The sequence below is a fragment of the Streptomyces sp. NPDC111520 genome, assembly GCF_055635295.1.
The window spans coordinates 1-57,671 of record NZ_JBVKBW010000028.1 but is presented as its reverse complement, the minus strand read 5'-3'; the positions used below and the strand labels follow the sequence as shown (position 1 = coordinate 57,671).

Here is a 57,671-nt window from a genome sequence, read left to right as displayed (position 1 = left end):
GCGGTCAGGTGGAAGTCGCTCCCCTTGATCGTGACGGACGACCCGCCCGCCACCCGCGTCTCATGACTCGAGGTGAGGACCACGTTCACGTGGACGGCCACCTCCGCTTCCGTCCCACCGTCCACGACCTTGACCACGATCGGGCGGGAGATGAGGTTGTTGCCGCCGTTGTTGCGGGTCTTCACGCCGAACTCGAAGCCACCGAGCGTGCGACGCGGGTCCTCGGGCCTCCCACCGCCCCTGCCGATGACGACGTCCAGCACCCCGTCCCCGGTCAGCCGGGTGGCGGCCGGGGCGGCCGCCGAGACGGACTGCGGCAGGTGCTTGTTGATGCCGTCGACCAGGGCGTTCCGGGTGTCCATGGCCATGCCGACCAGCTGCTTGAAGGCGTCGTCGGAGCCCTTGGCGGCGTTGCGCACCGCCTTCCATTCCACGGACCGGGCGGTACCGAGTTCCTTCGCGTCCAGCTTCGCGAGGGTGGTGATGCCGTCCGCCTTGATCTCGTGGAAGGCGATGGCGGCCAGGTTCTTCCCGGCGTTCGCGTCCTTCACGAGCACGTTCGGGTGGTGCAGCGTGAGGAAGTGCTCCATCTGCTCGGTCCAGGTCTTCCGGTTCGCATGGCTCTGCGTGAGACCCGTGAGGAGCGACTGCGGGTCATCGCCCACTGCCAGGGCGATGCGCTCGCCGTCGGTGACCAGGGCCAGGTCCGAGTCGAACACGACGGCCCGGTTCTCCCGTCCCTGCCACACGTGGCCGCGGTTCTTGACGAGGCTGTCGAGGAGACGCTCCCCCTCCCTGGCCTCGTAACTGATGGCCTTTCCGGAGACCTCACCGAACCGGATGTCCTTCTCCAAGCCGAGGGAGTTGGCCGGGTCGACACGGACGAAGGTGTTGGGCTCGGGGAAGTAGACCGTGCGCGCGTCGGTCTTCGCCATCGCGTCCCGCACGGCCAGGTCGAGGTCGGCGGCGTTCTTCCCGACACCTTCGGGGAGGGTGTAACCGCCGCTCACCATCTCCGGAGGAAGCCCATTGTCGGAGCTCAGACGTTCGATCTTCGCGGCGGCGCGGTCGAAGAGCGGCTCGCCTTGGACGACCATGCTCTTGACGTCGGCGTCACCGACGTGCAGGTACACCTCGCCCTCGGCATTCAGTTTGACCTTGTTCAGCATGCCGCGGGTGAGATCGTCACGAATCACCGCCTCGCGGAGCGCGCCGTACGGGATCTCCTTCTGGGCGCCGGCCTCCACCAGCTTGGAGTTGGGCTGCTTCCAGGTGAAACCGGTGACGGAGACTTCGAAGTCGCCCTCCTTCTCCCACTGCTGGGCGAACTTCCGCACCGCGTCGGTGATGTCGGCTTCCTTGCCGACGCGTCCGTTCACGCCGATGACGAGACCGAGCCGCTCGCCGAGGGACTCCTTGCCGAACGCCGTCCCGTACGTCTTCGCCAGGGTGAGCAGATCGGTGTCCACGGTCGCGATGACCGTGGCGACGAAACGGGTCCCCTCGCCGCCCTGGAGCGAGCCCTTGGCCGCACCGTCGTACTGGGCCACCGGATTCAACTGGTAATTCTTGACGATGTCGCCGAAGCCCTCGCTGAAGCGCACGGCCTCCGTCCGCTGCGTGAACGACGTCGGCACGGGTCCCAGCTGCGAGCTGCCGCCCTTGTTCTTGCCCGGCGCGTGGGGGGCGATCCCGTCGACGGCGTCGACGCCGACGTGCGGCACGTGGACGTGGTCGTGACTGACCACCTGACCGTGAATGAGGTCCAGGTAGCGGGGGCGCAGCCCGCCCTGGGACAGGCCCTCCGGGGCGGCGTTGTGGTAGTTCCCCATGAGACTGCCGTCGACCTCGGGCCGGTGCCCCGCCGTGGTGTCCCGGTACTCGTCCCGCAGACCCAGCTGATGACCCAACTCGTGCGCCAGATCCTGCTCGGTAGCGTCGATCCGCCACTGATGCTGGTTCATCGCACCACGCGAACCACCCACGTTCACCGTGAGGTGGGCGTCGGACGCGTTCCCCGTGACCCGCTCCAACGTGACGTGCAGAACACTCTCATCACGCAACACCGCACCAGGACGGTTGAAGACCCGCTCCACACCCGACACCGCACGGTCCCACAACGCGTCCACCTCAGTCGGCGACAACCCGGCCGCCGCCAACCGCACCCGCACCGTCAGATCCGTGACCGGACGCCCACCGAGCTCGAACCTCCGCACGTCATAACCAGCGCGGACCTCGTACCGCGGAGCATGAGCACCACCACCCCGCGGCGTCGACACCGGATCCACCCACGAATGCTTCACCGTGTTCGGAGCCACCGCACCACGCGCAGCATCCCAACCCGCGTCCAGCGTCAGATCCACCCGCCCCCCACCCGGAGCCCCACCGTGCAGGACGTCACCCGCCCCACCGGACAGGCCGGTGACGGCGGGCGCCGACACGCCCCCGGAGTCCCCCCGGACGGGGAACGACTTGTCACCCAGGAAGTGGACCCGCACGTCCTCCGCGCCGGAGCCGTGGACGACGGCGCGCTCCACGTCGTCCTGGAAGCGGTGGATCGTCTCGACCAGTCCGCTCGGCGGGAACCGGTTGTCGAGTGCCTCGATGAGCTTCTGTTCCGAGACGCCGAGGGACTGCGCGAGGTTCCTGGTGTTGCCCGGCCTGCTGTTCCAGCCGGTCTTGGCGTTGCTGGGCCCCACGTGGATGGACTTCGACGCGGTGTCGCTGGAGGGGCCGTGCAGGTCGATCAGGTTCTGGTCGGTGTGCGGTCGCGCGGTGAGGTGGAACTTGCTCCCGGTGATCGTGACTTCCGTGGTGTTCGCGAGCTTCCCGCCCGTCACCGTCACGTCGGCCTCGTTGCCCGAGCTGAGCATCACGTTCAGGTGGACGGCCACGTCCGCTTCCGTGCCGCCGTCCTTGACGGTGACCACGACCGGCCGTGACACGAGGTTCTTGCCGTCGTTGCTGCGGGTGCCCGCGCCGAACTCGAAACCGCCGAGCGTGCGGCGTTCGTCGCCGTTTCGGCCGCCCGTGCCGACGACGACGTTCAGGATCTGGTCGTCGGTCAGTTTCGCGGTGCCCCCGGAGGCGGCCGGTGCCGCAGGGGAGACGAACGAGGCGTCGCCGGACCGCTCGACGCGCGCGGCCGTGTCCGTGAAGAGGTCCGCCCTGGGCACGCCGCCCTCGTCGAGGAGCGAGGCCGTGAAGCGGAGGTCCGCGTAGTTCTCGTGCAGTTCGTCGGCCGCGGAGCCGGGCTTGCCGCCGCCGGGGGCCGGAGGCGTGTCGGGGGTACCCGGGTGGCCGCTCGTCGGGCCGGGCCCGTGCGCGGGCGAGGGCCCGGGAGCTCCGGTGCCGCCCGGGTGGGTGCCGCCGCCGGCGGCGGGCGGTGCCGGGGGCGCGGGGTGCACTCCGGAGCCGGAGGCCGCGCCGGGCCGCGCGTTGTGGACCTCGACCGTGAAGGACAGCCCCTTGTCCTTGGCGAACTGCTCGAGCTGCAGCTTCCGCGCCTGGAGCGCCGGGTCGAAACCGTCGTCCACGAGCACGACGCGGTCCAGGTCGTCCCACTTCACGCCGCCGTGGAGCTGGGCCTCGAAGTACCTGCCCAGCCGGCGTTCCAGCGTTCCGGCGTCGCGGAAGCCGCGGAAGGCGTCGTCGAACTGGAAGTCGGTCGCCTCGGCGAAGGCCAGCCGCACCAGGGGCTCGGGACCGTGGTTGAGGAGCGGCAGCATGTTGCCCCGGCCGGTGACGCTGCGGGCACCCTCGACGCCCTCGATGAAGCTGTCGGCGGGGGTGAACGTGGCCCGTTCCATCAGGTTGGGCCTGAGGTGGAAGACCGCCTGCCCGTACATCTTCACACCGCCGGGACGGTACTTGGAGGTCAGGGCCGCGTAGTTGGGGAGGTCCGTGAGATCGGCGGCGGTCGGGGCGAAGGACTTGCCGCCCTGGCCCGGGTAGATCCCGGAGGCGTCCGTCGTCCGCTTCACGGAGGCCGGAAGGCCGAGGGCCTCCTCCGTGTTGCCGCGCGTGACGTAGTACCCGGCGCCGGCGTTGTCGATCTCCCATGCGTTGCGGAGCAGCTGCTGGTCCGCGGTCATCGCGTCCAGCAGCGTCCCGCCGCCCGGCACCTGGCTGCCGAGCTTGAGGTTCACCGTGAGCGAGAGCTCGTCCTGAAGGTGCCGGTGGACCTTGGCGATGAGCTCACCGGCGTCCGCCCCGTCGAGCCGGTAGCCCTTCGCCCAGTCCCAGTCGCCGCCGCGCAGCTTGGTGGTCAGGGCGTCCGTGTCCGCCGCGAGCGTGCGCAGCGCCCGCCGCTCGGCCATCACGATCGCCGAGAGCTGCGGCATGCTCAGGTTGCGCAGTTCCGTGCGGCCCTCCAGGGCGTGGAACAGCGCGACGTTCTCCAGGAACGACTCCTGCTGCTGCGTCAGCACACGTGTCAGGTCGTCGTTGTGCTCCGCGCCGGCCAGGCCCTTGGTCAGCACGTCCTGGTGCGCCTTGAGGTCGCCCTCGTACGCCTCCTTGCCGTTGCCCTCGGGCCGGCCGTAGGCGGACTGCGGGTCGTCCAGCCAGTGGGCCACCGTCAGGTCCTGGCCGCTGGGCACGAGGGCGTGGCTGAGCTTGCCGCCCTCCAGCGGCGTCACGACGTGGGTCGCCGACGGGACGTGGTCGACGGACTGCACGACACCCTCGGGCGCCGGCGGGACCGCGTCGCCGCGGCCCTTGAGGTGCAGCAGCGAGCGCAGGCCCTCCGGCAGGCGCGGCGCGCCGCCGCCGAGACCGTGGCCGGCGTAGGACTGCACCTCGGGGAGCGGCGCTCCGCCGGTGAGCTCGTCCCAGTGGGCCTCCGCCTGGGTCAGCGCGGCTTCGGCCTGCCGGACCTGTTCCCACGACTCGAGGTAGCGGACGCCGTCGGCCTCGGCGGAGGTGCCGACGCCGTCGACGTAGCGCGTCTGCAGGTCGTCGCGGATCGCGCGGGCGTTGATCAGCTCGCGGCGGGCGTCGGTGATGGCCGCCGCCGCGTCGATCTCCGACAGGTCGTCCCCGAAGTCCCCGCGGACGCCGTCGTGGTCCGGCCGGGCGCCGGAGGAGCCGGGGACGTCGGCCGGCGCCTTGCCCTTGCCCTTGTCCACGGCCGGGGTGTGCGGTTCCGCGCCGGTGCCGACGTGGACGTCGCCGCCGGCGCCGGGGTGGACGGGTGACGGGGGACCGGAGGGCAGGTCGTCGAGCGAGTGCCGGAACAGGCCCATGTCCTGCAGCATGTCGTCGATCTCGGCGAACATGTGCTGCACGTCGGAGGCGTACTGCACCGGGGACTGCGGCGGCAGGTGTCCCGCGGAGTCGCCCGCGCCCGAACCGCCCGCGGACGACCCGCCGGGGCTCGGCGCCGGCTCCGGCACGCTGTCCACGGAGCCCCGGCCGGCCCCCGGGAGGGAGTCGCCGGTGACGGACCCGGTCACCGAGGGGCCCGGCAGGTCGGACAGCCCCGGGCGGAGCGTGCCGTACGCCTCGCCCAGCTGCCGCGACAGCAGGCGTCCCGCGTCCTCGCCGGAGGTGAGGATCGTGTGGGTGATCATCTTCTCGAACTGGTCGAGGATCAGCAGGCGTTCCTTCTGCGGAGCCGTCGCCAGGTTGCCGTCGATCAGGGGGCGCTGGTGGTCGAAGAGCACGAAGTGCTTCGCCTGGTCGGTGGCGCCCTCGAACCGGACCTGGTCGCTGAGCCGCCAGTCCTCCACCTCGCCGAAGGCGTTCTGGTACCTGATGGCGTCGTCGGCGGTCAGCTTGGCCACGGGCGACGTGCCGTCCGCCCAGTGCCAGGCGCCGTCACGGCGCAGCATGGTGTCGACCAGGCGGTACGGGGCCGCCACCCACAGGTCCGCCACGGACTTCCCGAGCGCGGCGGAGACGAAGCCCTCGGCGAACCGGACGCAGTTGTAGCGGAACAGGTCGTACACGGCGCCTGAGTTGGCCATCGCGTAGCGGTACGCCTCGAACAACTGCTCCGCGGTGATCCGGTAGGTGCCCAGCACGCGGACGTGCCCGGAGAGGAGGTACTCGGCGTCGTTGACGATGGCGCCCGGGTTGCCGAAGAGGTTCCCGTCCTCGGGGTAGAAGCCGATCGTGAGCGGCTTGCGCTCGCCCGGCAGCATCACGGAGACCATGGCGTGGCCCACGTCGTCGGAGAACTCGCGCCAGGTCCGGCCTCCGGGACTGGCCACGAGGGCCACCTCGATGTCCGCCGCGGGGTTGTCGAGGGCCCGTTCGATGTGCTGCCGCAGCGGGCGGATGAGGTCCACGAACTCCGAGAAGCCGTCCAGGTCCTCGGTGCCGTGCTCCCCGACCGGGGACCCGGGGACCGAGTCGTCGTCGAAGTCGAAGCGCGAACCGAGCGGTGCCCCGGTGTCGTCCGGGAGCACGTCGTCGAGCCCGTCGAGCAGGCCGCTCGCCGGCCGCGGCGGCCTCGGCGGGGCCGGCGGTGCGTGGTGCCCGCCCGGGGTGGGCGCGTCGTGCGTGTGGTCGCCGTCCCTGACGCCGCCGGGGAGGTGCCCGCGTTCCGGGCCGGCGAGGTGGACGGCGAGCTGGTCGGCCTGGGCGCGGATGTCGACCTTGGTGAAGGCGGCGCCGCGGAGGTCCTCCAGCACCTGGCGGGCGGCGGTGACGGCCTCCACCGTGACCGTGCCCGACCCCATCTTGCCCAGTTTCAGGTTGACCTCGTGGAGCAGGTCCGCCTCGCGGGAGAGCACGTGACCGCCGCCCGACGCCGAGGGCCGGACCGGTACCGGATCCTGACGCAGCGGCACCGCGACGTGCCCGTCGCCGGTGACGGCCACCTTGTCGTGCGTGCCCGGGACGACGACGTCGTCGGTGCTCTTCGCGGGCGCGCCGGCGAAGGCGTGGCCCGCGTCGGTGTCCACGGTCCTCCCGGCTCCGGGTGCGCCGGCGAAGGCGGGCCCGTCGACCGGCCGGACGCCCCGGCCGTCGTCGAGGAGGTCGAAGGCGGAGCGGGCCGCGTCCTTGGGCGCGATCCCGTGCACGCCGGCCTTGGGCGCACCGGGAGCGGGAACGCCGTGCGCGGAGGGGCCGGGCACGGTGTCGGTGACCACGGAACCGGGGCGGCCGCCGCCGGCCGGGCGCACGATCTCGTCGAGGGTCAGATGGGCCTGGTTCGCGCGGGCGGCGCCGGCGACGTTGTCGTCGAGCGAGGACCCGAGGTGGGTGGGCACCGGGTTGTTCGGCGTCCCCTTGGAGCCGCCGGCCAGCACGTCGAACGCGGACCCCCCGGCGCTGGTGCCGCTCTGGTGCCCGGGGACCCCGGTGAGCGGGCCGTGGGCGCCGGTCGTTCCGCCCGGGGCGGTCAGCAGGTCGTGCACCCCGGCACCGCCCGGCGGCGCCTGGACGCCGGTCAGCGCGGTGTGCGCGGCGCCCGTCCCGGCGCCCGGGGCACCGGGGGCGGCGAGCAGGTCGTGGACCGCCGTGGTGCCCGGGGCGGGCGCGGGGACGCCGGTGAGGGCGGTGTGCAGGGCGTTGGTCCCGCCGGGCGGTGCCGTCAGCACGCCGATCGTGCCCTGGGAGAGCAGGCTGCCGTTGCCGTGCGCGGCGAGGGCGGTGATGTCCACGCCTTCGTGCACGGCCGGGGTTCCCGCCGAGCCCGGCACGTACAGGCCGGAGGAGTGCGTCACGTGGCCGCCCGGGGCCGCCGCGCTCACGCCGAGTCCCTCGCTCATCTGACCGGGCGCCACGCCGAAGGCGTCGATCTTCATCCCGCTCAGCTGCGTACCGGCGATGTCGACCACGTCGTCCATGTGCCGGACGGCCCGGAAGCCCGCCGTCGAACCGTCGACCAGCGAGGTCGCCCCGTGTACGGAGACCGGGTTGAGCGTGCCGACCCGCAGCCCGCTCAGGTCGACGGTGTCGATCGGCGCCACGGAGAAGGAGGCGGGGCGGATGGACGTGTGGGTGTCGGCGAAGTTGCCGAAGCGTACGTCCGCCAGGTCCACCCGGGCCACGTTGATGTCGGCGTGCGCGACGTCGAAGTGCGGGGTCGCGCCGTGCGGGCCGATCGGGACGGCGCTCGCGGTGTGCGCCGCCGTGCCGCCCACCGGCAGGTCCCAGACGCCCCGGCCCATGACGCCGCGGTCCCAGAAGCCCATGCGCAGGGCGCCCTTCAGCCCGTACTCCGCGATGTCGGTGTGCGTCACGGGCAGGAGCAGGCGCGTCCACTTGCCGCCGGCCATCTGGCTGCTCCAGGTCTCCTGCGCGAAGAGCTGGAAGTTCTTCCACGCGCCCGGGGCGCCGGCCCGTACCGCCGTCGTCCAGCCGCGCACCACCACGGGGATGGAGCGGACGCCCTGGATGACGACGAGCCCGCCCTTGACGAACACCGACCCGCCGAGCGCGGGCAGGTTGTGGAAGTTCTGCATGACCCACAGGCCGCCCTGGCGCACCCAGGTGAGGCTCATCCGCGCGACGTCCCGGAGGCCGGTGAAGACGGTGGCGAACCGGAACCCGCTGATGATGTCCCGCAGGGACAGGATGCTGCCGCGGCCCCACTGGATGCCGGCGGTGACACCGCCCTTGATGAGCTTGCCGATGCTGAAGATCGGCAGCGCCTTGGTGGTGGGGGCGATGATGCCGAGCCCGGCGAGGAACAGGTCGAGGAAGCCGATGTCCCCGCGGGCGAAGTCGATGGCCGCCTTGACGAACAGCGTCATGTTGACGCCGAAGGCGAGCAGGGCGATCGGACCGCCGAAGATCAGCGCCGGCACGATGAGGATGATCGCCAGGATCTGGAACATCTCCCAGAAGACCTGGCAGTCCGAGATCGGCAGCCGGATGTCGGAGGCCTTGTTGATCACGCCGGCGACGGTGCTGCCGTGCTCACCGAGTTCCGCTCCCGCGCTCTCGGCGGTGTGCCGGTGCACCTCCAGCTGCGGGTCGTCCTGCGGCAGGCCGCGGGCGGCCGACAGGGCGCCGTCGGCCTTGCCCTGGGCCTCCTCGACCCAGTTCGCCCAGTCGCCCAGGGTGCGGGAGACCTCCTCGAAGGAGTTGGCCACGTCGTTGATGTGGTTGCGCAGCCGGTCGTCGATCTTGCCGCGCAGGGCGTCCGCGGTCTGCCCGGCGAAGACGCTGCTGTCGGCGGTGTTCATCACCTGGTCGATGGCCGTCGCGATGAACCTCGCCTGCGAACCGATCGTGGACAGGTCCGTGACCAGCTGACGGATCTGGACCGGGTCCCCGGGGGTCGGGTCCCCGTGCAGACCGACCACGTTCCAGTCGCTCGGGCGAGGCATGTGGGGGATCCCTCCCAGTTCGGAGCGGAGGAGCCCGGCGGAGCTCTCCACGTGGACCACGCGCGAGGCTCACGCGTGGTTCATGTGACCTGCGTCAAACCTGCGCGCGGCGGTGAACCGGCGGGGGGCGTGGTGCGTGGTCGAGGTGACCGGATTCTCCAAGGACCGTCCGGAGGTCCCCCGTGCCCGAGATCAAAATCGACTACGACGTCCTCAACGACGCCAAGCAGCGCCTGGAAGCCCTGGCGGGCGAGATCGACCCGCTCATCAAGAAGGGCATCTTCGGACGGCTGAGCTCGGGCTACGGCGAGGCGCAGGCGGTCCTCGGCCATGAGGCCGTGGCCACCGCGATGTCCACCTTCCACACCAACGCCACCAGCACGATGGGGCGCGCGGACAAGGGCATCAAGGAGCTCGCCGCGGCCTTCGGTTCCGTGGGCGAGGCGTTCCGGGAGTTCGACTCCGAGCTGGGCGCCCAGATCGGTGTGATGAGCGCCAACCTGCACGTGCAGAACTGGAAGCAGCAGAAGGCCCAGTGGGAGTACAAGCAGCAGCACCTGAAGGAGTGCGAGGGGCCCGGCGAGCTGCCGGACTTCTGCTCCGCCACGGACCCCGGTGACACCCCGCCCGACTTCCACCTGGACACCAACCGCGGTCACATCGACTCGCACGTGGAGGTCGACGCGGACGGCAAGGTCACCAAGGAGGTGACCACCGTCGAGTACGACGGCAAGAAGTACACCTCCACCACCAACTACAACGGCGACAGCTACACGACGGACACCACGTACCCGGACGGCAGCACCGCCCACACGGTGGCCAACATCAACGGCGACGGCAGCGGCACCATGACCGTCACCAACAGCGACGGCGGCCACACCGAGTACACCCGCGGCCCCAAGGGCTCCGACGGCAAGTCCCCGGAGTGGACGTACTCCGGCGGCGACAAGCCCGGCGGGGACCCCGACGACCCGAAGAACCCGAACAACCCGGACACTCATCCGCAGAACCCGGGTACCCACGGCGGAACCAACCCCAAGATCGCCTGATCGGGAGCACCCCCCACAGGCTCATCAGAACAGAAAGGCGACGCAATGCCTGCGATTCACATCGTTCCCGAGGACGTCCGGCAGCGGGCGGCGGCGCACGCGTCCACCTGCACCGAGTGGATGGCCCGGCTCGAGGGCCTGAAGGGCCAGGTCGAGAGCATGCTCAACGACGAACTGGTGCTGCCCCAGGCCAGCGGGGCCATCCGTGACGCCTACCAGCAGTTCACCGGCAGCCTCACCCAGGCCATCCACGGCCTGGAGAACTTCGGCGAGGCCTTCACCTCGATCGCCAAGGGCGCCGAGGACTTCGACACCCAGGTCGCGAGCAACTTCAAGAAGTAGCGGCCGCACGCGAAGGGCCGGGCGGGACATCGTTCCCCGCCCGGCCCTTCGTCGTGTCCGGGGCCCGTGCCGTGGTCCGCACCGCAGCGCGGACCACGGCGCGGGGATCACTCCGTGCGGAGCGAGGTCAGCGGCACCTGGAGCGCCATCACCTCGCTGCCCCGCCCGGCGGTCCAGCCGCGGCCCGCGTGGGGTGCCACCCGTGTGACGGCGTGCGGGAGCCGCACGCCGATCAGGTCTCCCTCGGTGATGCTCTTCGGCCCCAGCAGCAGACCGCGGCGGGCCTTGCGGGCACTGGACATCCAGCCGCTCATGCCGCCCTGGACGCCGTCGGCCGTCGCGGCGTAGACGAGACCGAGGCCCTGGTCGCGGCCGGACACCGTGATCTCCTTGAGGAGTTTGTCGGCGCCGGACATCGCCAGCAGGTCGGCGTCGTCGACCATCACCACCCGCGGTCCGGGCAGTTCGGCGAGCGCCGAGCGCACCGCCTCCTCGGTCGGCTCGCTGTCGGTGATCACCCGCACGGTGGTGTGCCGGCTGAGCCCCCGCAGCGGGGACTCACGCGGGGTGAGGACGAGCAGCGAGGTGCCGCCGGCGAGCAGCGAGACCGCCAGCGACGCCAGGGTGTTGCTGCGTCCGGAACCGGTGGGGCCGATGACGCCGAACACCGCGGACGCGCCGGCGAGGTCCACGCCGACCGGTTCGCCCTCGTCGCCGCCGATGCCGAGCAGACCCCACAGGGGGCGCCGCTGCTCGGCGGGCACCTTGTCGTAGACGTCGGCGAACTCCGCCGACCGCGGCAGCGAGGCCACCGCGAAGGGGCGCCGCGCCTGCGGCACCCGTGCGTCGCGCTTGAGCGCGGCGGCACCGATCTTGCGGAGCGCCTCGACCTGCTCGGTGCCGCCGCCCGCCGCGAGCAGCGCGACCTGGGTCTCGGTACCGGTCAGCACGTGCCACCCGCGGCCGGGCGGGATGTCCGCCGGCAGCTTGCCGGGCTTCATGCCGACGGCCTGGACGTCGGAGCGGTCGCCGGGCCGCAGCAGCAGCCGGTGGTCGTTGTGGGCCGCCATGCGGCCGCCCAGCAGGGAGCGTTCCGAGGTGCCGACGAAGTGGATGCCCGCTCCGGCGCCCTCGCGGACCAGGCGGACCATGTCCTGGTACATGTGGCTGTACTCGTGCTCGTCGAGCATGGCCGACAGGGCGTCCCAGCCGTCGACCAGCAGCAGGATGTGCGCGGGGCGTTCCGCCTTCGGCAGCACCTTGCGCAGTTCGCCGATGCCGGTGGCGTTGTGCTGCTGGGCCAGTTCCTGGCGGTTGACCAGCTCCTGGTTGAGGCGGCGCAGCAGCCGTTCCAGCCGTTCGGTGTCGTGCCGGGGGACGACGGCACCGCAGTGCGGGAGCGTCGTGAGCGCGGCCAGGCCGCCGCCCGCCGCGTCGATGCCGTAGAAGTGCACGTCGGCGCTGCTGTGGTGGCGGGCGGCGGAGCCGGCCAGGGTGCGCAGCACCTGGGTGCGGCCGGACCTGGGCGCGCCGACGACGTACAGGTGGCCGAAGCTGCTGAGGTCCGCGGCGGCGACGTGGCGCTGCTGCAGCTGCGGCACGTCCTCCAGGGCGTAGGGGATGAGCAGCCGTCCCTCGCGGACCGGGTTCATCGCGTCGAGGTCGTCGAGCAGGACCTTGCGCTCCAGCGCGGGCAGCCACGGGCTGGGCTGCGGGACGTAGTCCTCGAGCCGGTCCACCGCCCCGCGGATCTCGTCGACCAGGACCTGGAGGTCGGTGGGGGCGGGCGCCTGGGCGCTCTGGGTGAACACGACCTCGGACGCGGCCGGCGCCGCGGCCCGCCCGAGGGCGTCCCAGGACAGTTCCGCCGCCACGACGGGCTTGCGGGCGCCGCTGTCGGCCTCGGTCTCCTCGTCGGTCCTCGGCCGCGGCCGCTCGGCGCCCACCCAGGCGGTCTGGAAGGGCTCCGCGGACTTCGGGCCGCGCCGCACCAGGGCGCGGCCCGGGGTGCCGGCGGAGATGTCGACGGCGTCCGTGACGTCGATGACGTCCTGGCTCTCGGACTGGTCGGTGACGCGCAGCGCGATCCGCAGGTTGGTGTTGGCCCGGATGTCGGCGGTCACCACACCGGCGGGCCGCTGGGTGGCCAGGACGAGGTGGATGCCGAGCGACCGGCCGCGCTGGGCGATGCTGATGAGGCCCGGCACGAAGTCGGGTACCTCGCGTACCAGGGTGGCGAACTCGTCGATGACCAGCAGGAGCCGGGGCAGCGGCGCGAGCGTGGGGTCGGCGGCGCGCTTGGCCTGGTACTCGGGGAGGTCCTTGGAGTTGGCCGCGGCGAGGACGTGCTCCCGGCGCATCAGCTCGGCGCCCAGCGACTCCAGGGCGCGTTCGACGAGGTGGGCGTCGAGGTCGGTCACCATGCCGAGGGTGTGCGGGAGCTGCGCGCACTCCTTGAAGGCGCTGCCGCCCTTGTAGTCGACGAGGACGAAGGTCAGTTCGTCGGGCCGGTTGGCGGCGGCGAGGGAGGCGACGAATGTCTGCAGCAGTTCGGACTTGCCGGAGCCGGTGGTCCCGGCGACGAGGCCGTGCGGACCGTCCTGGACGAGGTCGAGGGAGAACGGGCCCTCGAAGCCGCTGCCGAGCACGAAGGAGGTGGTGGAGGGGCGGGCCCGCCAACCCGCCAGGAGCGTGTCGGCGCTGGGCGGTTCCTGGTTCAGCAGGTCGAGCAGCTTCACGCGCTGCGGCAGTCCCGCGTCGTGCTCGGGGCTGACGTCGCGGACCGGCGCCACCGCGCGGGCGACCTGCTCGCACCACTCGGGCGTGACCTGGTCGGCACGGACCGCCGGGACGTCGGGCGTGCCGGGACGCTTGACGGTGAGCCGGCCGGCCTCGGCGAGCACCACTCCGGTGCTCTCCTCGGGCAGCAGCCGCTCCTGCTCGTCGAGGCAGACGCTGAAGACGCGCGTCGCCGGGCCCTCGGTGAGGACCTGGACCATGCCGGGCACGTCGCGCAGCCGCCGGGCGCCGTCGGCGATCACCAGGATGTCGGGGCCGACGACGGCCGCGTTGCGGTCGTGGCTCGTGGCCCGCTTGCGGACCTGGATCTGCGCGACCAGCTCCGAGACCCGGGCCGCGGTCGACTCGGGGTCGTTGCCGATGAGGACGAGCGGGCCGCCGGCCGCCGCGGGCCGCACGTGCGGGAGCCAGCGCACCCAGGCCCAGTCGTCGGCGCGTCCCGGTTCGGTGAGCAGCACGATCCGCAGGTCGCGGGGGCTGTGCAGCACCGCTGCCTGCACGGCCATCCATCGGGCGAGCGGCTGCACCTGCGCCGCCGGTCCCGCCACGCCCACCACGCCGTGGCCGCTGAGGTCCACCGCGATGGGGGCGTCGGGGATGTTCCATCGGATGGTGCGGTGGTTCTCGTCGCGGGCGGGGTCCTCGAGTTCGCGCAGCGAGGGCTGGTCGGCGGTGCCCAGCCGCAGGACGAGGTGGTCGGGGTCGTGGCGGCGCCGCTCCCACAGCCGGCTGCCCGGCCCGGTGGCCATCAGGGCGACGGCGGCGGGGTCGGGGCCGGTGACGTGGCGCACCCGGCGCTCGCGGGCGACGGCCTCGCGCACCCCGTCCTCGACCGCGACGCGCCGCCGGTTGTACTGGCGGTCCGCCTCCTCGTAGTCCTTGCGGGCGGTGCGGCGGCCGGTGACCCAGTTGGAGAGCATCATCATCGGGCCGAGCGCGATGAAGACGACGAAGTAGTACGACTTGAAGATGGCGACCATGAAGAAGCCCATGATCACCGGGGCGATCATCATGGCCGCGGGGAAGGGGCGCTTGCCCGGGGCCGAGGGCGGCGAAGGCAGCCGGACCCGCTCGCCGTCCAGGTGCGGGGCGATGCGCGGCGGGCGGTTGTAGTCGATGCCGAAGCCGTCCGCGGACGGGGTGACGGCGGCGTCCGCCTCGACCGGCGCGCTCATCCGCAGCAGGACGGAGCCCGCGGTCAGGTCCTCGCCGGGCGGCCAGGGCACCGGCTGTCCCGGGGCGGCGGTCCGCTCGGCGGTGACCCCCTGCGGGCGGGTCCGGCGCAGCGCGGTGACGGCGTCGTCCGGCGGGGGCGCGGGGACCCGGCCGCGCACCTCGTCGCCGGGCGCGGTACGGGTGCGGTGCCAGTGCGCCGAGCCGTCGGCACCGACCGTCACCCACAGCCCGCCCTCGGGGACGCCGTGGCCTTCGAGGCGGATCGCGCACAGCGGTCCCGAGCCGATCTCGTGGCTGCCGAAGCCGAGCAGCCAGGTGCGCCCGGCCTGCGGTCCGGAGACCACGTGGACCTCGGCGAGCACCGGCCCGGCGTCGGTCTCCGCGCCGACCCGCACCCGGTCGGGGTCCGTTCCGGCGGCGCCGAGGCCCAGGACGCCGCCTTCGCGCAGTCCCGCCGAGGCGACGGGCGCGTCCGGGTCGAGCCGGCGGCCGTCGAGGTAGAGGTCGCGGGCGCGCGTCCCGTCCACGGCCTCAGCGAGGTCCGCGACGGTGGTGCGCGGCGGCAGCCCTACGAGGTGGTCGCGGCGCGCACCGTCCGCGCCGTCGACGGTGGTGATGGTGAGGTTCACGGTCTTCCCAGTTCGGGCGTCACGAGGACGAGGAGCGTGCGGTGGCTGCGGAGACGCCCGCCGGTCCGAATGCGGCCGGCTCGGCGAGGTCGTCCTCGTCGCCGGGTTCCGCGGCGGCGGGGGTGGTGGGGGCCGTGGCGGGTTCGGGGCGGGGGGCGGTCGCGGAGACCGCCATGGCCGCGGACGGGAGCCCGGACTCGACGAGGTCGTCGTCGGCGGACAGGGTGTGGAACGCCTTCGGCGGGTTGGGGCCGGCGCCCTCGTCGTCCCCGGGCACCGGCGGCAGTGCGTGCACCAGCCGGGCCACGGCGCGGGCCAGGGGCAGCGCGTCGACCGTGAGGGCGGGCGGGCCGCCGTGCAGGCGAAGGTGCCCGTCGCGGTCCGCCTCCAGGATCAGGGTGCTGTGGTGGGCCACGCCTAGGGTGAGCAGGCGCACGCCGGCCGGCCGGTTGCGGTCCGGCGCCTCGGCGCTCACGGCATAGGTGGTGCCGGGCCGTTCGAAGACGTCGTCGGGGCCGTCGTGCCGGGGGTGCACCCCGGCGCCGACCACGACGCGGCCCGCGGGCAGGCGGGCGTCGAGCTGGGCGGCGAGGGCCTGGACCACCGCGCGGGCGGTGCGCCGTTCACCGGTGACGGAGACCGCCGGGGGAACGGCCGTCAGGTCGAGCAGCACCGCGTCGGTGCCGGCCCTGCCGAGGCAGACCAGGACGGGGGCCTCGCGGCGCCCGGTCTCCGGTGCGGTGCCGAGGTCGGCGCGGCCGATCCACCACAGGCGCGGTTCGGCGGCGTCGCGGGCCCACGGTTCGGGCAGGACGCCCTCCCCGCCGTGGCCGTGGGCGACGTACACGCCGATGACGTCGGTGCCCAGGAGCGCCGCGTACGGCCGGGCGCCGGGGCGTTGGGCGGCGGCGCGGCGCAGCGCGGTCGCGGCGTCCGCCCACCCGGAGGGGTCGCGGAGCAGGCGGCCGAGCACCCGCAGGCCGCGGCGGTGCCGCAGCTGGGTGCGGACGGGTGTGGCGAAGGCGCGGGCGGCCGTCGTCAGTTCGCGGACGACGCGGCGGCGCAGCGCGCCCCAGCCGCCCTTGCGGCGGACGATCCAGTGCGCCAGGACGACGACGAGGATCAGCAGGCCGACGAGTCCGATGAGCCGGGTCCAGCCGGCGGGGACGTTCACGCGGCCACTCCGTCCACGCCGCGGCGGGCGAGTTCGGCCCGCAGGGCCCGCACGCCGTGGTGGGTGCGGGACTTGACGGTGCCGCGCGGCACACCCATGTCGGCGGCGGCGTCGGCTCCGCTCTGGTCCATGACGTGGACGCGGACGACGGCCTCGCGGTGGGCCGGCGGGAGGGCGCTCAGCGCGGCGAGCAGCACGGAACGGTCCTCGACGAGGCCGGCGTGGTCCCCGGAGTGCTCGAGCGCGGTGCCCGCGAAGTCGGCGGCGGTGATGCCGACGGGCACGGCGCGGTCGCGGCGGCGGTGGTCGACCACGAGGTTGCGGGCGACCCGGAACAGCCACATGCGGACCGGCCGCTCGTGCACGTCCAGCCGTCCGGCGCGCTGCAGGGCGCGCAGCAGGGTCTCCTGCAGCACGTCCTCCGCGGCGTGTACGTCACGGCCCATCAGGCCGGTGACGAACCTCCGCAGGCTGTCCCGCTCGGCGATGATCAGGCTGGCGACAGCTCTGCGTTCGTCGGCGCCGCCGGTGTCGTGCCCGGCGAGGACGTCCGCCCCGCCTTCACGACAGTCGGACTCGTTCACACACATGGCGTAAAGATTAAGCTGCTGAACGAGATGCTCTGACCACAGTGTTGGCGCATATTCGATCATTCGCTGTCACACTTGGTGAAATCTTAAACTATTGTTCACCCTGCCGAAAGCAAGGGGCGGACGCGCCCCCTACGCTTCCGCGCAGATTCCCGAGCCGACAGGAGACCACGTGCCTCCCCATCCCGATCCACGGGACCCCGAGGTTCTCGACGGGGCCGAGCCCCGTTTCGCGGACACCTTCGCCCGACGCCCCTCCCTGCCGCACCGGCGGCTGCTGCCGGACCGGCGGGCGTGGAGCGTGCTGGCGACCACCTCGGCCGTCATCGGCTGCGCGGTGCTGGTCGTGCCGCTGATGGCGCGCATCGACGTGCTGCCCGACAAGGGCGGCAAGGGTGACCCGGTGGCGGTGGCCGAGCCCAGCACGTTGCAGAGCGGCGTCCTGCCGGCGTCGCCCGGCACGAACGGCACCAAGGCCTCGCCCGCCGCGGGCGGCAACGTCCCGCCGGCGTCCGGGTCGCAGGGCGGCCCGAACGGCGGCGGTTCGGCGGGCGGCACCGGCACCGGCGGCGGCGGTCTGCCGCCCGTGGGCGACGCCCCGGGCACCACCGGTGGCGGCGGAAGCGCCAGTGGCGGCGGGACCGGCGGCGGTGGCGGTTCGGCCACCGGCGGCTCCGGCAGCTCCGGGGGCTCCAGCGGTTCGTCCGGCTCCGGGTCGGGTTCGTCGGCGGGCAACCCGACGCCCTCCAAGACGCAGCAGACGGCCACCGTGCCCGGCGTGCGGATCCGCAGCGTGCAGAGCGGGCGCTGCGTCGCGGTCAGCGGCGCCAAGAACAGCACCGGGCGCGACGGCGCCCGGCTGCAGATCCAGGACTGCGACGGCGGCGCCTGGCAGAAGTGGGACTTCCGTTCCGACGGGACCGTCCGCGCCTTCGGCATGTGCATGGACCTGGGCGGCGCCTCGTTCACGGACGGCGCGGTCATCCAGCTGGCCCGCTGCAACGGCGGCTGGGCCCAGCAGTTCAGGCTGAACGGCTCGAACGACCTGACCAACAAGAACAAGTGCGTCGACGTGCTCGACAAGGGCACCTCCGCCGGTACCCCGCTCCAGTTGTGGACGTGCTACGGGACGCCGAACCAGAAGTGGGCCAAGGCCTGACGGTCCTCGTGTGATGCCGTCCCCGCCCCTCCCCGGGGCGGGGGCGGCATTCGCCTTCCGGCGTACGGGTGGCGTCCCGGCCCGGCCTCAGCCCCGGTCGTCGGCGAGGACCACCGAACGCGTGAGGTGCCGGGGGGCGTCCGGGTCGAGGCCGCGGGCCGCGCCGAGGGCGGCGGCCAGCCGCTGGACGACGACCAGGTCGGCGAGCGGGTCGCGCCCCAGGGCCACCAGCCGGCCACCGGTGCGCGCGATCTCCCCCTCCAGTCCCGCCGGGAGGTCCCCCGGGTCGCCGAACCACCACGCCACCCGGCCGGGCCCCGTGACGCTGATCGGACCGTGCCGGTACTCCATGACCGGGTACGCCTCCGTCCAGGCGCCGGCCGCCTCCCGCATCTTGAGCGCCGCCTCCTGTGCGACGCCGTAGGCCCAGCCGCGGCCGAGGAAGGTGAACTGCTCGGTCTCCAGCAGCCCGTCCGGCAGCGGCGCGGCGAGCGCGGCCTCCGCCTGGGCGGGCAGCCCGGCGAGTTCCTCCCCCAGCAGGGCGCGCAGCAGGACGAGTTCGGTGGTGGCGAAGCGGGTCTGGACGACCGAGGTCTCGTCCGCGAAGTCCAGCACCACCGCCGCGTCGGCCAGTCCCATCACGGGAGTGGCGGGATCGGCCGTGACGGCCACCGTCGGAACGGTGCCGCGCAGCCGGGCCAGCACCCCCAGCACCTCGGTCGTCGTGCCGGAGCGGGTGAGGGCGACGACCCGGTCGTAGGCCCGGCCGGCCGGCATCTCCGATGCGGCGAAGGCGTCCGTCTCCCCCTGGCCCGCGCTCTCGCGCAGCACCGCGTAGGCGTGGGCCATGAACCACGAGGTGCCGCAGCCCACGACCGCGACCCGCTCGCCGGGCCGGGGCATCGCGGCCCGCCAGGGCGCCTCCGCGTCGCCCGCGAGGGCGATGGCGCGGCGCCAGCAGTCCGGCTGGGCCGCCGTCTCGGTCTCGGTCCTGCTCCGGTTCGCGTCCTGGGTCCGGCTCTGGCCCTGGCTCGGGCTCGGGCTCTGGCTCTGGCTCTGGCTCATCGATGGACTCCCCTCCCCGGCCGGTGGCCTGCCCTTGACACCGAGCACGTCCGGTCGAGCATCATGTGTGAAGTTGCTCGACTCTAGCAATTTTCCTGCAGAAAACTGCATGCTGCTTCATGAAGTGGGCGGGACGGCGGAAGGGAGAGGTGGCCCGTGCGACGGCAGGCCCGGTCAGGCGCGGACGACCTCCACGCCGGCCGCCGCGAAGGGCTCGACCAGCGCGGCCGGCGCACTCCCGTCCGTCACCAGGACGTCGACCTCCGCCACCGGGCAGATCCGGGCGAAGGCCCGCCGCCCCAGCTTGGACGCGTCGGCGACCACCACCACCCGCTCGGCGCGCCGGGCGAGCGCCCGATTGACGCTGGCCTCGCCCTCGTCCCGGGCCGCCGCGCCATGGGTGACGTCGAGGGCGTCCACGCCGAGGAACACCACGTCCAGGGTGAGTTGCGCGAGCAGTTCCGCGGCCAGCGGCCCGGTCAGCTCGTACGAGGCCGGGCGGGCGACACCGCCGGTCACCACCAGCTTCACGTGCCGCCGGACGGCCAGTTCCCCGGCGATGTTGAGCGCGTTGGTGACGACCGTGAGCGCGGTCTCGGCGCCGCTGTCGGCGAGGTCGGCGCGTGCGGCGAGGGCCCGGGCGACCTCCGTGGTCGTGGTGCCGCCGTTGAGCCCCACCACCGCGCCCGGCTTCACCAGGGCCGCGGCCGCCCGGGCGATGCGCTCCTTCTCCGGGGCGTTGCGGGCGGCCTTGTACCGCAGCGGCAGGTCGTAGGCGATCGCGTTGATCACCGCGCCGCCGTGGGTGCGGGTGACCATGTTCTGCCGGGCCAGTTCGTCCAGGTCGCGCCGGATCGTCGCGGCGGAGACCGCCAGTTCGGCGGCGGCGGGCTCGACCTCGACGCTCCCGTCCCGGGTCAGCATCTCCAGCAGCGCGCTCCATCGGGCCTGTGGTCCCGCCATCTCCTCGTCCCCTGTCCTCGGGTGGGCCGGCCCGGCCCGGCGCCCGCGTGTGGTCACGCGCCGTCACGCGTGTTTCTGCGGCTTTTCCCGGCGGAACCGTCACGTTCACGCATCATCATCCCATCCTCGAGAGGTCGCCACGTCATGCCGCTGGTCCCCACCGCCGAACTCGTCCGCGCGGCCTACGCCGACGGGTGCGGGATCGGTGCCTTCAACGTGATCACCCTGGAGCACGCGGAGGCGGTGGTCGCCGGCGCGGAGGCCGCCGGGCGGCCCGCGGTCTGCCAGATCAGCGAGAACGCCGTCCGCTTCCACGGCGGTTCGCTCGCCCCGATCGCCCGCGCGACGGCCGCGGTCGCCGAGTCCGCCACGGTCCCCGTGGGCCTCCACCTCGACCACGTCACCGACGAGGAACTGCTGCACCGCGCCGCGGACTGCGGGTTCGGCTCCGTGATGTACGACGGCTCGGGGCTCCCCCACGACCGCAACGTCGCCGCCACCCGCGCCGCCGCGGACCGGGCCCACGACCGCGGTCTGTGGCTGGAGGCCGAACTCGGCGAGATAGGCGGCAAGGACGGCGTGCACGCCCCGGGCGCCCGTACCGACCCCGCCGAGGCCGCCGCCTTTGTGGCCGCCACCGGGATCGACGCCCTTGCCGTGGCGGTCGGCAGCTCCCACGCCATGACGACCCGTACCGCACGGCTCGACCACGATCTGATCGCCCGCCTGCGCCGAGCGGTGCCCGTACCCCTGGTCCTGCACGGCTCCACCGGGGTACCCGACGAGGAGCTGCGCCGCGCCGTCGCCGGGGGCATGGTCAAGATCAACATCGGCACGGCGCTGAACATCGCCTTCACCGGCGCGGTACGCGACTTCCTCGCGGCGGACTCCGCCACCGTCGACCCGCGCCGCTACCTCACCTCCGCGCGCAGGCGCATGGCCGCGGCCGTGGAGAGCGCCCTGCGCGTCCTCGGCTGATCCCTGGTCGCGGGGCACGAGCGCGGTCGGCGCGCGGGCCCGGTCAGCGCCGGCCCGCCGCCTGGAGCCGCCTCAGCGTCCACCCGCGCCCGCCCGGGTCGAGCGGGCGCGTCGCGGCGGTGAACAGCTCCGCCGCGCGCCGGTAGGACAGCCGTCCGCGGCCGGTGCGGAACAGCGGCCCGTCGACGCGCCCCAGCACGAGCAGCGGCAGCAGCCGGGCCGAGCCGTCCCCCCAGCGCAGCGGCTCCCCCACGCGCTCGCGGGTGCGACGGCCGGGCAGGACGAGGTCGTCGACGTCGAGCGCCAGGAGCCGTTCGATGGGCGCCCCCGTCTCGTGGAGCAGGTGCCAGAAGGCCTGCTCGCGCAGCGGCGCCGTCAGCCGCAGTACCTCGCGGACCTGCTCGGCGCCGAGGCCGGCCTCGGCGCGGCGCGGCTTCGGCACGGGCAGCGGCCGCAGGCCGTCCGTGGGATCCGCGGACAGCCAGCCCGCCGCGCGCCACCACGCCACGGCGCTGCACAGGACGGACAATTCGCGGTTGGCGGTACGGGCGCCGACCGCCGCGGACCGTGCCGCGAAGGCGTCGCGGAGCCGCCCCGCGGTGCCCGGTGTGTCGAGCAGGGCCAGCGGGACCGCCGGGGGTTCGGCGTTGCGGCGGCCGCCGCCGACCGGCGGGGGACGGTCGACGAGTCCCCAGGCCCAGGTGGCCAGCGCGATCCGGTAGACCCGCCGCGATCCCTCGCCGAGCCCGGAAGCGGCCAGGAAACAGTCGACGGCCACGGCGTACTCCACCGGCTGGGTCATACGGCGTCCGCCCCTCCCCCGTCGATCCGCCGCAGCGGCTGAGCAACGTGCCGCCGCGATCGACCGCAGTAAATCACTCTCCAACCTGAACCGCAGCCATCATAAGTTGATTCGACCCGACTCAATAATTTCCGCCACGGGCCTGGCGTGTCGCCGACCGCCCCCTGCACGCTGCGCCCATGGCACTCCCCCACCTCCCCGCGGTCCTGCGCGAACGCGACTTCCGTCGCTTCTTCATCGGCTACGCCACCTCGCTGTTCGGATCGTCGATGGCGTCCGTCGCACTGGCCTTCGCGGTCCTGGAGACCGGCGGCGGTGGCACAGAACTCGGCCTGGTCCTGGCGGCCCGGATCCTGCCCCTGGTGCTGGTGCTGCTCGCCGGCGGCGTCCTGACCGACCGCTGGGGCAGCCGGCGGGTGATGCTCGCCGCCGACGTCACGCGCTGCCTCACCCAGGCGGGCCTCGCCCTCACCCTGCTGGGCGGCGCACCGCACATGGCGACGCTGATCGGGCTGGTCGTCGTCTGGGGCGCCGCCGAGGCCCTGTTCACCCCGGCGCTCGACGCGCTCGTCCCGCGCCTCGTACGGGGGGACGCGCTCGCCGACGGCAACGCGCTGCTGGGCGTCGCCCGGTCGGCGGCCTCGATCGCGGGACCGGCGGTCGCCGGCCTCCTCACGGCGGTCGCGGGCGCCTCCGCGGTCCTCGCCGTGGACGCCCTCAGCTACGGGGTGAGCGTCGTCGCGCTGCTCCTGTTGCCGCGGACCGTCCGGGCCGGTGGGCCCGCCGCGTCCTTCGTATCGGAACTGCGCGAGGGCTGGACGGAGTTCCGCTCGCGGACCTGGCTGTGGGTCACCTCGGTCCACGTCTGCCTGTTCAACCTCCTGGTGTGGGCGCCGTTCCTCGTCCTCGGACCGCTCGTCGCCCAGCGGGAACTCGGCGGCCCGGGCTCCTGGGGCCTGATCATGGCCCTGTACGGGGCGGGCGCGGTGGCCGGCGGCACGGCGATGCTGGGGCGCCGGCCGCGCCGCCCGCTGTTCGTGGGCACGGCCGCCACCCTCGGCTGGGCGATGCCGTCGGCCGCCCTCGCCACCGGGCTGCCACTGCCCTGGATCTGCGCCGCCGCACTGGCGGCCGGTGTCGGCTCGGCCGTGTGCGGCACCCTCTTCGCGACGGTCACCCAGTCGCAGGTGCCGCCGGGCGCCCTCGCCCGGGTCAGCGCGTACGGCGCCTTCGGGGCCTTCGCGCTCGGGCCGGTGGGGCTGGCCGCCGCCGGTCCGGTGTCGGTCCTGTTCGGCGTCGCGGGGGTGCTGGGCTTCGGCGCGGTCTGGCAACTCGCGGCGGTGGCCGTGGTCCTGGCGCTTCCCGCCGTACGCTCCGCGCTGCCGCAACCGGCGGCGGCCCCGGCCTCCGGCGGGAACCGGGACACGAGCAGCCCCTCCCCCACGACGTGAAGCCCGCGGCGCGCCGGACGACGCCGCGGGCCGCGTGCGTCGCGGCGGCCCCGCGCCCCGCCCGGCACGCGGCAGGTGACGGGGCGTCGGGCGTCAGCGGCCCGCGGACTGGCCGCCGTCGACCGGGAGCACCACACCGGTGACGAACGGCGCCCTCTCGAGGTAGAGGACGGCGTCCACGATGTCGTCGATCTCCCCCATGCGGCCCACCGGGTGCAGCCCGGCGAGCGCGTCGTGGCTCTCCACCGGGTGCATCGGGGTCTTGATCGTCCCCAGCGCCACCGCGTTCGCCCGGATGCCCCGGGTGGCGTACTCGGTCGCCAGCGCCTTCGTCGCGGACTGCAGACCGCCCTTCGTCAGCGACGCCAGCACCGACGTCACCTTCACGTCCGGCTGGTCCCCCAGGCTGCTGGAGATCTGGACGACGTGTCCCCCGCCCTGCTCCAGCATCCGCTCGACGGCCCGTTGCGTGACGCGGAAGAACCCGTCCAGGTTCACCCGGAGCACCGCCCGGTAGTCGTCCTCGGTGTACTCGGTGAACGGCTTCGCGACGAAGATGCCCGCGTTGTTGACCAGTGTGTCCACCCGGCCGAAGCGCTCCACCGCCGTCGCGATCACCCGCTCGGCCGTCTCCCGTTCGGCGATGTCGCCCCGGACGGTCACCACTTCCGGGTCCGCGGACGCGCCGATGTTCCGCGAGGTGGCCACCACCGCGTACCCCAGCTTGCGGTACCCCTCGACCAGCCCGGCACCGATGCCCTGCGAGGCACCCGTGACGACGGCGACCCTCTGACCCTGAACGCTCATGGCCTGCTCCCGGTGGACTGCGGTGGGTGGACTTCACCGGCGGGACGGCCGACGGGTCACCCGCGGCCCTGACGGCCGGACGACCGGACGACAATTCCGGCGGATCGCAGGAAATCTACCGCTTGTAGGGGTCTCCGTCGGGGAGCCAGGCGTCCGGACCGTGGATGCCGAGGTCGCCCACGCCCCCGGTGAGGGCGTCCACCACGGCCAGCACGGTCTCGCGGACCTCGTCGGCCCGCCAGACCAGCGACCAGGTCCAGTACACCTCGGGGGTGACCACCGGGCGCTTGACCAGGTCGGGCGGCAACGGACTGGTCTGGCCCTTGGGGCTGTTGAGGACCGGACCGCGGATGCGGCGGACGTGGTCGAAGAACCCGCTGCCGGTGACACCGCCGTCGGAGATCCGGACCGCGCGCGCCCCGCTGTCGGCGGCGAGCCGCTCCGCGAAGAGGTTCCACGACAGCCAGGAGGTGGTGTCGTCGTCGAGGAGGAGGACGGTGTCCTCGGCGCGGACGGCGCCGGTGTCGTCGCCGGTGGAGACCGCGTACAGGCGGTCCGCCCCCAGGAGCCGGGACCGCAGCCCGTGCCGCTCCAGGTCCTCGGTCCGCACCCAGGTGACGGCGAGGTCCAGGCCACCGTCGCCGACCCGGGCGGCCTGGGTGTGCGAGGGCGCGATCCACGCGTCGACGTGCAGCCGGGCCACCGCCGACGCGCGGGCCGCCAGGTCGGAGGGGAGCCAGTTGACGTAGCCGAGCCGCACCGCTTCCGAGCCGCCCAGTTGCTTCGCCCGCCGCCCCACGTCGTCGGCGCGCTCCAGCAGCGCCCTGACGTGCGGGAGCAGCGCCGAGCCGGCGGGCGTGAGCGACACCGAGCGGCGGTCGCGGTCGAAGAGCCGGACCCCCAGATCGCGTTCGAGCGCCTTGATCTGCTGGGACAGGGAAGGCCCGGCGATCAGGAGCCGTTCGGCCGCCCTCCCGAAGTTCAGTTCCTCGGCGACGGCGACGAAGTACCGAAGTTGACGCAGCTCCACGCCGCCATGCTAGGGCCTGGCCGGGCGGATCTCCGCACCACCGGGCCACTCGGAGGCTCCGCCTCCCAGGAGGGAGGAAACGGGTCCTGGCCGGCGGACCGCCCCCGGACCCACCCTGGGGAACGGTCGGGGCTCCCGGCCCGGAAGCGGCGGAGCGAGCCGGTCGACCAACTATAGTCGATCGGTCGTATACTGTTGCCATGGGACGCACGAGTGATGCCAGGGAGAAGATCATCACTGCCGCGCAGGCGCTCATCGAGCAGCGCGGCTACTCGGCCCTGGGGGTGGCCGAGATCTGCAAGGCGGCCGGGGTGCCCAAGGGCAGTTTCTACTATTTCTTCGAGTCCAAGGAAGCCCTCGCCCTGACCGTCATCGACGAGCACTGGGCGGCGCAGAAGCGCGAGTGGACCCGCATCCTGGGCGCCGACGCAGCCCCCCTGGAGCGGCTGCGCCGGCTCTTCGAGGCGACCGAGGAGGTCCAGCACGCGGGCCAGGAGTCCTGCGGCACGGTGTCGGGGTGCATGTTCGGCAACCTGACACTGGAGATGAGCAACCAGACGGAGTCCATCCGCCGGCGGCTGCAGGAGATCTTCGACACGCAGGTCGGCATGATCGAGGGGCTCGTCGGCGAGGCCCGCGAGCGCGGCGAGGTCACCGTCGTGGACACGCACGCGGCGGCGGTGTCTGTCGTCGCCCAGCTCGAGGGGCAGGTGCTGTTCGCCAAGCTCTACAACGACACCGGCCGCCTCAGCCCGCTCTGGACGAACTGCCTCGCCATCCTCGGCGTGCCCGCGCAAGCCGAGGCCGTGGCCGCTTCCTGACGGCCACCGCACCGCGGGCCCGGGGCCCGCGGTGCGGCGCCCCGGGGGGTCAGCGGCCCGGCAGCCGTTCGGTGATCTCCTGGAGCACCCACTCGTTGCCGTCGGGGTCGGCGAACGAGGCGAAGGAGCAGTAGCTGCGCCGCTGCGCGTCGGCGCCCGGCACGCGTCCTTCCGTCCCGGCGCGGTGGAACACCCCTCCGGCGTCGTGGAACACCTCGCTGACCTCGACCCCCCGGCCCACCAGCTCCTCCCGGGCGGCCACGACGTCCTCCACGACCAGGTGCAGGCCGCGGGCCGAACCCGGCTCGGTGCCGCTGACCCCGGTGCCGAAGATGACCGCGCAGGGCGAGCCGGGCGGGGTCACCTGGACGACACGGAAGTCGTCGCCGGTGGTGACGTCCGCGTCGAGGCGCCAGCCGAGGCCCACGTAGAAGTCCTCGGCCCGGTCGACGTCGGCGACGGGCACCACCACGACCTCGAGTTTCATGTCCACAGGGGTTGCTCCTTTCACTGACCCCGTCCGGCGCGCGGGCACGCCGGACGCCACGGTCCGCGGGATCCGTACCCCCGCGCCCCCGTGGACGGACGCCGCGGACCGCACCGCCACCGCGTTGGCGGTGCGGGCGCCTCAGCGCGCGAGGAAGGGGAGCAGCGCCGCGGTCACGTCGTCGGGCGCTTCCAGGGCGACGAGGTGGGCCGCGGCCGGGAACTCGACCAGGGTGGCGCCGGGGATCGTCGCGGCGTAGCGGCGGGCGATGTCCCGGAAGTCGGGCAGGTCCAGGAGGCCGACAGCGACCAGGGCCGGCACGGAGAGGCCGGCGACGTCGCCGTCCGCGCGGCCGCGGGAGTGCGCCTCCACCGTGCCCTGGTGGGTCAGCGCGGTCCGCATCGGCCCGCGCACCCGGTCGGCCACCCCGGCGGGCACCTCGTCCCGTCCCCGGGCCGGGCCGTACAGCAGCGTCTCCAGGTTGACGCGGACGGCGGCGTCCAGGTCACCCGCGGCGAGCGCCTCGGTCTCGGCCGCGTCGTAGGCGACCATCTGCGGCGACCAGTCGTACCCCGGCCACGGCGGGGCGAACACCGCCAGGGAGCGGACGCGCGCGGGATGGGTGAGCGCGAAGTCGATCGCCACGCGGCCGCCGAAGGAGGCGCCGACCACGTGGGCCCGCTCGTGGCCGAAGTGGTCCAGGACCCGGCGCAGGTCGTCGTGCTCGCTGAACGGCGCCGCGGGTGGCGGGGACTGGCCGAAGCCGCGCATGTCGTAGCGGATGACGGTGTGGTGCTCGGCGAGGCCGGGCACGACACCGTCCCACATCCGGTGGTCGGCGACGCCGGCGTGCACGAGGACGACGGGCGGGCCGTCACCGGTCACCGTGCAGGCGAGGCGGCCGAGTTCGTCGGCGAGGGTCAGCATCCGCCGATGCTCGCACGACGCCGTGGCCGGACGCCCGCGAATTCCGCGCGGTCGGCCCCTGCCGCGCGACCGGAGCGCCCTCGTCCTCGGTGACCCCCGGCACCGGCGCGGAAGGCCGCGAACCGCGGTCGTCCCTCCCCCTCGGGCTCGAAGAGCCCGAGGGGGAGGGACGACCGCCCTACGGCACTACAGCAGTCCTTCCGCGACGGGCCCCAGGGACAGGGCGGGCAGGAAGTTCAGCAGGGCCAGGATCAGGGCGGCGCCGACGGCGAGGACGAGGAAGTTGACGCCGTGCGGGCGCAGGGTGCCGACCGTGACCGCGCCCGCCCGCTGCCGTGCGAGGCGGCCCGCGAGGGCGAGGACGAACACCATGGGGACGTAGCGGCCCACCAGCATGACCGCGACCATCAGCAGGTTGTGCAGGTCGGTGGCGCCGTTGAAGCCGGCCATCGCGCTGCCGTTGCTCGCCGCGTTGCTGGTGTACGCGTAGATGAGCTCGGTCAGGCCGTGCGGTCCCGGGTTGCCCATCGAGGAGCGTCCTCCGGGCAGGGCCACGGCGATCGCCGACGACACCAGGATGACGGCGGGCGCCACGAGCGCGTACAGCGCGACGAGCCGCATCTCACCGACACCGATGCGCTTGCGCAGGTTCTCGGGGGTACGGCCGACCATCAGCCCGCCGACGAAGACGGCGACGAGGATCACCATCAGGAGGCCGTACAGGCCGCTCCCGGTGCCGCCGGGGGCGATCTCGCCGAGCATCATCCCGGCCAGGAGCACGCCGCCGCCGAGGCTGGAGAAGCTGTCGTACGAGGCGTTGGCCGCACCGTCCGCCGACGCGGTCGCCGACACGCCGAACAGGGTGCTCGCCGGGACGCCGAAGCGGGTCTCGGTGCCCTCGGTCTGGCCGACCACGGCGGCGCTGACGGTGCCGGTGTGGGCGCTCTGGGCCAGGTTGGCGGCGGCCAGCAGCAGGCCGAAGAGGATGCCGGCCACCGCGAGAAGGGTCCAGCTCTGCTTGAGGCTTCCGACGAGCCGGCCGTAGGTGCGGATCAGGGCGGTCGGCACGAGCAGCATCAGCACGATCTCGAGGGTGTTGCTCCAGGCCGAGGGGTTCTCCAGGGGGTGGGCGCTGTTGGCGTTGAAGACCCCGCCGCCGTCGCCCGACATCAGCTTGATCGGCTCCCAGGAGCCCACGGGGCCGGCGAGCTGGTCGCTGCCCGAAAGGTGCTGCGGGACGCCGAGGGCGATCAGCAGGAGGCCGGAGACGACCGCGAGGGGCAGGAAGACGCGGAGGACGCCGCGGACGAGGTCGACCCAGAAGTTGCCGAGCCGGTCGGTGCTGCGCCGGACCAGACCGCGGACGAGGGCGAGCGCGACGCAGATGCCCACCGCGCCGGACGCGAAGGCCTGGGTGCCCAGACCCGCCATGACGGCGAGGTGGCCGGTGGTGGACTCGCCCGCGTAGTTCTGCCAGCTGGTGTTCGTGGTGAAGCTGACGGCGGTGTGCAGGGCGAGCCGCCACGGCATGCCGCCGCGGCCCAGCGACCACGGCAGCCGGTCCTGCAGCGAGAACAGGGCGAACAGCGCGGCGATGCTCACGGCCGAGAAGGCCAGCAGCGCGAACAGGTAGTGCCGCCAGTCCTGTTCCTTGTCGGGGTCGACGCCGCACATGCGGTACAGGGCGCGTTCGGGCGCCAGGTGGCGGCCGCCCTCGAGGGCGCGTGCCATGTAGTCGCCGAGGGGGACGTGGAGACCGGCCACGACGGCGATGACGAGGGACGCCTGGATCCAGCCGTACATGTCTGCTCTCACGCTCCGGGCATGGGGTCGGTGCGGTCCAGGGCGGCGTTGAGCCCGACGACGTCGACGGCGGGCTCGCCGAGCACGCCGAGGGCACGGCCGGTGGTGTACCGCGCGATCAACGCGCGCACGGCGTCCTCGCCGATCCCCCGCTCACGGGCGATCCGGGGTGCCTGGATCCCGGCGTACGCGGGGCTGATGTCGGGGTCGAGACCGCTGCCGCTCGCGGTGACCGCGTCGGCGGGGACCTCGGGCCGGGCCGGGGCGTCGCCGCGCACGGGGGTGACGACGGCCCGGGAGTAGTCGGCGCCGGGTTCGGCGCAGCGGACCTCCAGGTGCTCGTAGGCCGTGAGGAACGGCCGGGCGGGGCACGGCTGGTTGAGGCTGACGACGCCGGTCGCACGACCGGTGGTGCCGCCCTCGCGGAGGACGCCGAGCACGGCTCCCACACCGTCGGGGGTGCAGTAGGGGCGGGCGCCGTCGACGTGCTCGCGTTCTCCGACCTCCTTGCTGCGGGCGCACACCTGGCTGAGCAGGCTGGTCCTGTCCGGGGTGTCGACGACGCTCTCGGCGCCCTGGTTGCCGGCGCCGGAGGCCGCCGTGTCGTAGCCGTCACCCGCGTTGGAGGGGCGCGACTGGAAGTAGCCGGGCAGGGCGGCCCCCTTCGCGTCGGTGTAGGACCTGCCGATGAGGGAGTCGCGTGCGGAGGCGTCCCGCAGGCCCGGCAGCTGGGCGAGCAGGGTCATTCCCAGGGGGTAGGCCAGTCCCACAAGGAGGGTGAGGGCGAGCACCACGCGGACGGCAGCGAGATGGTGTGCCGCCCAGCGGGGCGGCGTGAAGGTGCGAGGCATGGTCAGATCCCGGGGACCAGGCGGACGAGGGTCAGGTCGATGATCTTGATCGCGAGGAACGGCACGACCGCCCCGCCGAGGCCGTACACCCACAGCTTGCGGGTGCGTGACGAGGCGGCGCGGCCCCGCCGGTGGCGCACGCCACGGAGGGCGAGCGGGATCAGCGCGGCGATGACGACGGCGTTGAAGACGACGGCCGAGAGGACCGCCGAGCCCGGCGAGTGCAGCCGCATGAAGTCGACGGCGTGGAGGGACGGGTAGAGCCCGCCGAAGACCGCCGGGATGATCGCCAGGTACTTGGCGATGTCGCCGGCGATCGAGAAGGCCGTCAACGCGGCACGGGTGAGCAGGAGTTGCCTGCCCATCTCGACGATCTCCACGATCTTCGTGGGGTCGGAGTCGAGGTCGACCATGTTCCCCGCGTCCTTCGCGGCCGAGGTGCCCGCGTTCATGGCGACGCCCACGTCCGCCCGGGCCAGCGCCGGGGCGTCATCGGTGCCGTCGCCCGTCATGGCGACGCGGTGACCGCCGGCTTGTTCGCGCCTGATCAGGGCGAGTCTGTCCGCCGGGGTCGCCTCGGCGAGGAAGTCGTCCACGCCCGCCTCCTCGGCGATGGCGCGGGCGGTCACCGCGTTGTCGCCGGTGACCATGACGGTGCGGACGCCCATCCGCCGCATGGCCTCGAAGCGTTCGCGCAGCCCGGGCCTGACGGCGTCCTCGAGGTGGATGACGCCCAGGACGCGGGCCGGGCCGCCGCCGGCCGGGGATTCCGCGACCGCGAGAGGCGTCCCACCGGCCAAGGACACCCGTTCGACGTACACGTCCAGTCCGGCGGGTACGGTGCCGCCGCGTTCACGCACCCAGGCGGCGAGTGCGGCGGAGGCGCCCTTGCGCAGCTGCCTGCCTCCGGGGAGGTCGACCCCGGACATGCGGGTGATGGCGCTGAAGGGCACCCACCTCGCGTCGGGCAGGTCGATCTCGTCGGCCTTGTGGTGGGAGAGCGCGTAGTGCTCGCGGGCGTGGGCGACGACCGCCCGCCCCTCGGGGGTGTCGTCGGCCAGGCTCGTCAGGAGCGCGGACTGGGCGAACCACTCGGGTTCGACGCCACCCAGCGGCAGGAACGCGCCGGTCCTGCGGACGCCTTGGGTGATCGTGCCGCTCTTGTCGAGCAGGAGGGTGTCGACGTCCCCGGCGGTCTCCACGGCCCGGCCGGAGGCCGCCAGGACGTTGCGCCGCACCAGGCGGTCCGTTCCGGCGATGCCGATCGCCGACAGCAGGGCGCCGATCGTCGTCGGGACGAGGCAGACCAGCAACGCGACCAGGACGATCCCTGTGACACCGTCGGCGGTCCCCGAGGCGTCCCCGGCACCGGCGCCCGGGCCGGCGGAGAAGACCGCCATGGGCCGCAGGATCACCACGGCGGCCAGGAAGACGACGGTCAGCACCATGAGCACCAGGTTGAGCGCGACCTCATGCGGCGTCTTGTGCCGGTCGGCGCCCTCCACCTGGGCGATCATGCGGTCCAGGAAGCTCTCCCCCGACTGCCGGGTGATGCGCACGACGATGCGGTCGGACAGCACCTTTGTGCCGCCCGTGACCGCCGAACGGTCGCCGCCCGCTTCACGGATGACCGGTGCGGACTCACCGGTGACGGCGGACTCGTCGACGGCGGCGACGCCTTCGACGACGTCACCGTCACCAGGGATCGTCTCCCCGGCCCCGACGACCACGGTGTCGCCGCGGCGCAGGGCGATGGCGTGCACGACCTTCTCGCCGTCCTTCGTCAGCCGGCGGGCCGTGGTGATCGTGCGGGACCGGCGCAAGGCGTCGGCCTGGGCCCTGCCACGGCTCTCGGCGACGGCCTCGGCGAGGTTGCCGAGGAGGACGGTGAGCCAGAGCCAGACCGTGGTGAACCACCCGGCGACGGTGGGGTGGACGAGGGCGAGCCCGGTGGTCAGCGCGGCGCCGGTCCCGGTGACGAACATGACCGGGTTGCGGACCAGCGTGACGGGGTTGAGCTTGCGCAGGGCCTCCGGGAGGGCGAGCCGCAGCTGTCCGGGCGCGAGCGGGCCGCCGCCGGGGGCGTTCTCGTGCTCGGCCCCGCCGGGAAGGGCGGGGTTTCCACGGTCCGGCCTGACGGGTGCGGGCGCGGTGGTCATCGGACGCCCTCCGCGACGCTCATGCGGACGGTGTGCTCCACACTCACCGGACTTCTCTCTTCTCGTGCGTCGGGCCCGAGGATCGGGACCCGTGGATCGGGGGCGGTCGTCCGGGACCCCTGGGGCGCGGCGGACCGGAGCGGCCGTGGCGCACCTCCGGGCAGGGGGACGCGGGGACATCACCTGCCCGGAGGGCGTTCGGGGGCGTCGGGCGACGCGGCGGGCTCGCGGGTCCCGCTCAGAGGCCGATGTCGCGGACGCGGAAGTCGGCGAGCGATTCACGGCGGACCAGCAGCCGCGCCCGGCCCTCGTGGACGGCGACGACCGGCGGACGGCCGACGAGGTTGTACGTGGACGCCATCGACAGGTGGTAGGCCCCCGCGACCGGCACCGCCAGCAGGTCCCCGGGCCGGACGTCGGCGGGCAGCGGCACCGCGGAGGCGAGGATGTCCCCGGCCTCGCAGTGCCGGCCGACCACGGTCACCAGGACCGGCTCCTCGGTGGAGTGACGGCCGATCAGCCGCGGTGAGTAGCGCACCCCGTACAGCGCGGGCCGGGGGTTGTCGCTCATGCCCCCGTCGACGGCGACGAAGGTCTGGCCGCCGGTGCGCTTGACCGACAGCACGTGGTACAGCGCGACACCGGCGGGGCCCACGATCGCACGGCCCGGCTCCACCGTCAGCCGCGGCACCGGCAGCCCGGCGGCCGCGCAGCCCTCGGCCAGTTCGGACCGTATCCGCGCGGACAGCGTCGTCAGGTCCATCGCCGCCTCGCCGGGGCGGTAGGCGACCGCGTGGCCGCCGCCCAGGTCGAGCTCCGGCAGCGTGACACCGTGCTGCCTGCGCACGGCGGCCAGCAGGCCGACCAGCCGGCGCACGGCCGACAGGTACGGCTTGACGCTGCTGATCTGCGAGCCCAGGTGGCAGTGGAGGCCGACCAGTTCCAGCCGGGGCTGGTCCAGCACGCGGGCGATGGCGTGCTGGGCCGACCCGTCGGCCAGGGACAGCCCGAACTTCTGGTCGTCGGTGCCGGTGCGCACCGCGTTGTGGTGACCGGCGGCGATGCCCGGCACGATGCGCAGCAGCACCTTCTGCCGGTCCCCCGGCGGGACGTGGGCGGCCAGCCGGGCGATCTCGCCGGTGCTGTCGATCACGATCCGGCCGACGCCCAGGCGCAGCGCCGTGGCCAGGTCCTCCGGGCTCTTGGCGTTGCCGTGCAGGAGGATCCGCTCCGGCGGGAAGCCGGTGACGACGGCGAGTTCGAGCTCCCCGGCCGAGCAGACGTCGAGGCCGAGGCCCTCCTCGTCCACCCAGTGGGCCATGGCGCGGCACATGAAGGCCTTGGCGGCGTACAGCACGTCGCCGTCGGGGAAGGCCGCGCGGTAGGCGCGGCAGCGGTCCCGTACCTCGCCCTCGTCCAGGACGTAGGCCGGGGTGCCGAAGCGTTCGGCGACCTCGGTCAGGGCGACCCCGCCCACGGTGACCTCACCGTGGGGGGCGGAGGAGGCGGACGCGGGCCACACCGACAGGTCGGCGTCGGGGTACGCGGTCTCCAAGTGCTCGGTGACGGCGGTCATGACGGCGCTCCTTTCAGCCGATCCACAGGGCCAGGGCGTCGACCAGCGCGACCGCGCCGGTGACCCTGAGGACCCCGAGGGTCTGGGGGTCGAGACGGCGGCCGGCCTCGTCCGGTGCGTCCGACACGGCGGGTGCGGCGAGCTGCGGGTCCACGGTGAGTGCCGTGACGCCGAGCGGGCGGGCCATCGACCGCAGCGCGAACTCCGAGAGGGTGATCCACTGCTGGTCGGGGCCGAGCGTCTCCGCGAGACGCTCCGGGGTGGTGAAGCCGACGGCCGTACGGCCGCCCAGGGGCGTGCGGAACATGCGCGCGACGCATCCCACGGGTCCCGGCCGGACGGGGACGTACAACGTCTCCCGGTGTCGTCCGGCCGGGGACGGATCCGAAGGTTCCGGGTCGTCCCCGTACATGAGCTCTGTCATGGCTTCCTCCTGGTGAGGCACCTGCTGTGGTTCCTGGGGCGCCCCGGCCGCAGCCGGCGGTCCGGGACGCATCAGGGACGCTATGCCCGGGGTCAGGGGGGTGAGGGCGGTCCCTGACGCGACGTTGACGGCGAGCGGGCGAACGTTAACGGCGCGGGTCGCCGGGGTGGTGCGGGCGGCGTCAGGATCGCGACAAAGGCCTCCGGTCCGGGCGTTCCCAGGCGTTTCATGGAGGCATGAACGAGGTCCGCGAAGAGTGCGTCGTGGTGGGCGTCAGCGGCTCCCCCGGGAGCGTGGCGGCGTTGCGCCGGGCCGCCGCGGAGGCCCGGCGCCGGGAGTGCGTGCTGACCGTGGTGACGGCCTGGGAGGCCGCGTGGGACACCGCTTCCGGGACGCGGAGCAGGTGGCCGCCGCTGCCGCCGGAGCCGGACCGGTGGCGCCGCCCGGCCCGGCGCAGGCTCCTCATGGCGCTCGACGCCGCCTTCGACGGCGACCTGCCGCTCGACCCGCCGCTGCGCCCGGTCCTCGCGCTGGGGCGCCCGGGACCGGCCCTCGTGGAGGTGGCCGCCGAGGGGGCGGGGCTGCTGGTGGTCGGCACCGGTTCGCGCGGTCCCTGGCAGCGGCTCTTCGCGCCGTCCGTCGCGGCCCACTGCTTCGCGCACGCCCGCTGCCCGGTGCTCGCCGTGCCCTCCGAGCCGCTGGGCGTGCCGCCGGCCCGCGGCCGATCGGGCGGCCGCCGCTTCGGCCCCCGGTGGAACCCGCGCGGCTTCGTGACGCCGTGAGCCCGGCGCCCGGCCGGTCGGCGTCCTGTGCGGCGGACAGCTCGCGCGGCCCCGGTCTCCGCCGCTTCCGGCGGGCTCCGCCCGGGTGGGGCGGAGCCGGGGCCCGGGGCACGCGCGAGGCTCCGGGCGGAAGGAGCGCCGAGAAGGATCGGCCCAGCTGCCCGGAGCCCTGGGGCCTGCCGCGCGCGGCCCGCCGCCGACGGTTCAGCGGCAGGACCTCACGAGGTGACGCGCAGGTGGCGTCGTTGGGCCAGTTCCTCCTCGCCGACCACGGTCAGCACCGGGCTGCCGGGCGGTGCGAACATGACCACCACCAGCTGGGACTGGGCGTCGGCGAGGTTGTTGGCGCCCTGGTAGTGGATCACGTCGCCACCGGGCTCGAAGAGGGCGTCACCGGCCTTGAGCACCCGGGGCGCCTGACCCTCCAGCTCGAAGAGGATCTCGCCCTGCGTCACGTAGCCGAAGACCGGCCCCGGGTGCCGGTGCGGCGGAGCACCCGCGTCACCGGGCGGCAGGGTGACCCGGATGGTCCTCGCCTCCGCGCCCGCCGGGATCCGCCCCGCCGCCTCCGGCAGGCTCCCGACCAGTTCGACACCGGGGGGCAGGTGTGCGTGCTCACCGCTCATGTGTTCCTCCAAACAGGGACTGTCCGAGGGAAGGACAGGACGGCCGCCCCTTCTGTGACATCCCCCGCGCGGCAATCCCGCCCGGCCGCGCGGGTGTTCCCGCTCCCGGCGGCCGCCCCGCGCCGGAACGGGCGCGGGCTTGGCGCGCACCCCAAACGCGATATAGCGTTAGTTCGCGAAGATGTATCGCGTCTTGCGGAACCGCCGACCAGAACGGGGTGAGGACATGCCGGGAGAGATCCGGCCCACGGGTGCGCCGTCCCCTACGGACACGCCCCTCGCGCCGCCCCCGTTGCGGGCCTCGCACGCGGACCGGGACCGGGTGGTGGACGTCCTGACCGTGGCCGCGGGCGACGGGCGGCTGTCGGCCGCCGAGCTGGACGAACGCCTGGAGGCCGCGCTGTCGGCCCGCACGCTCGACGAACTGGCCCCGCTCACCGCCGACCTGCCGGCGGCCGCGGGGACGCCGGGCACGGCCGCGGAGGACGTCAAGGACGTGGTCCGGGTCGACAACCGCGGCGGCTCGTTCCGCCGTGTCGACCGGTGGGTCGTGCCGCGGCGCATGGAGGTCCGCTCGGAATGGGGCGAGGTGGTGCTCGACTTCACCCACGCCGTGATCACGCAGGACACCCTCCGCATCGACATGGACGTCCGCGGCAGTTCCCTGGTGCTCGTCACCCGGCCCGGCATCGTGGTCGACACCGACGGACTGGCCGTCGAATTCGGCACGGTGGACGTCCGGCCCGCGGCCGGCCCGGCGGCACCGGTGGCGCTGCGCGTGGAACTGGCGGGCGAGCTGGAGTTCGGGAAGGTACGGGCGCGTCCGCCGCGGCGGACCTTCCTGCGGTGGCTGTTCCGCCGCCCGGCCGCGCTTCCGGCGCTCACCGGCTGACCCGGCGCGCGCGCCCCGGCGCGTGGTCCCCGCGGGGCCGCCCCCGGGTCGTCCGACTCGTCCCGCGGGCGGACGGAAGTCGCGATACTGACCCGCGATGAGCCTCCGCATCGCGCCCCCGCGCTTCCGCACGCCCTACGGCGCACCCCCCGGTGGTCCGTCGCGGGAGGTCTACGTCCCGCCTGCGGAGGCGGGAGGCGGCGGGCTCGGCGAACTGCTCGTGTCGGCGCAGGGCGTGGTGGTCTGTGTCGTCGCCGCTCTGTTGCTCGTCTTCCTGGTGACCGACCGCCGCTCCCCCAAACGCCGCGCTCGCCACCGCCGTTGACGCGGCCGGTTCACGCGGCGCCGTCCGGCTCCCGGGGCCCCTCGGCGGGGAAGAGGATCGGACTGACGAGGTGCCGCATCCGCCCGGGCGCCGGTCCGTTGGCCAGCCGGGGCAGCAGGACCCGCCGCAGGTCGGCGATGAGTCCGGCACGCTCGTCCTCGCTCAGCCAGAGCGCGTGCTGGCGGTAGCCGACGAGGTCGGCCGCCGGATCGGCGCCCTCGCGGTCGAGGTAGGCGTCGAACTCGGCCATCAGCGCCGCCATGGCGACGGCGAAGACCCTCCGGTGGTCCTCCCGCGAGACCGACGCCGCCGTCTCCGCGTCGACCACGACCCGTTCCCGGCGCAGGCGGTAGTGGCGCTCGACGGCTCCGCGCACCCTCTGTTCGTCCTCGACCTCGAGCACTCCCGCGTCCGAGAGCAGACCGACGTGGCGGTAGACGGTGGCCTTGGAGACGTCCGGCAGGAGGCCGCACAACTGTGACGTGGTGAGGGTCCGGTTCCCCGACATGGCGTGCACGATGCGCAGCCGCACGGGGTGCAGCAGGAGGTCGACCGTGTCCATGGACACACGATCTCATGTCGGATACCTTTCTCAAAGTTGAGAACGTGGGAGAGGACCGGAGATGACCCGTCAGCAGTCACGCCGCACCGGCGCCGCCGTCGCCGTGGAGCCGCCGCTCGGGCGGCTCCACGACGTCGCCGGGCTGCGCCTTTCCCTGCACCGCTCCGGCACCGGCGGCCCCACCGTGGTGCTGCTCCCGGGCGCGGGCATGGTCGGCCTGGACTACGTGAACCTCCACGTCCGCGTGGCCGCCCTCACCACGTGCGTCCTCTACGACCGCGGCGGCACCGGCTGGAGCACCCCCGTACCGCTCCCCCGCACGGCGGCGGACGTCACCTCCGAACTGCACGCCCTGCTCCACTCGGCCGACGTCCCCGGCCCGTACCTCCTGGTCGGCCACTCCCTGGGTGCCGCCTACGCCCGTCGCTTCGCGCAGCGCCACCCCGGCGAGGTGGCGGGGCTGCTCCTGCTGGACCCGTTCCACGAGGACATGTACGCACGGGCGACGCAGGAGATCCGCGACAAGGTGGAGCAACTGCGGAGCGCCGAACTGCCCGAGGCGACGCCGGAGCAGATCGAGCAGTCGCGGGCCGCCTTGGCGCGGCACTTCGCGGCCTGGCCGGACGGTGTCCGCGAACCGCTCGCCGAGTACCACCTCACCCGGTGGCGGACCGCCTGGGACGAGGACAGGAACGTGCACGACGTCGTCGCCGGCGAACTGCGCGACGCGCCCGACCTCCCCGACGTGCCGCTGATCGTGCTGTCCGCGATGGGCGTCGACCCCACCCAGGCCCACCTGTGGTCCGAGGACATCGTCCGCGCGATGAACACCGCCAAACGCGAACTCCACGCCGCCCTGGCCGCGTCCGTCCCCCGGGGCGACCACCGCGTCGTCGACGGCGCGGGCCACGGCTGGCTCCACGAGGAACGGCCCGGCGCGGTCATGGAGGCCCTGCGGGACCTCCTGCGCCCCGCGGGAGCGGTCCCGCCCCCGGCCGGGCCGTGAGCCCGGGCGCGACGGGGCGCTCCGGTCAGCCGGCCAGTTGCGGGTACAGGGCGGCGAGATCGGCCGACAGGCCCGCCTTGACCTGGTGGGAGATCTCGTCGGCCAGCACCTCGTAGGCGTCGGATTCGATCCCGTCGAGCGCCTGCTCCGCGACGTCGGACGGCGACGACTTCGGTGCGTCGATGTGCGCCGCCAGGTCGGTGTCCACATAGCCGACGTGCAGCCCGGTGACGTTGATGCCGCGCGGCTTCAGGTCCAGCCGGAGTGAGTTGGTCTGCGACCACAGCGCCGCCTTGGAGGCGCTGTAGGAGCCGGAGAGCGCGACCCACGACAGGACCGAGTGCACGTTGAGCAGGTGGCCGCCGCCATTGGCCTCGATGATCGGGGCGAGGGCCCGGGTCACCTGCAGGGGGCCGTAGAAGTTGGCTTCGAACTCGCGGCGGACGTCGTCCACCGGGGAGGTCAGGAACGATGCCGCCACGGACCCGGCGGCGTTGTTGATCAGGATGGTGACGTCCTGAGCCTGTTCCGCGACGGCGGCCACCGAGGCGGGGTCGGTGACCTCCAGCGCGAGCGCGACCGCGCCGGGATGGGTGATGGTGCGCGGGTCGCGAGCGGTGGCATAGACCTTCTTGGCCCCTCGGGCGTGCAGGGCCTCGACCAGGGCACGGCCGATACCCCGGCTGCCTCCGGTGACGAGAACGGTCGAACCTGCGATTGCGGTCATGGATGTGCTCCCAGCGAGAGTGTAGATGGACCGACGGCGGAAACCGATCGGTTTCCAGGACTGTAAACCGATCGGTTTCCATTCGGCAACACACGGCGTAGGCTCACTTCCATGACTTCCGGCGCAACCACCCCGTCCGTTGCCACCGCAGCGGCGACGGCTCCGACTCGCGAGCGGCTCCTCGACGCCGCGGCCGCGCTCTTCTACCGCGAAGGCGTCAACATCGGCATCGAGGCACTGTGCCGAACGGCCGGAGTCTCCAAGCGGTCGATGTACCAGCTCTTCACCGGCAAGGACGACGTCCTGGCCGCCAGCCTGGAGCGCGCCGGCTCCCGCTACCTGAGCGGGCTGCTGCCCGCTCCCGAGACCGGCCCGGCGCCGCGCGAGCGCATCATGCACGTCTTCGAGCACCTCGAGTCGCTGTCCGCGTCCCCGGACTACCTCGGCTGCCCGTTCCTGGCGACCGCCTTCGAGCTCAAGGACCCCGAGCACCCCGCCGGCGTGATCGCACGGCGCTACAAGGACGCGCTCACCGACTTCTTCCGCGAGGAGGCCCGTCGGGGCGGCGCGCACGACGCCGATCTGCTCGCCCGCCAACTCACCGTCGTCTTCGACGGATCCAGCGCCCGCGCCGTGGCCCAGGCCCGCAGCCTGGAGGGCCTGGCCACGGCCACCGCCACGACCCTGCTGGACGCGGCGGGAATGTCCTGACCGCTGCCGGACGCGCCGTGGAGGGCACTCGGTCGTCAGCCGCAGGCGCCGCACCCGGCGCGTATACGCGGCGCGGCGGCGGGTACGATCTGCCGCGATGCGCAGTGACGGAGGAGCCGGCCGAGGCGGTGCGATACCCGCCCGTCTGAACGGTGTTGTCCTCGTCCTGTACGGATTGCTCGCCGCGCTCGGGATCTGCGGCCACACCGGGGCGCCGGACGCCGCCCACGGGCCGGCCCGGACCCTGGTCGCCCCGCACAGCACCCACGTCACCGACGAGATCTGCACGGACGCCCACGGCCCCGGACGGCCCGGCGACGGCTGCTCCCCCGCGGAGCACACGCCGGTGACCCTGGGCTCCGCTCCCCCACCGCACCTCGCCGGCGCCGAACTGCCGTCGGTGTGGCCGCCCGCGGTCGCCGCCGCGGGTCTCGGCGCACCGGCCCCGGGCACCGTGCGCTCCCTCGGCCTGCACATGCTCCAGATCCAGCGGACGTAGAAGGGCCGACCGCACCGGCGGCGACCGCCGGTGCGCGACGTACGTCATCCGACCCTTCCCACCAGCACCGCCGTGTCGCCGACGCGGCGGGGAATCAGGACATGCCATGGGTGCCCCCCATTCCAAGGCCAGGGCCGCCGACCGCCGTGCGCGCGTCGAGGAGATACGCCGCCAGGAGCAGTCCCGCGAGCGCCGCACCCGGATCATCACCATCACCGCCTGCACCGTCATCCTCGTCGGGCTGGTCGGTGGCGGCGTCTACCTCGTGAACGCCGCGAACGACGGCGACGGCGGCGGCGACGGCGTTGGCGACGGCGCGAAGAACGCCGCCGCCGGCGCCATCAGCGGGGAGAAGACCTGGTCCGGTCTCACGCAGAACCACCTCGACAAGACCGTCGACTACCCGATGAGCCCCCCGGTCGGCGGCGACCACAGCCCCGTCTGGCAGAACTGCAACGGCGACGTCTACGACAAGCCCCTCACCAAGGAGAACGCCGTGCACTCCCTGGAGCACGGCGCGGTGTGGGTGACGTACACCGACAAGGCGACGGACGCCGACGTCAAGACGCTCGGCGCCCGCGTCTCGAAGACCCCGTACTCCCTCATGAGCCCCTACGCGGACCAGGCCTCGCCGATCACCCTCACCGCGTGGGGCCACCAGCTGGGCGTCACCAAGGCGGACGACCCCCGCGTGGCGAAGTTCTTCGACACCTATGTGCAGGGCGACCAGACCCCCGAGCCCGGAGCGCCCTGCACCGGGGGCAAGGCCTCGTGACCGCCGCCAGGGGCGCGGGCAGGCCGCTGCTCGCGCTCGCCGGCTCCATGGTGCTGGTCGTGCTCGCGGCCCTGGCCTTCACCCTGCTGACGGCGCGGCCCAGCAGCGGGGGCACCCCGGGCACGGACTCGCCGGACGCCGGTTTCGCGCGCGACATGGCGATCCACCACCAGCAGGCGGTGGAGATGTCGCTGATCGTCCGTGACCGCACGGACGACGAGGACGTCCGCAGGCTCGCCTACGACGTCATCAACACCCAGGCCAACCAGCGCGGCATGCTGCTGGGCTGGCTGGACGTCTGGGGGCTGCCCAAGTCCTCGTCGAAGCCGCCCATGACGTGGATGGGCCACGACACGGCCTACACGCCGCACGACGGGTCGCTGATGCCTGGCATGGCCACGGACACCGAGCTGCGCCGGCTCCAGGCGGCCCACGGCAAGGCGGCCGCGGTGCTCTACCTGCGGTTGCTCACCGCCCATCACAAGGGCGGCGTGGAGATGGCGGCCGCGGCCGCCGACCTCGCGCGGACCGACCAGGTGCGGCGCCTGGCGGCGGGCATGGTCCAGGGCCAGGAGGCGGAGATCCGTCTGATGGCCGACATGCTCACGGCCCGCGGTTCGGGCCGGAACGCCTGAACCCGAACGCCTGAACCCAACGCCTGGGCCCGAACACCTGACCCCGGACGCCTGACCGCTGACCGCCGACCGCGCCGGGGTGCCCGGGAGGCCGCCCGCCTCCCGGCACCGCCGGCACGGTGCGTCAGGGTGTCGTCAGGGATCACCGCGGAACCTTGCCCGCGGATCCGCCGCCGCATTGGATGAGGAGCGGGAACAACGGCCCGCGCCAGGACGACCGGCCACCCCGTCGGGTGCCGCCGGTGCCGCGCACCGCCCTCCCGCCGGTGCCCCGAGGCGCCGGAGTCCCGCGGCCGCGCCGGGCGGCCGCCCCTGGCTCCCCGCAGGCGAGCGCCGCCGCCCACGCGGCCGGCGCGATGCGGCGTACCGATCCACGGAGTGGTCCATGTCAGCGTCCCCTGTCCTCGTCGTCCCCCCGCGCACGGCCCTGGTCACCGGGGCGACGTCCGGCGTCGGGTGGGAGACCGCCCGGTTGCTCGCCGAGCGGGGCTGCACGGTCGTCGTCCACGGTCGCGACACGGAGTCGGCGCACCACGCGGTGGAGCGGCTGGTGGCGGCCGGCATCGAGCGCGTCCGGCTGCGCCTTGCGGTGGCCGACTTCACCCGGCTCTCCGACGTCCGCCACCTGGCGGCCATGGTGCGGGGCCTGCACCCCGCGCTGGACGTCCTCGTCAACAACGCCGCCGTAGCGGCGCCCGAGAGCCGCACCCTCACGGCCGACGGCCACGAGGTCTCCTTCCAGGTGAACTTCCTGGCGGCCTACCTCCTCACCCGTGAGCTGGCCGGCCCGCTGACGGCGCGCCCGGGCGGCCGGGTGGTCAACGTGTCGTCCGCGACGCCCCGGTCGGTGGCGCCGGCATGGAGCGACCTGAACCGTTCCCACCGCTACTCGCGGCACGCCGCCTACGCCCGGTCGCAGCTGGCCCTCATCGTCTTCGCCCGGGCGGCCGCGCCCGGCGGCGTGACGGCGGTCAGCGTGCGCCCGGAGGACGCCGCGCGGGTGGCGCGGCTGTGCGACCCGGACACCGAACTCGTCCCGGGTGCCCACTACGACCGGGCCACGCTCGCCCCGGCCGCCGGGACCGCGGTCGAGGACCGCACGGTACGGCGTCTGTGCAAGGTCGCCGACCTGCTCGTCTCCGCCTGAAAGGAGGTCATTCGTGTCCAAGCGTGCCCGCAAGAAGAGGGCCAGGCGCAAGAAGGGCGCCGGCCACGGCAACAAGCCCGGTCAGGGCTGATTCCCGATTCCCCACGGCGGTGCGGGCCCCGGGTCGACGACCCCGGTCCGCACCGCCGTCCGTTGTGCGGGGCGTACCACGGTGTGCGCGGAAGGTGTGGTCACCGGTGATCGAAGTCCCGGCCCTGGACGGCTGGTTCCCCTGCGGCGTGCCCGGTCCCGCCGCGCTCGCGGAGCACGTGCGGGCGAGCGGCAACGGACGCTGGTGGGCCGACCGGGCGGCCGCGCCCCGCGCGGTCGCGGTGGTGTGCGCGGACCACGCGCTGCTGGAGGGCGATCCCCGGTCCGTGGACCCGGACGGCCTCGCGGGCCTGGCGAACCGCTACGTCCTGGCCCGTACGCGCTTCCTGCCCGTCCTGGGTGCGGCGTTCGACCGGGTCGTGCCCTGGGAGCGGATGATCTGGGTGCAGTCTCGCCCGGTGCCGCGCCGCCGTCCGCCGCGGGACCTGGTGGTGCGCCGGCTGGTGCCGGGTGACGGCGCGGCCGTTGCCGCCGCGGGCGACGACGTCCGCCGGTTCACGCTCAGTTGGGGCGGTGCGCACGGCCTCGCGGCGTCGGGCCACGCGTGGGGGGCGTTCCGCTCGGGCCGGCTCGTCTCGCTGGCGTGCACGTACGTCCTGGGCGGCGTCTACGAGGACCTCGCGGTTGTCACCTCGCGGGGCCATCGCCGCGAGGGCCTGGCCCTGGCCTGCCTGTCGGGCCTGTGCGGCGACGTCGCGGCCCGCGGCCGCACAGCCGGCTGGACGTGCTCGCGCGGCGACCGGCCCAGCCGCCGGCTGGCCTGGACCGCGGGTTTCCGGCTGTTCGGGGAGTACGTCCACTACGCGGTCGGCGCTCCCGCCGCGGCGGGTCACCGGGGCCGGATCACACGCGCCTTCTGAGCGCGCGGGAACGGCGGGGCCAACCGGGAGCTCCGCGGCGCCGCCGGGTCGACCGCGACGGCCGCACACCGTCGCGGTCGACCCGTGCAGCGTGGCGGCCCGGGGCCGGCCGGCTTCCGGGACGGCACGACCGCCGGCGAGGGCACACCGCGGTGCCCGAACGCGGCCGTCAGCCCACCCCGCCGGCCCGACGCCGTCGACGAGCGCGGGCGGATCGGCCGAACCCGCCGCCGTCTCCCGCAGGACACCGCCCGTCGCCACAACACGACGCCATACGCCGATTGCGGCCGCACATGGAGCACCCCGCCCGGTGGGCCCACCGGGCGGGGTGCTCCATGTGCGGCCGCTCAGGGCTCGAAGCGGTAGCCCATGCCGGGCACGGTGATCAGGTGGCGCGGGTGGGCCGGGTCGGGTTCCAGCTTGTGCCGCAGGGTGGCGAGGTAGACGCGCAGGTAGTTGGTGCGCTTCTCGTTGCCCGGCCCCCACACGTCGCGCAGCAGCTGGCGTCCGGTGATCAGGCGCCCCGGGTTGCGCAGCAGCGGGGCGAGCAGCCGCCACTCGGTGGGCGTGAGCCTCGGTGCCTCGCCCTTGCCCGAACGGGGCCGGACGGTGAACGCGCCCAGGTCGACCCGGTAGTCGGCGATGGTGACCGTCTCCGGCTCCTCCAGGACGGGCGGGCGGCGCAGGACGGCGCGCAGCCGGGCCGCCAGCTCGTCCATGGAGAACGGCTTGGTGACGAAGTCGTCGGCCCCCGCGTCCAGTGCCTCGATCTTGTCGGCCGGCCCGGTCCGTCCGGACAGCACGATGATGGGCAGCGGGCTCCAGGCCCGGACGCCGTGGATGATGTCGGTCCCGGCCATGTCGGGCAAGCCGAGGTCGAGGATGAGGGCGTCGGGCGGCTGCCGGGACACCAGCAGCAGTGCGGTGGCCCCGTCGGGCGCGGTGGCGACCGCGTAGTGACGCGCCGTCAGGTTGATCTCCAGCGCCTTCAGGATCTGCGGCTCGTCGTCGACGATCAGGACGCGCCTCATGCGAGTGCCTCATCCCCGTCGGCGGGGGCGGCGGGCACCTCGTCCGGACCGCCGGCGGTGGGCAGGGACAGGACCATCGTGAGACCTCCGCCGGGGGTGTCCTCGGGGGTGAGGGTGCCGCCCATCGCCTCGGTCAGCCCCCGGGAGAGGGCGAGCCCGAGTCCGAGGCCGGTGGTGTTGTCGGTGTCGCCGAGCCGCTGGAAGGGTTCGAAGACGCGCTCCCGGTCGGCGGGCCGCAGTCCGGGGCCGCGGTCCGCGACGCGCAGCTCGATGCGCGTGCCGAGGGCACTGGCGCCGAACAGGACCCCGGTGCCCGCCGGGGCGTGCCGCTGGGCGTTCGTCACCAGGTTGGCGACGACGCGTTCCAGGAGCGGCGGGTCGGCCAGCGCGAACGGTATGTCGTCCAGGCCCTGGAGGGTGACGGGGACGGTGCTCTCGGCGAGGCTGTCGAGGGCCAGCGAGGCCACCTCGGCCACGGAGGTCGGCTCCAGGGCGAGGCTGAGGGCGCCGGCCTGCAGCCGGCTCATGTCGAGGAGGTTGTCCACCAGCCGGTTGAGCCGGTCCAGGGACACCTCGGCGGTGGCCAGCAGTTCCTCCTGGTCCTCGGCGGAGAACTCGACCTCGCGGCTGCGCAGCGAGCTGACGGCCGCCCAGGCGCCGGCGAGCGGGGTGCGCAGGTCGTGGCTGACCGCGGCGAGGAGCGCCGTCCGCATCCGGTCGGCCGCCCTGACCGGTTCCACCTCGGCGGCGGCCTCGGCCAGCCGGGCCCGCTCCAGCGCGGAGGCCACGTGCCCGGCGAAGGCGATGAGCACCCGCCGCTCCGAGGCCGCCAGGCGGCGGCCGCGCAGGACGAGGACGTCGTCGGGGCCGACGGGCACGGCCACCACGCCCTCCGCCGGGTCGTCCACCCACGCCGCGCCGTCCCCGGAACCGTGCACGAGCTCGGCCGATTCCATGCCGAAGGCCTCCCGCGTCCGCTGCAGCAGGGCCTCGACGGCCTGGTCGCCGCGCAGGATGCTCCCGGCCAGGGAGGACAGCGTCTCCGCCTCGGCGGTGGCGTTGGCCGCGCGTCTGGACAGCCGCAAGGAGCGGTCGACGATCGTCGCGACGGTGAAGGCGACGAGCGCGAAGACGGCCAGTGCCAGCACGTTGTTCGTCTCGCCGATGGTGAACCGGCCGATGGGCGGTATGAAGTAGTAGTTGAGCAGCAGCGAGGCCGTCACGGAGGCGAGCAGCGCGGAGACGACGCCGCCGATGCAGGCGACGCCCACGACGGTCAGCAGGAAGAGCAGCGCCTCGCTGGTGAGGTTCAGGTGCCCGCGGTAGTTGGCCAGCACCGTGGTGAGCAGTACCGGGAGGACGAATCCGGCGACGGGGCCGGCCACCTTGCGGGCCAGGGGCAGGCTGCTGGAGGGCACGGGGAGGAGGCGTCCGCGGCCCGCCCGTTCGTGGGTGACCATGTGCACGTCGATGTCGCCGGAGCGTTCGACGATGGTCTCGCCGACGCCGCGCCCGGTGAGGAACTGCGCGACCCGTCCGCGCCGGCTGGTGCCCATCACCAGCTGGGTGGCGCTCTCGGCGCGTGCGAAGTCCAGCAGCGCGTCGGGGACGTGGTCGCCGACGACCGAGTGGAAGGTGCCGCCGAGGCTCTCCACCAGGGCCCGCTGCCGGGCCAGGGCGGCGGGTGAGGAGTCGGCGAGACCGTCGCTGCGGACGATGTGCACGGCGAGCAGGTCCCCGCCGGCCGAGCGGGCGGCGATGCGGGCGGCACGGCGGATGAGGGTCTCGCCCTCCGGCCCGCCGGTGACGGCGACGGCCACGCGTTCCCGGGTCTCCCAGACGCGTCCGATGCCGTGTTCTGAGCGGTACTTCTGCAGTGCCTCGTCCACCCGACCGGCGACCCAGAGCAGGGCCAGTTCGCGCAGCGCGGTGAGGTTGCCGACGCGGAAGTAGTTCGACAGGGCCGCGTCGACCTTCTCGGGGGCGTAGACGTTGCCGTGGGCCATGCGGCGGCGCAGCGCCTCGGCGGGCATGTCGACCAGCTCGATCTGGTCGGCGCGGCGGACGACCTCGTCCGGGACGGTCTCCCGCTGCGGCACGCCGGTTATCTTCTCGACGACGTCGTTGAGCGACTCCAGGTGCTGGATGTTGACGGCGGTGATCACGTCGATCCCGGCCCTGAGGAGCACGTCGATGTCCTGCCAGCGCTTGGCGTGGCGTCCGCCGGGCACGTTGGTGTGGGCCATCTCGTCGACGAGCGCCACCTCGGGCGCGCGGGCGAGGACGGCGTCGAGGTCCATCTCGGCGAAGACGCCGCCGCGGTACTCGCGTTCGGCGCGGGGCACGATCTCGAGGCCGTCGAGCATCTCCTCGGTGCGTGGCCGCTTGTGGCACTCGACGTACCCCACGACGACGTCGGTGCCCCGGGCGGCCCGGCGGCGGGCCTCGTCGAGCATGCGGTAGGTCTTGCCGACTCCGGGTGCCGCCCCGAGAAAGACCTTGAGTCTGCCGGGCCGTCCCCGGGGGGTGCCGGCCGGGGCCGGGACGACTGGCTGCGTCACCGGATGTCCCTCCTTGTACGGGTGTCACGCCGCCCGGCGGCGCAGGTGGTCCCTGCGCCGCCGGGCGGCGTGGTGCGGATGGTCCGACCGTGTCGCGACGTCACTTCAGCGCGGTGAGCGCCTGGTTGAGCTCCACGACGTTGACGCGCTCCTCGCCGAGGAAGCCGAGTACCCGGCCCTGGACGTGGTCGTCCACCAGCTTGCGCACGGTGTCGGGCGCCAGGCCGCGCGCCTGGGCGACCCGCTCGGCCTGCTCCCGGGCGTACTCGGGCGAGATGTGGGGGTCGAGACCGGAGCCGGAGGCCGTGACCGCGTCGACCGGGACGTCCTCGGGGGCGACGCCGTCGAACTCGGCGACCGCCGCCCGGCGCTCCTTGATGGTCTTCACCAGACCCTCGTCGTTCGGGCCGAGGTTGGAGGCGCCGGTGACGAGCGGGTCGTAGCCGCCGGGACGCGGCTGGAACCACTTGGGGTCCGGCTGGGCGACCTCCTCGGCGTCGTCCGGGTTCTTCTTGGGGAGGGTGAAGTTCTGGCCGATGAGGCTGGAACCGACGGTCTTGCCGTCCTGGGTGATCCTGGAGCCGTTGGCCTGGTCGGAGAACGCCGCCTGGGCGACGCCGGTGACGGCCAGCGGGTACGCGATGCCCAGGAGGACCGTGAACACCAGCAGCATCCGCAGGGCGGCCACGTGGTTGCGGACCACGGCGGGCAGGGAGCCGGACATGATGGAATCGCCTTCTTCTGTCAGCTGAGGCCGGGGATGAACTGGATGATCAGGTCGATCACCTTGATGCCGACGAACGGCAGCACGAGACCGCCCAGGCCGTAGACCCAGATGTTGCGGTTCAGCAGCGCCGAGGCGGACGACGGCCGGTAGCGCACGCCGCGCAGGGCGAGCGGGATCAGCACGACGATGATCAGGGCGTTGAAGATGATCGCCGAGGAGATCGCCGACGTCGGGCTGTGCAGCTGCATGATGTTGAGCTTGTCCAGGCCCGGGTAGGCGGCGGCGAACATCGCGGGGATGATCGCGAAGTACTTCGCGACGTCGTTGGCGATGGAGAAGGTGGTCAGCGCGCCGCGGGTGATGAGCAGCTGCTTGCCGATCTCCACGATCTCGATCAGCTTGGTGGGGTCGGAGTCCAGGTCCACCATGTTCCCGGCCTCCTTGGCGGCCGAGGTGCCGGTGTTCATGGCCACGCCCACGTCGGCCTGGGCCAGCGCCGGGGCGTCGTTGGTGCCGTCACCGGTCATCGCGACGAGCTTGCCGCCCGCCTGCTCCCGCTTGATCAGCGCCATCTTGTCCTCGGGCGTCGCCTCCGCCAGGAAGTCGTCGACCCCCGCCTCGTCGGCGATCGCCTTGGCCGTCAGCGGGTTGTCACCCGTGATCATGACCGTACGGATGCCCATCCGCCGCAACTCGTCGAACCGCTCCCGCATGCCGTGCTTGACGACGTCCTTGAGGTGGATGACGCCGAGCACCCGGGCCGCGCCGTTCTCCTTGGCGGCCACCACGAGCGGCGTGCCGCCGGACTGCGAGATGCGGTCGACCAGCGACTGCACCTCCTCGTCCGTCCGGCCGCCGTTGTCGGCGACCCAGGCGGTCACCGCGGACGCGGCGCCCTTGCGGACCTGGCGGCCGTCGACGTCGACGCCGGACATGCGGGTCTGCGCCGTGAAGGGCACGAACTCGGCGTGGCCCAGCTCGCCTTCGTGACGCTCGCGCAGTCCGTACTTCTCCTTCGCCAGGACGACGACGGAACGGCCCTCGGGCGTCTCGTCGGCCAGCGACGACAGCTGCGCGGCGTCGGCCAGTTCGGCGGCGGTGGTGCCCTTGACCGGCAGGAACTCCGAGGCCTGGCGGTTGCCGAAGGTGATGGTGCCGGTCTTGTCGAGCAGCAGGGTGTTGACGTCGCCGGCGGCCTCGACGGCGCGGCCGGACATGGCGAGCACGTTGCGCTGCACCAGGCGGTCCATGCCCGCGATGCCGATCGCCGACAGGAGCCCGCCGATGGTGGTCGGGATGAGCGCGACGACGAGCGCGGCGAGGATCACGATGCTCTGCTCGGCGCCCGCGTAGATGGCGAAGGGCTGCAGCGTGACGACGGCGAGCAGGAAGACGATGGTCAGCGAGGCCAGCAGGATGTTCAGCGCGATCTCGTTGGGCGTCTTCTGCCGGGCCGCGCCCTCCACCAGGGCGATCATCCGGTCGATGAAGGTCTCACCGGGCTTGGAGGTGATGCGTACGACGATCCGGTCCGACAGCACCTTGGTGCCGCCCGTCACCGCGCTGCGGTCACCGCCGGACTCCCGGATGACCGGCGCCGACTCCCCCGTGATCGCCGACTCGTCGACCGAGGCGACACCCTCGACGACGTCGCCGTCGCCGGGGATGATCTGTCCGGCCTCGACGACGACGTGGTCGCCGAGCTTCAGCCCCGAGGCCGGGACCTCCTCCTCGAAGGCCGAGGTCGTGCCGGGCCGCCAGTCGGTGAGCCGGCGGGCGACCGTGTCGGTCTTCGTGCGGCGCAGGGTCTCGGCCTGCGCCTTGCCGCGGCCTTCGGCCACGGCCTCGGAGAGGTTGGCGAAGACGACGGTCAGCCAGAGCCACACGGTGATGACCCAGGCGAAGATGCTCGGGTCCTTGATCGCCGAGAGGGTGGTCAGGACGGCGCCGACCTCGACCACGAACATGACCGGGTTCTTGATCATGACCCGCGGGTCGAGCTTCCTGACCGCGTCGGGCAGCGCCGTGAGGAGCTGCTTCGGGTCGAGCATGCCGCCGGAGACCCGGTGCGGCTGCTGAGGCTCGGTCGGGGCGCCGCCCGGCGAAGCGGGGGGTTCGAGGGTGGTCAGGGACATCAGGACAGACCTTCCGCGAGCGGACCCAGCGCCAGCGCCGGGAAGTAGGTGAGGCCGACGACGATCAGGATCACGGCCGTCAGCAGGCCGACGAACTGCGGCCGGTGGGTGGGCAGGGTGCCGGCCGTGGCGGGCACCGGCTGCTGCCGGGCCAGGGAGCCGGCCAGCGCCAGGACGAAGACGATCGGCAGGAAGCGGCCGAAGAGCATGGCCAGACCGAGCGCGGTGTTGTACCAGTCGGTGTTGACGGTGAGGCCCGCGAAGGCCGAACCGTTGTTGTTGGCGGCCGAGGTGAAGGCGTACAGCACCTCGGAGAAGCCGTGCGCACCGGTGTTGAGCATCCCGGCCCGCTCACCGGGCAGCGCCATGGCGAGGCCCGCGCCGATCAGCACGATCGCCGGGGTGGTGAGGATGTAGAGGGAGGCGAACTTCATCTCCCGGCTGCCGAGCTTCTTGCCCAGGTACTCCGGGGTGCGGCCGACCATCAGACCGGCCACGAAGACCGCGATGATCGCCAGGATGAGGATGCCGTAGAGGCCCGAGCCGGTACCACCGGGGGCGATCTCGCCGAGCATCATGTTGAAGATCGTCATCCCGCCGCCGATCGGCGAGTACGAGTCGTGGAAGGAGTTGACCGCACCCGTGGAGGTGAGGGTCGTCGACACGGCGAACAGCGCCGAGCCCCACACGCCGAAGCGCTGCTCCTTGCCCTCCATCATGCCGCCCGCCACGTGACCGGCCTGGCTGCTCACGCTGTGCAGCTCGTTGACGGTGACGATGGCGACCGAGGCGGCCCAGATGACGCCCATCACGGCGATGATCGCGTAGCCCTGGCGGTTGTCGCCGACCATGCGGCCGAAGGTGCGCGGCAGGGAGGTGGCGATCACCAGCAGGAGGTAGATCTCCAGCCAGTTGGTGAAGGCGTTGGGGTTCTCGAAGGGGTGGGCGGAGTTGGCGTTGTAGAAACCGCCGCCGTTGGTGCCCAGCTCCTTGATGACCTCCTGGGAGGCGACCGGACCGCCGGTCAGGCTCTGGTGGTCGCCGATCAGGGTCGAGATCGAGTCCACGCCGTGGAAGTTCTGCACGGCGCCGCCCGCGACCAGCACGATGGCGAAGACGAAGGCCAGCGGCAGCAGCACGCGCACGACGATCCGGGTGAGGTCCACCCAGAAGTTGCCGACGCGGTCGGTCTTCTTGCGCGTGAAGCCCCGGATGAGGGCGGCGACGACGGCGATGCCGACGGCGGCCGACACGAAGTTCTGCACCGCGAGGCCGGACATCTGCACCAGGTGGCCCATCGTGGACTCACCCGAGTACGACTGCCAGTTGGTGTTGGTGACGAAGGAGGCGGCCGTGTTGAAGGACACGCCGGGCGTCACGGCGGGCATGCCTATGGAGAGCAGCAGGTGGTTCTGCAGCCGCATGAAGCCGTAGAGGAACATGACGGAGACGGCCGAGAAGGCCAGCACGCTCCGCAGGTAGACGGACCACTTCTGGTCCGCGTCGCCGTCGACCCCGCCGAGGCGGTAGGCGAAGCGCTCGACGCGCAGGTGCTTGACGGAGGTGAGGGTGTGGGCGATGTGGTCGCCCAGCGGCCGGTAGGACAGGGCCAGCGCGCCGACGAGCGCGAGGATCTGGAGCCAGCCCGCGAGGGTGTCGTTCACTAGAACTTCTCCGGGTAGATCAGCGCCAGCACCAGGTAACCGACCAGGGCCACGGCGACGACGAGTCCGACGACGTTTTCGACGCTCACAGCCGCTCCGCCCCCTTGGCCACGAGGCCGAGCACGGCGAAGACGACGACGGTGAGGACGATGAAGGCCAGATCTGGCATGCGGAGACACCCCGGTGATCGAGTGGGGACGATGGCCGCGTACCCGGGCGGGCCCGCGGCGCCGGTGAAAAACCGGTGTACGTAGCGAAGCGCCCCGGGGTGCCCCCCACGGGGTTCGTTAGCGGGTTCCTGACGCGGCCCCGGAGCGGCTTGACGCCACTTTGACGCCCGCCCGTCCGAACGGGTGACGGGCGGGGCGGGGGTCCCCTACGCGGGCTCCGGCGCGGGCGGCCGGGGGCGCCGGGGCCCGCCGGTCAACGGCGACGGCGCCGCGTACCGCCGCCGGGGCCCGCCGGCAGGGGAGACCGGGGCCCGGCGGTGGGGAGCGGGGTCAGAACCGCACGTAGACGTTCTTGGGCTGGGTGTAGGACTCCAGCTCCTGCATGCCCTCCTCGCGGCCGACTCCCGAGTTCTTCACACCGCCGAAGGCGGCTCCGGGGAGGTGCGACGAGCTGGCGTTCACCCACACGTAGCCGGCCCGCAGGTCGCGGGCGGCGGCCAGGGCGGTGTGCAGGTCGGTGGTCCAGACGCTGGCGGTGAGGCCGTACGGCAGGGCGTTGGCCTCGGCGATCACCTGGTCGTACGAGTCGAAGGGCGCCGCCACCAGCACCGGGCCGAAGATCTCCTCCTGGAAGAGCGGCCCGGAGGGGCCGGCGGGGGCGGCGAAGAGGGTGGGCCGGACGTAGTAGCCGGGGCGGTGCAGGGCGCTGCCGCCCGCGACGAGGCGCAGGGCGGGGTCGGAGAGCCCCGCGCGGATGTAGGAGGTCACCTTGCGGTAGTGCTCCGCCGAGACCAGGGGGCCGATGTCCGTGGCGGGGTCCGCCGGGTCGCCGAGGCGCAGGGCGTCCATGCGCCTGCCCACCTCGGTCACCACGGCCTCGTACAGCGAGCGGTGGACGAGCAGCCGCGAGGTGGAGCCGCAGCTCTGGCCCTGCCAGGTGAAGTTCATGCCCGCGATCGCGCCGTCGACCGCCGCGTGCACGTCGGCGTCGGCGAAGACGATCAGCGGGTTCTTGCCGCCCAGCTCGAGGGTGACGGTCTTGACCGCGCCGCTCGCCGCGCGCGCCTGGACGCGGCGTCCCGTGGCGGAGGAACCGGTGAACGCGATGCGCGGGACGTCCGGGTGGGTCACCAGCCGTTCGCCGGCCTCGGCGCCGAGGCCCGGCACGACGTTCAGCACCCCGGGCGGGACGATGCCGGCGGCCAGTTCGCCCAGGCGCAGCGCGGACAGCGGGGTCGCCTCGGCGGGCTTGAGGACGACGGCGTTGCCGGCGAGGAGCGGTGCGGCGATGCGGGCGGCCGCGAACAGCAGGGGGTGGTTCCAGGGGATGATCCGTCCGACCACGCCGAAGGGGTCGCGCAGCGTGTAGTCGAGGGAGTCGTGGTCGGCCATGGGGACGGTCTCGCCACGCAGTTGCAGGGCGAGTCCGGCGAAGTAGCGCAGCTGGGCGACGGCGGCGCGGAAGTCGGCCCGCATGACCCCGATCGGGGTGCCGTTGTCGAAGGTGTCGGTCCAGGCGAGTTCCTCGCCGTGCGTCTCGACCGCGTCCGCGAGCGCGGCCAGCACCCGTGCCCGGTCCGTCACGGAGGTGGCCGCCCAGCCCGGCGCCGCCCTCAGCGCCGCCTCGACCGCGGCGTCCACGTCCTCGGCGCCGCCGAGGGGTACCCGGGTCACGACCGTCTCGTCCGCGGGGTTGACGACGTCCAGGGTGGCGCCCGTGGCTGCTTCGGTCGCCGCACCGCCGATCAGCATGCGCCACGGGCGGTCCACGATCTCGCCCGCGGTCGGCCGTGCGCCGGTGGCGCCGTACGGATTCGACAGCTCCGAAATTCGCATACAGTCCAGGTTTGCACCAATATGCAATGCTTATGGTGATTGAATGTTTTATATCGGCAAACAGCGCGTATAGCGCAGCCCAAGGAACCGCCACATGGGCGGGTGGCCGACTCAGCCGTCCAGCCAGCCGCGTTCGCGCGCGAGGAGGGCGATCTGGAAGCGCGTCCGGGCGCCGAGGGCGGTGCCCGCCTCGCTGACGTGCTTCTGCACCGTGCGGCGACTCACGCCCAGCACCCGGGCGATGGCGTCGTCCTTCATGCCCGTGGCCATGAGGTGCAGGATCTCCCGCGTCCGTTCGTCGGTCTCGACCGGTTCGCGCTCGCGGCGCGCGACGGGCCAGTCCTGGCGGCTCTCCAGCGAGACCGGCGTCGCGCGCTCCCAGATGCCCTCGAAGAGCGCCAGGCACACCGCGATCAGAGCCGGCGAGTGCACCACCAGTGAGCCCGCCGAGGGCCGGTCGCCGTGCAGCGGGAGCAGGGCGGTGGTCCGGTCGAAGAGTGCCAGCTTGACCGGGAGCCGTGTGCCGAGGCGGAATTCACCGCCCACCGCGGTCCCCCGGATCGCCGTCTCCAGGGACACCTCGTCGGTGAAGCCGTCGGCCTCGTACACCGAACGCAGCCGCACCCCCGGTTCGACCGCGGTGCGGTCGGGGTCGCGGTGCCCCGAGTCGTCCGCGGTCCCCGTCACGTAGGGCGGTTTGGCCAGGTGCAGCACCTCGCTCCGGCTGCCCTTCAGCAGGAGCGCGTAGCGGGCGGCGACCTCGTCGCCGTGCTCCAGGACCTCCACCAGGTCGGGCGCGCCGGGACGCGCGGCGGAGCGGTAGAGCTCGTCGAGCTGTTCCATGAACAGCTCCGTACGGGCCAGTTCGCTCCGTCTGCGGGCCAGCAGCGAACCCAGGGACGAGCGCGGCGGGCCGGCCTTCCAGCGCGGGGCCCCGCCGGGGATGCGGATGACCAGCAGTTCGTCCTCGAGGCCCCGCAGCGCCCGCTCGGCCTCGCCGGCGGAGGTGCCGACCGCCTCGGCCACCGCGGCGGCGTCCGCCGTGGGACGGCCCACCAGGTACTCCAGGACCCGGGCGCCCAGGGGGTCCAGCCCCGTCCCCGCCCAAGGACCTCCCGACCAGACATCCATGCCGACTGCCACCCCTGTACCTCCGCGCCGGCTCATGATCGTACGCCTCGCGGAACGGCCGGCGGGGGCCCGGCCCGGCGTGCGCCGGGCCGGGCCCCCGTCGGGGTGGTGCGGTGTCGCGGCCGCTCAGCGGCAGGTGCCCGCGGGGCGGGCCCGGGTCACCAGGTCGGTGTCCGTGGTGGTGGTGTCCATCCACAGGACGCGGCTGCCGGTGCCCGCGGCGGCGTTCGACTGCTGGCCGTGGCTGCAGGAGACCCGGCCCAGCGGGGCGCCCTGCGGGGTGAACTGCCACAGCTTGGCGAGCGAGTCGTTGTAGTCGTCGAAGACCTGCGAGAACGAGGCGTACAGGGTCAGCGTGACCGCCGTGTCCGACGCCGTGAGTCCGTACGCCCGGACGGGGTTCGGGCCCTTCTCCGCGATGACGTCGGTGACCGCGGAGCCGTCGAGGGACGCCCGGCGCAGGGTGGTGAAGTCGTCGTCGGTGTAGTCGGTGTCGATGAGCCAGTACACGCCGGCCGCGGTGATCACCGGGGTGCTGATCCACTCCGGCTGCGAGGGCGTGCCCAGGGCCGTGGTCCTGCCGGTCCTGGTGTCGAAGACCTCCATGACGACCCCGTAGGCGCCGTCGAACATGCCGTCGTGGATGTACGCGATGCGCCCGTCCTTGACGGCGGGTTCGGCCGCCTGGTTGTAGTCCCGGCCGAGCGGCACCTCACGCGGCGTGGTGTCGCCGCCCTTCAGGTACAGCACCCGCTGCAGCGAGGTCGCCTCGTCGCGGCGGGACCAGGCGACCGTGTCGCCGTCCACGCTCAGTCCGCTGATCTCCGTGCCGGTGCTGTAGAGGGTCTTGACGTGGCCGCCGCCGACGGGCGCGGACAGGATGTCGTACGTGTGGGCCCACGGGTCGTCGCCGGGGGCGTCGCCGACCGCCACCCAGACCACGCGCCTGCCGTCGGTGACGGGGCTGAGGTGCGAGCGCCCGTCGACCGGGGAGATCCTTCGGGGCTTGCCCTTGCCGTCGGTGCGGCCCGTCCACACGGCGTACGGCTCGGTGCCGTCGGCGCCGGCCGACCTGGGGGCGGCCCACCAGTCCCCGCCCGCGCTGGGGGCGTTGCCGGTGCCGACGAACGACATCAGGGTGCCGAGGCGGCCGAGCAGGACGTCGCTGTCCAGGCCGAGGGCCTTCTCCCAGCCGGGGACGATGCCGTGCGCGTCGAAGGCCTGCTTGACCTTCGCCATGCGGTCGCCCTTGACGTGCAGCGACTTCGCAGCGGCGAGGACCGCGTCACGTCCCTCGTCGAAGCCGTCGAGCGGGGTGATGTAGGAGGTGAGCGCCTTGTAGACGATCTTGTCGGCGAGTTCGCCGCCCAGGCTCTCGCGGATGTCCCACAGCGCGCCGCTGAAGATCGTGGAGTTGACGTGCACTCCGCCGTTGTCGTACGAGGAGCCGAGGGGCAGCCCGAGGAAGCCCTTCGTGGTGGCGCCGTCGTTGAGGTCGCGGAACGCGCAGTCCTTCGGTGCCAGCGTGCGGCAGAGGTCGCCGCCGATCAGGCTCGCCTCGGGGTCGGTCATCGGGGTGCGGTTGACGGTGACGTCGATGACGTTGCCGAAGTAGTCGGCGACGGCCTCGTTCATGGCGCCGGACTGGCCGGCGTAGACCAGGTCGGCGGTGTGCTCGACGACGCCGTGGGTCATCTCGTGGCCGACGACGTCCAGGTCGGAGGCGAGCGAGCGGTACTCGTCGTCACCGGTGCCGTAGACCATCTTGGTGTGGTCCCAGAAGGCGTTGACGAACGGCGAGCCGAAGTCCGTCACGCCGACGAGGGAGTTGATGGCCATGCCCTTGCCGTCGAGGCTGTCGCGGTCGAAGGTGCCGCGGTAGAACTCGTAGACCTTCCCGGCCGCCCAGTGGGCGTCGACCGCGCCGCTGTCGGTCATCTCCTGCGGCGCCTTCGTGGTCGGCATCGCGAACGGCACGACGCTCTCGGGCCACTGGCCCGACACGTCCTGGTACCAGACGCTGGAGGCGTCCCAGGTCTGGATGACGTTGTGGCTCTTGCTGCCGGCCATGTGCGCGCTGTCGCGCAGCAGGTACTGGCCGGTGGCGGCGTCCTTGGTGAGGTTCAGCGGCACCGTCGCGCCGTGCAGGAGGACCCCGCTGCCGACGACGCCCGCCGATCCGCTCGCGGGAGCGGCGGGAGCGCCGTCCCGCATCGAGGTGCCGCTGCGCATGGACGTGCCGCTGCGGTGCCCGGCGGCGCCGGAGGTGGCCGGGGCGAAGGTGGACAGGCCGCCGTACTCGAAGACCGCGACGCCGGTGGCGGCGTCGACGTAGACCTCCTGGACCACGGGCGCGCCGGTGGCGGGGTCGGTGCCGCGCACGGTGACGTGGCGGGCCAGCACGCCCTT

The 57,671-nt window shown here is 73.4% G+C and carries 44 protein-coding genes (1 of these 44 running past the window's edge); 16 read left to right on the top strand and 28 right to left on the bottom strand.

The features are described from left to right. A protein-coding gene (locus ACZ7MY_RS39015; protein WP_499610050.1) for a hypothetical protein crosses the window boundary here: on the bottom strand, window positions 1-9,287 show its 5' portion. The gene continues 6,691 nt to the left of window position 1, outside the view; only the first 9,287 of its 15,978 coding nucleotides appear in the window; the start codon lies at window positions 9,285-9,287; the stop codon falls past the left edge of the window. A 182-nt stretch (window positions 9,288-9,469) separates the two neighbouring features. Here ACZ7MY_RS39015 and ACZ7MY_RS39010 point away from each other — a divergent pair, with 182 nt between their 5' ends. Further along, window positions 9,470-10,336 carry a lipocalin/fatty acid-binding family protein gene (locus ACZ7MY_RS39010; RefSeq protein WP_499610047.1) on the top strand — a complete coding sequence of 289 codons (867 nt, stop codon included), beginning with the start codon at window positions 9,470-9,472 and terminating at the stop codon, window positions 10,334-10,336. A 45-nt stretch (window positions 10,337-10,381) separates the two neighbouring features. Continuing rightward, complete coding sequence (locus ACZ7MY_RS39005) at window positions 10,382-10,678, top strand: hypothetical protein (protein ID WP_354801257.1); 297 nt, start codon at window positions 10,382-10,384, stop codon at window positions 10,676-10,678. A gap of 107 nt (window positions 10,679-10,785) precedes the next feature. On the opposite strand, the gene ACZ7MY_RS39000 is transcribed toward ACZ7MY_RS39005, so the two are convergent. The 3 genes from ACZ7MY_RS39000 to ACZ7MY_RS38990 are packed head-to-tail and all read right to left on the bottom strand — an operon-like array spanning window position 10,786 to window position 17,046. Continuing rightward, entirely contained in the window at window positions 10,786-15,282 is a 4,497-nt protein-coding gene (locus ACZ7MY_RS39000; protein WP_499610044.1) for an FtsK/SpoIIIE domain-containing protein, read from the bottom strand. 19 nt (window positions 15,283-15,301) lie between these two features. Further along, window positions 15,302-16,456 carry a hypothetical protein gene (locus tag ACZ7MY_RS38995; protein ID WP_499610041.1) on the bottom strand — a complete coding sequence of 385 codons (1,155 nt, stop codon included), beginning with the start codon at window positions 16,454-16,456 and terminating at the stop codon, window positions 15,302-15,304. After that, window positions 16,453-17,046, bottom strand: a complete 594-nt coding sequence (locus ACZ7MY_RS38990) for a sigma-70 family RNA polymerase sigma factor (RefSeq protein ID WP_499610039.1) — start codon at window positions 17,044-17,046, stop codon at window positions 16,453-16,455. The genes ACZ7MY_RS38995 and ACZ7MY_RS38990 overlap by 4 nt, the downstream gene beginning before the upstream one ends. A gap of 172 nt (window positions 17,047-17,218) precedes the next feature. Here ACZ7MY_RS38990 and ACZ7MY_RS38985 point away from each other — a divergent pair, with 172 nt between their 5' ends. Next, window positions 17,219-18,205, top strand: coding sequence for a ricin-type beta-trefoil lectin domain protein (locus ACZ7MY_RS38985; RefSeq protein WP_499610038.1), 987 nt, complete (start codon window positions 17,219-17,221; stop codon window positions 18,203-18,205). Window positions 18,206-18,292: 87 nt separating this feature from the next. On the opposite strand, the gene ACZ7MY_RS38980 is transcribed toward ACZ7MY_RS38985, so the two are convergent. Both ACZ7MY_RS38980 and ACZ7MY_RS38975 read right to left on the bottom strand, forming a co-directional pair. Further along, window positions 18,293-19,270 (bottom strand): SIS domain-containing protein, encoded by a 978-nt coding sequence (locus tag ACZ7MY_RS38980; RefSeq protein WP_499610035.1) that lies wholly within the window; start codon window positions 19,268-19,270, stop codon window positions 18,293-18,295. A gap of 174 nt (window positions 19,271-19,444) precedes the next feature. Beyond that, window positions 19,445-20,233 (bottom strand): DeoR/GlpR family DNA-binding transcription regulator, encoded by a 789-nt coding sequence (locus tag ACZ7MY_RS38975; RefSeq protein ID WP_499610032.1) that lies wholly within the window; start codon window positions 20,231-20,233, stop codon window positions 19,445-19,447. A gap of 144 nt (window positions 20,234-20,377) precedes the next feature. On the opposite strand from ACZ7MY_RS38975, the gene ACZ7MY_RS38970 reads away from it, so the two are divergent. Continuing rightward, window positions 20,378-21,211, top strand: coding sequence for a class II fructose-bisphosphate aldolase (locus tag ACZ7MY_RS38970; RefSeq protein WP_499610029.1), 834 nt, complete (start codon window positions 20,378-20,380; stop codon window positions 21,209-21,211). Window positions 21,212-21,254: 43 nt separating this feature from the next. On the opposite strand, the gene ACZ7MY_RS38965 is transcribed toward ACZ7MY_RS38970, so the two are convergent. Continuing rightward, window positions 21,255-22,013 (bottom strand): site-specific integrase, encoded by a 759-nt coding sequence (locus ACZ7MY_RS38965; RefSeq protein ID WP_499610026.1) that lies wholly within the window; start codon window positions 22,011-22,013, stop codon window positions 21,255-21,257. A gap of 179 nt (window positions 22,014-22,192) precedes the next feature. Here ACZ7MY_RS38965 and ACZ7MY_RS38960 point away from each other — a divergent pair, with 179 nt between their 5' ends. Then, window positions 22,193-23,464, top strand: coding sequence for an MFS transporter (locus tag ACZ7MY_RS38960; protein ID WP_499610023.1), 1,272 nt, complete (start codon window positions 22,193-22,195; stop codon window positions 23,462-23,464). 93 nt (window positions 23,465-23,557) lie between these two features. On the opposite strand, the gene ACZ7MY_RS38955 is transcribed toward ACZ7MY_RS38960, so the two are convergent. Together ACZ7MY_RS38955 and ACZ7MY_RS38950 are read right to left on the bottom strand one after the other, a co-directional pair. Beyond that, window positions 23,558-24,271 carry an SDR family NAD(P)-dependent oxidoreductase gene (locus ACZ7MY_RS38955; protein ID WP_499610020.1) on the bottom strand — a complete coding sequence of 238 codons (714 nt, stop codon included), beginning with the start codon at window positions 24,269-24,271 and terminating at the stop codon, window positions 23,558-23,560. Window positions 24,272-24,386: 115 nt separating this feature from the next. Then, window positions 24,387-25,301, bottom strand: coding sequence for a LysR family transcriptional regulator (locus ACZ7MY_RS38950; protein ID WP_499610017.1), 915 nt, complete (start codon window positions 25,299-25,301; stop codon window positions 24,387-24,389). Window positions 25,302-25,501: 200 nt separating this feature from the next. On the opposite strand from ACZ7MY_RS38950, the gene ACZ7MY_RS38945 reads away from it, so the two are divergent. Then, a complete protein-coding gene (locus ACZ7MY_RS38945; RefSeq protein ID WP_499610015.1) occupies window positions 25,502-26,122 on the top strand; it encodes a TetR/AcrR family transcriptional regulator in 621 nt (206 codons plus the stop codon). Between the two features lie 49 nt (window positions 26,123-26,171). Here ACZ7MY_RS38945 and ACZ7MY_RS38940 read toward each other — a convergent pair whose 3' ends face one another. From ACZ7MY_RS38940 to ACZ7MY_RS38910, 7 genes are all read right to left on the bottom strand, one after another. Then, window positions 26,172-26,615, bottom strand: a complete 444-nt coding sequence (locus tag ACZ7MY_RS38940) for a VOC family protein (RefSeq protein ID WP_499610012.1) — start codon at window positions 26,613-26,615, stop codon at window positions 26,172-26,174. 135 nt (window positions 26,616-26,750) lie between these two features. Then, a complete protein-coding gene (locus tag ACZ7MY_RS38935) occupies window positions 26,751-27,536 on the bottom strand; it encodes an alpha/beta fold hydrolase (RefSeq protein WP_499610009.1) in 786 nt (261 codons plus the stop codon). Window positions 27,537-27,722: 186 nt separating this feature from the next. Then, window positions 27,723-29,351, bottom strand: a complete 1,629-nt coding sequence (gene kdpA / locus ACZ7MY_RS38930) for a potassium-transporting ATPase subunit KdpA (protein ID WP_499610006.1) — start codon at window positions 29,349-29,351, stop codon at window positions 27,723-27,725. After that, window positions 29,348-30,190 (bottom strand): potassium-transporting ATPase subunit C, encoded by an 843-nt coding sequence (locus ACZ7MY_RS38925; protein ID WP_499610004.1) that lies wholly within the window; start codon window positions 30,188-30,190, stop codon window positions 29,348-29,350. The genes kdpA (ACZ7MY_RS38930) and ACZ7MY_RS38925 overlap by 4 nt, the downstream gene beginning before the upstream one ends. A gap of 2 nt (window positions 30,191-30,192) precedes the next feature. Then, window positions 30,193-32,349: a potassium-transporting ATPase subunit KdpB gene (gene kdpB / locus ACZ7MY_RS38920; protein ID WP_499610001.1), complete on the bottom strand. Its 2,157-nt coding sequence runs from the start codon at window positions 32,347-32,349 to the stop codon at window positions 30,193-30,195. A 238-nt stretch (window positions 32,350-32,587) separates the two neighbouring features. Beyond that, the gene (lysA, locus tag ACZ7MY_RS38915) at window positions 32,588-33,925 is read right to left on the bottom strand and encodes a diaminopimelate decarboxylase (RefSeq protein WP_499609998.1); all 1,338 of its coding nucleotides are present in this window, start codon (window positions 33,923-33,925) and stop codon (window positions 32,588-32,590) included. Between the two features lie 13 nt (window positions 33,926-33,938). Beyond that, window positions 33,939-34,349, bottom strand: coding sequence for an SAV_915 family protein (locus ACZ7MY_RS38910; RefSeq protein ID WP_499609996.1), 411 nt, complete (start codon window positions 34,347-34,349; stop codon window positions 33,939-33,941). Window positions 34,350-34,585: 236 nt separating this feature from the next. On the opposite strand from ACZ7MY_RS38910, the gene ACZ7MY_RS38905 reads away from it, so the two are divergent. Next, window positions 34,586-35,131: a universal stress protein gene (locus ACZ7MY_RS38905; protein WP_499609993.1), complete on the top strand. Its 546-nt coding sequence runs from the start codon at window positions 34,586-34,588 to the stop codon at window positions 35,129-35,131. A 218-nt stretch (window positions 35,132-35,349) separates the two neighbouring features. Here ACZ7MY_RS38905 and ACZ7MY_RS38900 read toward each other — a convergent pair whose 3' ends face one another. Beyond that, a complete protein-coding gene (locus ACZ7MY_RS38900) occupies window positions 35,350-35,757 on the bottom strand; it encodes a cupin domain-containing protein (protein ID WP_499609990.1) in 408 nt (135 codons plus the stop codon). Between the two features lie 226 nt (window positions 35,758-35,983). Between ACZ7MY_RS38900 and ACZ7MY_RS38895 the strand changes: the two genes are divergently transcribed. Further along, window positions 35,984-36,649 carry a DUF1707 SHOCT-like domain-containing protein gene (locus ACZ7MY_RS38895; protein WP_499609987.1) on the top strand — a complete coding sequence of 222 codons (666 nt, stop codon included), beginning with the start codon at window positions 35,984-35,986 and terminating at the stop codon, window positions 36,647-36,649. Between the two features lie 97 nt (window positions 36,650-36,746). Beyond that, complete coding sequence (locus tag ACZ7MY_RS38890; protein ID WP_499609985.1) at window positions 36,747-36,974, top strand: hypothetical protein; 228 nt, start codon at window positions 36,747-36,749, stop codon at window positions 36,972-36,974. A 10-nt stretch (window positions 36,975-36,984) separates the two neighbouring features. On the opposite strand, the gene ACZ7MY_RS38885 is transcribed toward ACZ7MY_RS38890, so the two are convergent. Beyond that, on the bottom strand, window positions 36,985-37,536 hold the full coding sequence (locus tag ACZ7MY_RS38885) for a helix-turn-helix domain-containing protein (protein ID WP_499609982.1): 552 nt from the start codon (window positions 37,534-37,536) through the stop codon (window positions 36,985-36,987). A gap of 61 nt (window positions 37,537-37,597) precedes the next feature. Here ACZ7MY_RS38885 and ACZ7MY_RS38880 point away from each other — a divergent pair, with 61 nt between their 5' ends. Next, window positions 37,598-38,542, top strand: coding sequence for an alpha/beta fold hydrolase (locus tag ACZ7MY_RS38880; protein ID WP_499609979.1), 945 nt, complete (start codon window positions 37,598-37,600; stop codon window positions 38,540-38,542). A 25-nt stretch (window positions 38,543-38,567) separates the two neighbouring features. Here the strand turns inward: ACZ7MY_RS38880 and ACZ7MY_RS38875 are convergent, their stop codons facing one another. Further along, window positions 38,568-39,269 (bottom strand): SDR family oxidoreductase, encoded by a 702-nt coding sequence (locus ACZ7MY_RS38875; RefSeq protein WP_499609976.1) that lies wholly within the window; start codon window positions 39,267-39,269, stop codon window positions 38,568-38,570. 111 nt (window positions 39,270-39,380) lie between these two features. On the opposite strand from ACZ7MY_RS38875, the gene ACZ7MY_RS38870 reads away from it, so the two are divergent. The 6 genes from ACZ7MY_RS38870 to ACZ7MY_RS38845 all read left to right on the top strand — a co-directional run bounded on the left by ACZ7MY_RS38870 (window position 39,381) and on the right by ACZ7MY_RS38845 (window position 44,007). Continuing rightward, the gene (locus tag ACZ7MY_RS38870) at window positions 39,381-39,980 is read left to right on the top strand and encodes a TetR/AcrR family transcriptional regulator (RefSeq protein WP_499609974.1); all 600 of its coding nucleotides are present in this window, start codon (window positions 39,381-39,383) and stop codon (window positions 39,978-39,980) included. 97 nt (window positions 39,981-40,077) lie between these two features. Continuing rightward, window positions 40,078-40,479 carry a hypothetical protein gene (locus ACZ7MY_RS38865; protein WP_499609971.1) on the top strand — a complete coding sequence of 134 codons (402 nt, stop codon included), beginning with the start codon at window positions 40,078-40,080 and terminating at the stop codon, window positions 40,477-40,479. 106 nt (window positions 40,480-40,585) lie between these two features. Then, window positions 40,586-41,254 carry a thioredoxin-like domain-containing protein gene (locus ACZ7MY_RS38860; RefSeq protein ID WP_499609968.1) on the top strand — a complete coding sequence of 223 codons (669 nt, stop codon included), beginning with the start codon at window positions 40,586-40,588 and terminating at the stop codon, window positions 41,252-41,254. Continuing rightward, window positions 41,251-41,889 (top strand): DUF305 domain-containing protein, encoded by a 639-nt coding sequence (locus ACZ7MY_RS38855; RefSeq protein WP_499609966.1) that lies wholly within the window; start codon window positions 41,251-41,253, stop codon window positions 41,887-41,889. Before ACZ7MY_RS38860 ends, ACZ7MY_RS38855 begins: the two co-directional genes overlap by 4 nt. Before the next feature lie 385 nt (window positions 41,890-42,274). Then, window positions 42,275-43,036 (top strand): SDR family NAD(P)-dependent oxidoreductase, encoded by a 762-nt coding sequence (locus tag ACZ7MY_RS38850; RefSeq protein ID WP_499609963.1) that lies wholly within the window; start codon window positions 42,275-42,277, stop codon window positions 43,034-43,036. A gap of 197 nt (window positions 43,037-43,233) precedes the next feature. Then, window positions 43,234-44,007 carry a GNAT family N-acetyltransferase gene (locus tag ACZ7MY_RS38845; RefSeq protein WP_499609961.1) on the top strand — a complete coding sequence of 258 codons (774 nt, stop codon included), beginning with the start codon at window positions 43,234-43,236 and terminating at the stop codon, window positions 44,005-44,007. Window positions 44,008-44,354: 347 nt separating this feature from the next. On the opposite strand, the gene ACZ7MY_RS38840 is transcribed toward ACZ7MY_RS38845, so the two are convergent. From ACZ7MY_RS38840 to ACZ7MY_RS38800, 9 genes are all read right to left on the bottom strand, one after another. Continuing rightward, window positions 44,355-45,038, bottom strand: coding sequence for a response regulator (locus ACZ7MY_RS38840; protein WP_499609959.1), 684 nt, complete (start codon window positions 45,036-45,038; stop codon window positions 44,355-44,357). Continuing rightward, window positions 45,035-47,599, bottom strand: coding sequence for a sensor histidine kinase (locus ACZ7MY_RS38835; protein WP_499609956.1), 2,565 nt, complete (start codon window positions 47,597-47,599; stop codon window positions 45,035-45,037). The genes ACZ7MY_RS38840 and ACZ7MY_RS38835 overlap by 4 nt, the downstream gene beginning before the upstream one ends. 100 nt (window positions 47,600-47,699) lie before the next feature. Continuing rightward, entirely contained in the window at window positions 47,700-48,323 is a 624-nt protein-coding gene (kdpC, locus tag ACZ7MY_RS38830; RefSeq protein ID WP_499609953.1) for a potassium-transporting ATPase subunit KdpC, read from the bottom strand. A gap of 20 nt (window positions 48,324-48,343) precedes the next feature. Beyond that, entirely contained in the window at window positions 48,344-50,461 is a 2,118-nt protein-coding gene (gene kdpB / locus ACZ7MY_RS38825) for a potassium-transporting ATPase subunit KdpB (RefSeq protein WP_499609950.1), read from the bottom strand. After that, window positions 50,461-52,125 carry a potassium-transporting ATPase subunit KdpA gene (gene kdpA / locus ACZ7MY_RS38820; protein WP_499609948.1) on the bottom strand — a complete coding sequence of 555 codons (1,665 nt, stop codon included), beginning with the start codon at window positions 52,123-52,125 and terminating at the stop codon, window positions 50,461-50,463. Before kdpA (ACZ7MY_RS38820) ends, kdpB (ACZ7MY_RS38825) begins: the two co-directional genes overlap by 1 nt. Then, window positions 52,125-52,214, bottom strand: a complete 90-nt coding sequence (gene kdpF, locus ACZ7MY_RS38815) for a K(+)-transporting ATPase subunit F (RefSeq protein WP_361812010.1) — start codon at window positions 52,212-52,214, stop codon at window positions 52,125-52,127. Before kdpF ends, kdpA (ACZ7MY_RS38820) begins: the two co-directional genes overlap by 1 nt. 411 nt (window positions 52,215-52,625) lie before the next feature. After that, on the bottom strand, window positions 52,626-54,131 hold the full coding sequence (locus ACZ7MY_RS38810) for an aldehyde dehydrogenase family protein (protein WP_499609944.1): 1,506 nt from the start codon (window positions 54,129-54,131) through the stop codon (window positions 52,626-52,628). Window positions 54,132-54,242: 111 nt separating this feature from the next. After that, window positions 54,243-55,262 (bottom strand): helix-turn-helix transcriptional regulator, encoded by a 1,020-nt coding sequence (locus ACZ7MY_RS38805; RefSeq protein WP_499609942.1) that lies wholly within the window; start codon window positions 55,260-55,262, stop codon window positions 54,243-54,245. A 126-nt stretch (window positions 55,263-55,388) separates the two neighbouring features. Beyond that, on the bottom strand, window positions 55,389-57,671 hold a 2,283-nt coding region (locus tag ACZ7MY_RS38800), incomplete at its 5' end, for a M4 family metallopeptidase (RefSeq protein WP_499609939.1).

Excerpts from the sequence above, each read along its gene's own strand:
- ACZ7MY_RS38975 (WP_499610032.1), bottom strand. The coding sequence starts at position 20,233 with ATGGCGGGACCACAGGCCCGATGGAGCGCGCTGCTGGAGATGCTGACC.
- ACZ7MY_RS38990 (WP_499610039.1), bottom strand. The coding sequence starts at position 17,046 with ATGTGTGTGAACGAGTCCGACTGTCGTGAAGGCGGGGCGGACGTCCTC.
- ACZ7MY_RS38905 (WP_499609993.1), top strand. The coding sequence starts at position 34,586 with ATGAACGAGGTCCGCGAAGAGTGCGTCGTGGTGGGCGTCAGCGGCTCC.
- lysA (WP_499609998.1), bottom strand. The coding sequence starts at position 33,925 with ATGACCGCCGTCACCGAGCACTTGGAGACCGCGTACCCCGACGCCGAC.
- ACZ7MY_RS38805 (WP_499609942.1), bottom strand. The coding sequence starts at position 55,262 with ATGGATGTCTGGTCGGGAGGTCCTTGGGCGGGGACGGGGCTGGACCCC.
- ACZ7MY_RS38970 (WP_499610029.1), top strand. The coding sequence starts at position 20,378 with ATGCCGCTGGTCCCCACCGCCGAACTCGTCCGCGCGGCCTACGCCGAC.
- ACZ7MY_RS38870 (WP_499609974.1), top strand. The coding sequence starts at position 39,381 with ATGACTTCCGGCGCAACCACCCCGTCCGTTGCCACCGCAGCGGCGACG.
- ACZ7MY_RS38925 (WP_499610004.1), bottom strand. The coding sequence starts at position 30,190 with ATGCCTCGCACCTTCACGCCGCCCCGCTGGGCGGCACACCATCTCGCT.
- ACZ7MY_RS38935 (WP_499610009.1), bottom strand. The coding sequence starts at position 27,536 with ATGCTGACCCTCGCCGACGAACTCGGCCGCCTCGCCTGCACGGTGACC.
- ACZ7MY_RS38865 (WP_499609971.1), top strand. The coding sequence starts at position 40,078 with ATGCGCAGTGACGGAGGAGCCGGCCGAGGCGGTGCGATACCCGCCCGT.
- ACZ7MY_RS38885 (WP_499609982.1), bottom strand. The coding sequence starts at position 37,536 with ATGGACACGGTCGACCTCCTGCTGCACCCCGTGCGGCTGCGCATCGTG.
- ACZ7MY_RS38910 (WP_499609996.1), bottom strand. The coding sequence starts at position 34,349 with ATGACAGAGCTCATGTACGGGGACGACCCGGAACCTTCGGATCCGTCC.
- kdpB (WP_499609950.1), bottom strand. The coding sequence starts at position 50,461 with ATGTCCCTGACCACCCTCGAACCCCCCGCTTCGCCGGGCGGCGCCCCG.
- ACZ7MY_RS38980 (WP_499610035.1), bottom strand. The coding sequence starts at position 19,270 with ATGAGCCAGAGCCAGAGCCAGAGCCCGAGCCCGAGCCAGGGCCAGAGC.
- ACZ7MY_RS38850 (WP_499609963.1), top strand. The coding sequence starts at position 42,275 with ATGTCAGCGTCCCCTGTCCTCGTCGTCCCCCCGCGCACGGCCCTGGTC.
- ACZ7MY_RS38840 (WP_499609959.1), bottom strand. The coding sequence starts at position 45,038 with ATGAGGCGCGTCCTGATCGTCGACGACGAGCCGCAGATCCTGAAGGCG.
- ACZ7MY_RS38960 (WP_499610023.1), top strand. The coding sequence starts at position 22,193 with ATGGCACTCCCCCACCTCCCCGCGGTCCTGCGCGAACGCGACTTCCGT.
- ACZ7MY_RS38895 (WP_499609987.1), top strand. The coding sequence starts at position 35,984 with ATGCCGGGAGAGATCCGGCCCACGGGTGCGCCGTCCCCTACGGACACG.
- ACZ7MY_RS38900 (WP_499609990.1), bottom strand. The coding sequence starts at position 35,757 with ATGAGCGGTGAGCACGCACACCTGCCCCCCGGTGTCGAACTGGTCGGG.
- ACZ7MY_RS38875 (WP_499609976.1), bottom strand. The coding sequence starts at position 39,269 with ATGACCGCAATCGCAGGTTCGACCGTTCTCGTCACCGGAGGCAGCCGG.
- ACZ7MY_RS38890 (WP_499609985.1), top strand. The coding sequence starts at position 36,747 with ATGAGCCTCCGCATCGCGCCCCCGCGCTTCCGCACGCCCTACGGCGCA.
- ACZ7MY_RS38880 (WP_499609979.1), top strand. The coding sequence starts at position 37,598 with ATGACCCGTCAGCAGTCACGCCGCACCGGCGCCGCCGTCGCCGTGGAG.
- kdpB (WP_499610001.1), bottom strand. The coding sequence starts at position 32,349 with ATGACCACCGCGCCCGCACCCGTCAGGCCGGACCGTGGAAACCCCGCC.
- ACZ7MY_RS38860 (WP_499609968.1), top strand. The coding sequence starts at position 40,586 with ATGGGTGCCCCCCATTCCAAGGCCAGGGCCGCCGACCGCCGTGCGCGC.
- ACZ7MY_RS38810 (WP_499609944.1), bottom strand. The coding sequence starts at position 54,131 with ATGCGAATTTCGGAGCTGTCGAATCCGTACGGCGCCACCGGCGCACGG.
- ACZ7MY_RS39005 (WP_354801257.1), top strand. The coding sequence starts at position 10,382 with ATGCCTGCGATTCACATCGTTCCCGAGGACGTCCGGCAGCGGGCGGCG.
- ACZ7MY_RS38965 (WP_499610026.1), bottom strand. The coding sequence starts at position 22,013 with ATGACCCAGCCGGTGGAGTACGCCGTGGCCGTCGACTGTTTCCTGGCC.
- ACZ7MY_RS38955 (WP_499610020.1), bottom strand. The coding sequence starts at position 24,271 with ATGAGCGTTCAGGGTCAGAGGGTCGCCGTCGTCACGGGTGCCTCGCAG.
- ACZ7MY_RS38945 (WP_499610015.1), top strand. The coding sequence starts at position 25,502 with ATGGGACGCACGAGTGATGCCAGGGAGAAGATCATCACTGCCGCGCAG.
- kdpC (WP_499609953.1), bottom strand. The coding sequence starts at position 48,323 with ATGTCCGGCTCCCTGCCCGCCGTGGTCCGCAACCACGTGGCCGCCCTG.